General features: G+C 71.2%; 37 protein-coding genes and 1 tRNA gene (1 of these 38 running past the window's edge). 24 read left to right on the top strand and 14 right to left on the bottom strand.

The annotated features are described in order from the left end of the window. Nucleotides 1-112 precede the first annotated feature (112 nt). A complete protein-coding gene (locus tag NGF19_RS17500; protein ID WP_252425885.1) occupies nt 113-775 on the top strand; it encodes a DegT/DnrJ/EryC1/StrS family aminotransferase in 663 nt (220 codons plus the stop codon). Nucleotides 776-859: 84 nt separating this feature from the next. Continuing rightward, a tRNA-Thr gene (locus NGF19_RS17495) sits at nt 860-932 on the top strand. A gap of 91 nt (nt 933-1,023) precedes the next feature. On the opposite strand, the gene NGF19_RS17490 is transcribed toward NGF19_RS17495, so the two are convergent. Further along, nucleotides 1,024-3,774, bottom strand: coding sequence for a SpoIIE family protein phosphatase (locus NGF19_RS17490; RefSeq protein ID WP_252425878.1), 2,751 nt, complete (start codon nt 3,772-3,774; stop codon nt 1,024-1,026). 375 nt (nt 3,775-4,149) lie between these two features. Between NGF19_RS17490 and NGF19_RS17485 the strand changes: the two genes are divergently transcribed. The 9 genes from NGF19_RS17485 (at nt 4,150) to NGF19_RS17445 (ending at nt 18,813) form a co-directional block, all read left to right on the top strand. Next, the gene (locus NGF19_RS17485; RefSeq protein ID WP_252425877.1) at nt 4,150-9,630 is read left to right on the top strand and encodes a HAMP domain-containing hybrid sensor histidine kinase/response regulator; all 5,481 of its coding nucleotides are present in this window, start codon (nt 4,150-4,152) and stop codon (nt 9,628-9,630) included. 291 nt (nt 9,631-9,921) lie between these two features. After that, nucleotides 9,922-10,605 carry a response regulator gene (locus tag NGF19_RS17480; RefSeq protein ID WP_252425876.1) on the top strand — a complete coding sequence of 228 codons (684 nt, stop codon included), beginning with the start codon at nt 9,922-9,924 and terminating at the stop codon, nt 10,603-10,605. Nucleotides 10,606-10,819: 214 nt separating this feature from the next. After that, nucleotides 10,820-13,561 carry a DNA translocase FtsK gene (locus NGF19_RS17475; RefSeq protein WP_252425875.1) on the top strand — a complete coding sequence of 914 codons (2,742 nt, stop codon included), beginning with the start codon at nt 10,820-10,822 and terminating at the stop codon, nt 13,559-13,561. A gap of 292 nt (nt 13,562-13,853) precedes the next feature. After that, nucleotides 13,854-14,720, top strand: coding sequence for a helix-turn-helix domain-containing protein (locus tag NGF19_RS17470; protein WP_252425874.1), 867 nt, complete (start codon nt 13,854-13,856; stop codon nt 14,718-14,720). A 117-nt stretch (nt 14,721-14,837) separates the two neighbouring features. After that, entirely contained in the window at nt 14,838-16,310 is a 1,473-nt protein-coding gene (rimO, locus tag NGF19_RS17465) for a 30S ribosomal protein S12 methylthiotransferase RimO (RefSeq protein WP_252425873.1), read from the top strand. Continuing rightward, entirely contained in the window at nt 16,307-17,077 is a 771-nt protein-coding gene (gene pgsA, locus NGF19_RS17460) for a CDP-diacylglycerol--glycerol-3-phosphate 3-phosphatidyltransferase (RefSeq protein ID WP_252425872.1), read from the top strand. Before rimO ends, pgsA begins: the two co-directional genes overlap by 4 nt. Beyond that, nucleotides 17,074-17,616, top strand: coding sequence for a CinA family protein (locus tag NGF19_RS17455; RefSeq protein ID WP_252425871.1), 543 nt, complete (start codon nt 17,074-17,076; stop codon nt 17,614-17,616). Before pgsA ends, NGF19_RS17455 begins: the two co-directional genes overlap by 4 nt. A 109-nt stretch (nt 17,617-17,725) precedes the next feature. After that, the gene (locus NGF19_RS17450) at nt 17,726-18,103 is read left to right on the top strand and encodes a helix-turn-helix domain-containing protein (protein WP_252425870.1); all 378 of its coding nucleotides are present in this window, start codon (nt 17,726-17,728) and stop codon (nt 18,101-18,103) included. 239 nt (nt 18,104-18,342) lie between these two features. Continuing rightward, nucleotides 18,343-18,813 (top strand): Dps family protein, encoded by a 471-nt coding sequence (locus NGF19_RS17445; protein ID WP_252425869.1) that lies wholly within the window; start codon nt 18,343-18,345, stop codon nt 18,811-18,813. A gap of 556 nt (nt 18,814-19,369) precedes the next feature. Here the strand turns inward: NGF19_RS17445 and NGF19_RS17435 are convergent. From NGF19_RS17435 to NGF19_RS17425, 3 genes are all read right to left on the bottom strand, one after another. Then, nucleotides 19,370-20,206 (bottom strand): Fpg/Nei family DNA glycosylase, encoded by an 837-nt coding sequence (locus tag NGF19_RS17435; RefSeq protein WP_252425867.1) that lies wholly within the window; start codon nt 20,204-20,206, stop codon nt 19,370-19,372. A 79-nt stretch (nt 20,207-20,285) separates the two neighbouring features. Beyond that, nucleotides 20,286-25,130 (bottom strand): ATP-dependent helicase, encoded by a 4,845-nt coding sequence (locus tag NGF19_RS17430; protein ID WP_252425866.1) that lies wholly within the window; start codon nt 25,128-25,130, stop codon nt 20,286-20,288. 94 nt (nt 25,131-25,224) lie between these two features. Continuing rightward, nucleotides 25,225-25,419, bottom strand: a complete 195-nt coding sequence (locus tag NGF19_RS17425) for a DUF3046 domain-containing protein (RefSeq protein WP_252425865.1) — start codon at nt 25,417-25,419, stop codon at nt 25,225-25,227. 207 nt (nt 25,420-25,626) lie between these two features. Here NGF19_RS17425 and recA point away from each other — a divergent pair, with 207 nt between their 5' ends. From recA to NGF19_RS31135, 4 genes are all read left to right on the top strand, one after another. Continuing rightward, nucleotides 25,627-26,748, top strand: coding sequence for a recombinase RecA (gene recA / locus NGF19_RS17420; protein ID WP_252425864.1), 1,122 nt, complete (start codon nt 25,627-25,629; stop codon nt 26,746-26,748). A gap of 3 nt (nt 26,749-26,751) precedes the next feature. Beyond that, nucleotides 26,752-27,537, top strand: coding sequence for a recombination regulator RecX (gene recX, locus NGF19_RS17415; protein WP_252425863.1), 786 nt, complete (start codon nt 26,752-26,754; stop codon nt 27,535-27,537). Nucleotides 27,538-27,708: 171 nt separating this feature from the next. Next, on the top strand, nt 27,709-28,002 hold the full coding sequence (locus NGF19_RS31140) for a hypothetical protein (RefSeq protein ID WP_372505672.1): 294 nt from the start codon (nt 27,709-27,711) through the stop codon (nt 28,000-28,002). An 18-nt stretch (nt 28,003-28,020) separates the two neighbouring features. Beyond that, complete coding sequence (locus tag NGF19_RS31135) at nt 28,021-28,623, top strand: ABC transporter permease family protein (RefSeq protein WP_372505671.1); 603 nt, start codon at nt 28,021-28,023, stop codon at nt 28,621-28,623. Between the two features lie 342 nt (nt 28,624-28,965). Here NGF19_RS31135 and NGF19_RS17405 read toward each other — a convergent pair whose 3' ends face one another. After that, nucleotides 28,966-29,388, bottom strand: coding sequence for an arsenate reductase ArsC (locus tag NGF19_RS17405; protein WP_252425884.1), 423 nt, complete (start codon nt 29,386-29,388; stop codon nt 28,966-28,968). Nucleotides 29,389-29,483: 95 nt separating this feature from the next. Between NGF19_RS17405 and NGF19_RS17400 the strand changes: the two genes are divergently transcribed. Genes NGF19_RS17400 through NGF19_RS17390 form a run of 4 tightly spaced genes read left to right on the top strand, consistent with a single transcriptional unit; the run spans nt 29,484 to nt 32,189 of the window. Beyond that, nucleotides 29,484-29,792, top strand: a complete 309-nt coding sequence (locus NGF19_RS17400) for an ArsR/SmtB family transcription factor (protein WP_252425862.1) — start codon at nt 29,484-29,486, stop codon at nt 29,790-29,792. Then, entirely contained in the window at nt 29,789-30,916 is a 1,128-nt protein-coding gene (arsB, locus tag NGF19_RS17395) for an ACR3 family arsenite efflux transporter (RefSeq protein WP_252425861.1), read from the top strand. The genes NGF19_RS17400 and arsB overlap by 4 nt, the downstream gene beginning before the upstream one ends. Then, on the top strand, nt 30,916-31,137 hold the full coding sequence (locus NGF19_RS31130) for a DUF2180 family protein (protein WP_372505670.1): 222 nt from the start codon (nt 30,916-30,918) through the stop codon (nt 31,135-31,137). The genes arsB and NGF19_RS31130 overlap by 1 nt, the downstream gene beginning before the upstream one ends. Then, nucleotides 31,134-32,189 carry an ArsO family NAD(P)H-dependent flavin-containing monooxygenase gene (locus NGF19_RS17390; protein WP_252425860.1) on the top strand — a complete coding sequence of 352 codons (1,056 nt, stop codon included), beginning with the start codon at nt 31,134-31,136 and terminating at the stop codon, nt 32,187-32,189. Before NGF19_RS31130 ends, NGF19_RS17390 begins: the two co-directional genes overlap by 4 nt. A 77-nt stretch (nt 32,190-32,266) precedes the next feature. On the opposite strand, the gene NGF19_RS17385 is transcribed toward NGF19_RS17390, so the two are convergent. Both NGF19_RS17385 and NGF19_RS17380 read right to left on the bottom strand, forming a co-directional pair. Beyond that, nucleotides 32,267-32,632 carry an ArsR/SmtB family transcription factor gene (locus NGF19_RS17385; RefSeq protein ID WP_252425859.1) on the bottom strand — a complete coding sequence of 122 codons (366 nt, stop codon included), beginning with the start codon at nt 32,630-32,632 and terminating at the stop codon, nt 32,267-32,269. A gap of 42 nt (nt 32,633-32,674) precedes the next feature. Then, the gene (locus tag NGF19_RS17380; RefSeq protein WP_252425858.1) at nt 32,675-33,736 is read right to left on the bottom strand and encodes a flavin-containing monooxygenase; all 1,062 of its coding nucleotides are present in this window, start codon (nt 33,734-33,736) and stop codon (nt 32,675-32,677) included. Nucleotides 33,737-33,847: 111 nt separating this feature from the next. Here NGF19_RS17380 and NGF19_RS17375 point away from each other — a divergent pair, with 111 nt between their 5' ends. The 3 genes from NGF19_RS17375 (at nt 33,848) to NGF19_RS17365 (ending at nt 37,186) form a co-directional block, all read left to right on the top strand. Further along, nucleotides 33,848-35,251 (top strand): NAD(P)-binding domain-containing protein, encoded by a 1,404-nt coding sequence (locus NGF19_RS17375; protein WP_252425857.1) that lies wholly within the window; start codon nt 33,848-33,850, stop codon nt 35,249-35,251. Further along, nucleotides 35,248-36,513, top strand: a complete 1,266-nt coding sequence (locus tag NGF19_RS17370) for an MFS transporter (RefSeq protein ID WP_252425856.1) — start codon at nt 35,248-35,250, stop codon at nt 36,511-36,513. Before NGF19_RS17375 ends, NGF19_RS17370 begins: the two co-directional genes overlap by 4 nt. Nucleotides 36,514-37,048: 535 nt before the next feature. Then, nucleotides 37,049-37,186: a hypothetical protein gene (locus NGF19_RS17365; protein WP_252425855.1), complete on the top strand. Its 138-nt coding sequence runs from the start codon at nt 37,049-37,051 to the stop codon at nt 37,184-37,186. A 66-nt stretch (nt 37,187-37,252) separates the two neighbouring features. On the opposite strand, the gene NGF19_RS17360 is transcribed toward NGF19_RS17365, so the two are convergent. The 5 genes from NGF19_RS17360 to NGF19_RS17340 all read right to left on the bottom strand — a co-directional run bounded on the left by NGF19_RS17360 (nt 37,253) and on the right by NGF19_RS17340 (nt 42,551). Further along, nucleotides 37,253-38,971: an FAD-dependent monooxygenase gene (locus NGF19_RS17360; protein ID WP_252425854.1), complete on the bottom strand. Its 1,719-nt coding sequence runs from the start codon at nt 38,969-38,971 to the stop codon at nt 37,253-37,255. Nucleotides 38,972-39,153: 182 nt separating this feature from the next. Next, on the bottom strand, nt 39,154-40,038 hold the full coding sequence (locus NGF19_RS17355) for an amino acid ABC transporter permease (RefSeq protein WP_252425853.1): 885 nt from the start codon (nt 40,036-40,038) through the stop codon (nt 39,154-39,156). After that, on the bottom strand, nt 40,035-40,700 hold the full coding sequence (locus tag NGF19_RS17350; protein WP_252425852.1) for an amino acid ABC transporter permease: 666 nt from the start codon (nt 40,698-40,700) through the stop codon (nt 40,035-40,037). The genes NGF19_RS17355 and NGF19_RS17350 overlap by 4 nt, the downstream gene beginning before the upstream one ends. Before the next feature lie 80 nt (nt 40,701-40,780). Then, on the bottom strand, nt 40,781-41,614 hold the full coding sequence (locus tag NGF19_RS17345; protein ID WP_252425851.1) for a glutamate ABC transporter substrate-binding protein: 834 nt from the start codon (nt 41,612-41,614) through the stop codon (nt 40,781-40,783). A 160-nt stretch (nt 41,615-41,774) separates the two neighbouring features. After that, nucleotides 41,775-42,551 carry an amino acid ABC transporter ATP-binding protein gene (locus tag NGF19_RS17340; protein ID WP_252425850.1) on the bottom strand — a complete coding sequence of 259 codons (777 nt, stop codon included), beginning with the start codon at nt 42,549-42,551 and terminating at the stop codon, nt 41,775-41,777. 427 nt (nt 42,552-42,978) lie between these two features. Between NGF19_RS17340 and NGF19_RS17335 the strand changes: the two genes are divergently transcribed. Beyond that, the gene (locus NGF19_RS17335) at nt 42,979-43,665 is read left to right on the top strand and encodes a response regulator transcription factor (RefSeq protein WP_252425849.1); all 687 of its coding nucleotides are present in this window, start codon (nt 42,979-42,981) and stop codon (nt 43,663-43,665) included. 9 nt (nt 43,666-43,674) lie between these two features. Continuing rightward, nucleotides 43,675-45,111, top strand: coding sequence for a sensor histidine kinase (locus tag NGF19_RS17330; protein ID WP_252425848.1), 1,437 nt, complete (start codon nt 43,675-43,677; stop codon nt 45,109-45,111). On the opposite strand, the gene NGF19_RS17325 is transcribed toward NGF19_RS17330, so the two are convergent. Then, complete coding sequence (locus tag NGF19_RS17325) at nt 45,101-46,099, bottom strand: TAXI family TRAP transporter solute-binding subunit (RefSeq protein ID WP_252425847.1); 999 nt, start codon at nt 46,097-46,099, stop codon at nt 45,101-45,103. The genes NGF19_RS17330 and NGF19_RS17325 overlap by 11 nt on opposite strands. Before the next feature lie 46 nt (nt 46,100-46,145). Beyond that, a protein-coding gene (locus tag NGF19_RS17320) for an ion transporter (protein ID WP_252425846.1) crosses the window boundary here: on the bottom strand, nt 46,146-46,300 show its 3' portion. It continues 733 nt past the right edge of the window; 155 of the gene's 888 nt are visible here — the last part of the coding sequence; its start codon lies off the right edge, out of view — the gene reads right to left on this strand; the stop codon is at nt 46,146-46,148.

The following is a 46,300-nucleotide window of genomic DNA, read 5'->3' as shown; positions in this document are numbered from 1 at the left end:
AATACTTCAGAGCTGGTCCCCGAACTTCGGTTCGGGGACCAGCTCTTTTGCGTTTCCCGTCACTTCGCGTTCACCGCGGCCCGTCAGCATCCCAGTCATGGGTACTGCTCGAATGCTCAGGGCCGCAGGTGTCGGTGCCGGTGACGAGGTCATCGTTCCGGCCTTCGGGAACAGCGAGTTGGCCGAGGCCGTGATCCTGACGGGTGCGACACCCGTCTTCGCCGACATCGACCCGGTGACGTACTGCCTCGACCCCGTAGCCGTCGAAGCCGTGGTCAGCGCGCAGACCGTAGCCGTCCTCGTCGTCCACCGCTTCGGGCGGCCGGCCGATGTCGCGCGGCTGCATGAAGTCGGGCAGCGGCACGGGCTTCTGGTGCTGGAACAAGGGGAGTCGGCGGCACCGTACGCCGAGGTGGCGCAGCGCCGGGAGCGAGCCGGCTACCTCGACCGGCGGCTGCGGGGCGTGCGGACACCCGAGACCAGCGGCGGTCACACCTACCAGCAGTACGTCGTACGGGTGGCGGGCAATGGGCGGCCCGACCGGGACGCGTTCGCAAGGGCCTTGCGAGCCAGGGGAGTTGACTGCCAAGTTCCGGTGAGGACACCCGTGCACCGGCTGCCGGGATTCCGTCGCGAGGTGTCGTTGCCCGAGACCGAGCGAGCCGCCGACGAGACGCTCGCGCTGCCGGTGGAGGCGTCGCTGACACGGCGTGAGATGAACAGGATCGTCTCCGCGTGCAACGCGCTGGGCGGATTGCTGCGGCCCGCGCTCTGAACCGGTGTGCACAGTTGGGAGCACACGCCAGTTCGGGGTATGCTCTGTTTCGTTGCCGCGAGGGAGACCTCGAAAGCGCAACAGGCCCCTATAGCTCAGTCGGTAGAGCGTCTCCATGGTAAGGAGAAGGTCAACGGTTCGATTCCGTTTGGGGGCTCAAGCAAAAGGCCTCGCCCATTAGGGCGAGGCCTTTTCCGTTTCCCCAATCCGTCGCGTTTCCCTGTCCCGTCGCGTTCCTTCGCGTTCCCTCAGTCCGGCAAGAGGCCCGGCACGCGCATCGCGAGAATCGCCATGTCGTCCGACGGGGCATCCGAGGCGAAGCGTTCCACCGCGCGGCTGATGCGGGCCGCCACCGCGCCCGCCGTCAGACCCGTACAGGTCGTCAGCACCTCCGCGAGACCGTCGTCGCCCAGCATGCGCGTGCCCTCGCGGCGCTCGGTGACGCCGTCCGTGACGCACAGCAGGACGTCCCCCGGATCGAGCGTCAGCGTCTGCTCGTACAGCTCCAGGTCCTCCATGACACCGAGGAGCGGCTGCGGTTCGGCGGCTGCTTCCACCGTGCCGTCCGGGCGCAGGCGCAGCGGCAGCGGATGGCCCGCGCAGACCACCTTCAGCTTCGCGCTGCCGTCCTCCTGCGGCCACAACTCGCCGTAGAGAAGCGTCAGGAAGCGGCTGCGGGGGCCCTCGTCGAGGATCGCGGAGTTCAGGCGCTCCAGGACAGCCGGGCCGCCGTAGCCCTCTCTGGCCAGCAGCCGCAGGGCGTGCCGGGCCAGGCCCGTGACCGCCGCCGCCTCCGGGCCCGTACCGCAGACGTCGCCGATGGCGAAGCCGTACGCGCCGTCGTGGATCGGGAACAGGTCGTAGAAGTCGCCGCCCACCTCGTTGCCCTCGCCGGCCGCGCGGTAGATGACCTCGACCTCGACGCCGTCGACATGCGGGTGTTCCGGCGGGAGCAGGCTGCGCTGGAGGGACTGGCTGATGGCGGTGCGCTCCGAGTACAGCCGGGCGTTGTCCAGGGCCAGTGCGGCCCGGCGGCTCAAGTCCTCGGCCAGTTCCAGGATCTCCTGGCGGAAGTGCTCGTCGGCCGGCTTGCCCAGGGTCAGCATGCCGATGACGCGGTTGCGGGCGACCAGGGGAAGGACGACCGTCTCGCCGCCCACCGCCGAGGCCGTGGCCTGGGTCGTACCGACGGTGGAACCGTCGCCCGGGGAGTGCTCGCCCAGGCCGAGGCCCCGCCAGGACGAACGCAGGGCCGCCTGGCGGGCCGCCTCCGCCGGGGCCGCCCAGACGCGGGCGCCCGGGGTGGGGATCGGCTCCGGCGGCGGGATCTTGGACAGCAGCTCCTTGAGGCCGTCGATGCGGTCCTCGTCCTCGTGCAGCACGTACGAGAGGTAGGGCTCCGAGGCCTGGTCGGCGATCGTGTACACCGCGCACCAGGTGGCCAGGGTCGGGATGGTCATCTGGGCCATCAGCGCCAGCGTCTGATCGCGGTCCAGGGTGCCCGCCAGCAGGTCCGAGGCCTCGACGAGGAAGCTCAGCGAGCCGCGGCGCAGCCGTTCCAGCTCGCCGAGGCGGGCCGACTCGACGGCGAGCGCGATGCGGTCGGCCGCGAACTGCAGGCGCAGCGCCTCCTCGTTGGAGTAGCGGGAGGGCGCCTCCGCCGCGACGCCGAGGGAGCCGGTCAGGCGGCCCTCCACCTTGAGCGGGACCGTCACCACCGAGCGCATGCCCGTGCCGCCCAGCAGCGGGACCGCGCCCGAGGCGGCCGTCAGGTCGTCGTGGACGGCCGGCATCCGGGCCGAGCCGTAGCGGCCGGGGCCCGCCTCCACGGGGACGCGGGCGAAGCGCTGGCGGGCGGAGGGCAGGCCGGTGGAGGCACGGACCTCCAGTTCCGTCTCGTCGTCCGTGGCCAGGAGGAGGAAGGCCGCGTCGCCGTCGAGGATGTCGCGGGCGCGTTCCACCGTGCGCTGGAGCAGGCCGTCGAGGTCGTCGGGGGCCGGGGAACCGATGAAGAGTTCGAAGGGGTCCGGGCTCTGGCCGTCCGTGGTGCTCGCCGTGTCGGGGGCCGGTGCGCGGGGCGGGGTCTGGAGCACGGCGCGTTCCTGGTCGCGGACGAGCAGGCAGACCGTGGACGGTTCCCCGGCCGTGTCGCGGACGCGCAGATGCGAGGCGTAGACGGGGATCACCCGGCCGTCGGCGCCGCGGATGCCGTAGCTGCCCTCCCAGCGGGAGAGCCGAAGGGCCTCGGCGATGCCCGTGCCGGTGCTGGGGGTGTGCGGCCAGGCCGCGAGGTCGATCAGGGGTTTGCCGATGACCTGGTCGGCGGCGTATCCGAAGAGTTCCTCTGCGTCCTCGTTCCACGCGGACAGGCTGCCGGTCCGGTCGATCTGGAGGACCGCGACGCGGACCCGGCCGTCGGTGAGCGGGAGCAGCTCGGTGGGCAGGGCGGGGCCTGCCGCGCGGGTGCCGATCGGGCGGTCGGGAAGGTCGAGCCGGAACCAGACCCGCTTGTGCGTGGGCGTGTACTCCACGCCCCAGTGGCCGGCCAGGGCGGCGCAGAGCTGGAGGCCGCGACCGCCCTCGCGGTCGGGGCTGCCCATGCTGACGGCGGTCGTCTGGAGCGGGATCTCACGCTCGGGATAGCGGTCGGCGACCTCGATGCGTACGCCGTCGTCACTGCGCAGGCAGAGCACTTCCGCGGAGGTGCCCGCGTGGACGACGGCGTTCGTGACGAGTTCGCTGGTGAGGACCACGGCGTCGTCGGCGATGTCGGCGAAGCCCCAGCCCTGGAGCGTGTCCCGGACGAAGGAGCGGGCGGAGGCGACCGCCCGTCCGACGGGTTCGAAGCGGGCGGACGCGCGCGCGGTGACCCCGGAACGGCTTCTCGGTTGCTCGGCGTGCGTGGTCCCGGGTCCTGTCCACTCCTGCCGAGGCAGTGGTTGACGGCCCGTGTCCCGGGGATCCTGGCGTGGTTCCTCGGAATGCAGTTCGGTGGTCATGGTGCGGCGCCCCTCCGATGCCTGCCCGCTCGTGCGTGTGCCACCGCCCAGGCCGGTCGACCGGTGCGGCTGGACAGCCGCATGCAAGGTTACTTACCTTCGCCGCCCGAGCCGATGCCGGACGCCGGTGTTCACACCCGGAGTGTGTGCGGACCGTGTGCGAAGCTGCCGAACTGTTATGGCCGGGTTCAGGCAGGGTGAAACACTGGGCAAGCTTCCAGAGAAGGTGCGGGCAGCCCACGTGCCTTCCGCCACACCGGGCGGGAGCATGCGCACGTGCCTGGTCAACCGGGCAGAAGTACCCAGAGTTGAGCGGTACGCCCGGCCGTACCGCTGAGCACGGCAGTGATGGTCGACCCCTGCGGGAGGGACACAGTGGAGTCTGGCGCAGCGACGCGGGGCACGAAGACGCGCGCGAAAGGCGGACGGTCCCTGAGCAACCAGCGCACGGCACGCAAGGGAACCACCGAGGTGGACACGGCGGCCCTGAACCGGCTGCTGGCCGCTCTCACGGCGATGCGGGACGGCAACTTCCGCAGGCGGCTGACGGTCTCGGGCGACGGGGTGATGTCGGAGATCGCCGCCGCCTTCAACGAGGTGGCGGACCGCAATCTGCATCTCACCAGCGAGTTGGCGCGGGTGCGGCGCATGGTGGGGCGTGAGGGCAAGCTCGCCGAGCGGCTGGAGACAGGGGCCAGTGAGGGCTCCTGGGCCAGCGCGATCGAGGCGTCCAACGCGCTCGTCGACGATCTCGTACGTCCGGTGTCCGAGGTCAGCCGGGTGCTGTTCGCGGTGGCCGAGGGCGATCTGTCGCCGCGGATGGAGCTGCGGACCCAGGGGCCGGAGGGGGCGGGGCAGCCGCTGCGCGGGGAGTTCCTGAAGGTCGGGCGCACCGTCAACAACCTGGTCGACCAGTTGTCGACGTTCACCGACGAGGTCACGCGGGTGGCCCGTGAGGTGGGTACGGAGGGCAAGCTGGGCGGGCAGGCCCGGGTGCGCGGGATGTCCGGTTCGTGGAAGGACCTCACGGACTCGGTCAACACGATGGCGTACCGGCTGACGGCGCAGGTGCGGGACATCGCGCTGGTGACGACGGCGGTCGCGAAGGGCGATCTGTCCCGCAAGGTCACCGTTCAAGTCGCCGGTGAGATGCTGGAGTTGAAGAACACCGTCAACACGATGGTGGACCAGCTCTCCTCCTTCTCCTCCGAGGTGACGCGGGTGGCCCGCGAGGTGGGCACCGAGGGCGAGCTGGGCGGTCAGGCGCAGGTGCCCGGGGTGGCCGGGGTGTGGAAGGACCTCACCGACTCGGTGAACCTGATGGCGGGCAATCTGACCGCCCAGGTGCGCGGGATCGCGCAGGTGACGACGGCGGTCGCCAGCGGTGATCTGTCGCAGAAGGTGACGGTGTCGGCGCGCGGCGAGGTCGCGCAGCTCGCCGAGACGATCAACCAGATGACCGAGACGCTGCGGACGTTCGCGGACGAGGTCACGCGGGTGGCCAACGAGGTCGGCGGCGAGGGCCGGCTCGGCGGGCAGGCGAACGTGCCGGGCGCGGCGGGTACGTGGAAGGACCTCACGGACTCGGTCAACACGGTCTTCCGGAACCTGACCACGCAGGTGCGGGACATCGCGGCGGTCACCACGGCCGTGGCGAACGGTGATCTGTCGCAGAAGGTCACCGTCGATGTGGCCGGTGAGATGCTCGAGTTGAAGAACACCGTCAACGGGATGGTGGACCAGCTCTCCGCGTTCGGTTCCGAAGTCACGCGCGTGGCGCGGGAGATCGGGGTCGAGGGCGAGCTGGGCGGGCAGGCGCAGGTGACCGGCGCGGCGGGTACGTGGAAGGACCTCACGGACTCCGTGAACACCGCGTTCCGCAACCTCACGGGTCAGGTGCGCAACATCGCCCAGGTGACGACGGCCGTGGCGAACGGTGATCTGTCGCAGAAGGTCACCGTGGACGTCTCCGGTGAGATGCTCAAGCTGAAGAACACCGTCAACACGATGGTGGACCAGCTCTCCTCCTTCGCCGATCAGGTCACGCGTATGGCGCGGGACGTGGGTACGGAGGGTCGGCTGGGCGGTCAGGCCGTGGTGCCGGGGGTCAGCGGCACCTGGAAGGAGCTGACCGACTCCGTCAACTTCATGGCGGGGAACCTCACTTCGCAGGTTCGGCAGATCGCCCAGGTGACGACGGCGGTGGCCCGCGGTGATCTGTCGCAGAAGATCGACGTGGACGCGCGCGGCGAGATCCTGGAGCTGAAGAACACCATCAACAACCTGGTGGATCAGCTCTCCGCGTTCGCCGAGCAGGTCACCCGGGTGGCCCGTGAGGTGGGTACGGAGGGCCGCCTCGGCGGTCAGGCGCAGGTGCCCGGGGTGGCCGGGGTGTGGCGTGACCTGACCGACTCGGTGAACGGCATGGCCGGCAACCTCACCACACAGGTGCGCAACATCGCGCAGGTCGCGACGGCGGTGGCCCGTGGTGATCTGTCGCAGAAGATCGACGTGGACGCGCGCGGCGAGATCCTGGAGCTGAAGAACACCATCAACACGATGGTCGACCAGCTCTCGTCCTTCGCGGAGCAGGTGACGCGGGTGGCGCGCGAGGTGGGCACCGAGGGCATGCTCGGCGGGCAGGCCGAGGTGCAGGGGGTCTCGGGCACATGGAAGGACCTCACGCAGTCGGTGAACTTCATGGCGAACAACCTGACCATTCAGGTGCGCAACATCGCCGAGGTCACGACCGCGGTCGCCAAGGGCGACCTGTCCAAGAAGATCACCGTGGACGCCAAGGGCGAGATCCTCGAACTGGTCACCACCGTCAACACGATGGTCGACCAGCTCTCGTCCTTCGCGGACGAGGTCACGCGGGTGGCCCGCGAGGTGGGCACCGAGGGCATCCTCGGCGGCCAGGCGCATGTGCCGGGCGTCACCGGCATCTGGAAGGACCTCAGCGACAACGTCAACCTGATGGCGAACAACCTGACGGTGCAGGTGCGCAACATCTCCCAGGTCGCGGCCGCCGTCGCCAACGGCGATCTGACGCGGACGGTGACGATCGAGGCGCGCGGCGAGGTCGCGCAGCTCGCGGACACCTTCAACACCATGGTGAAGACGCTGAGTTCGTTCGCCGACCAGGTCACCAAGGTGGCCCGCGAGGTGGGCACGGACGGCATCCTGGGCGGTCAGGCGCATGTCCCGGGCGTGGCCGGTACGTGGAAGGACCTCACCGAGTCGGTGAACCAGATGGCCTCCAACCTCACCGGCCAGGTGCGCAACATCGCCATGGTGACCACCGCCATCGCCAAGGGCGATCTGACCAAGAAGATCGACATCGACGCGCGCGGCGAGATCCTGGAGTTGAAGAACACCATCAACACCATGGTCGACCAGCTCTCCTCCTTCGCCGAGGAGGTCACGCGGGTGGCGCGCGAGGTGGGTACGGAGGGCCAGCTCGGCGGCCAGGCGCGGGTCCGGGACGTCGACGGCACCTGGCGTGATCTGACCGAGTCGGTGAACGAGATGGCCGGGAACCTGACCCGGCAGGTGCGCGCCATCGCGCGCGTGGCGACCGCGGTGACCCGGGGCGACCTCAACCTGAAGATCGACGTGGACGCCTCCGGCGAGATCCAGGAACTTCAGGACTACATCAACAAGATGATCGCCAACCTGCGCGACACCACGATCGCCAACAAGGAGCAGGACTGGCTCAAGGGCAACCTCGCGCGTATCTCCGCCCTGATGCAGGGCCGCCGGGACCTCGCGGACGTGGCCTCGCTGATCATGAGCGAGCTGACGCCGGTGGTCACCGCGCAGCACGGCGCGTTCTTCCTCGCCATGCCGCTGGTCGACGGCAAGGACCTGGGGTCCGGTACGGAGGACGCGTACGAGCTGCGCATGCTCGGGTCGTACGGGTACTCGATGGGCTCCATGCCGACGTCGTTCCGGCCGGGGGAGGGGCTCATCGGGACGGCCGCCAGGGAGCGGCGCACGATCCTGGTGGACCGGGCGCCCAGCGGCTATCTGAGGATCTCCTCCGGGCTCGGAGAGGCGCCGCCCGCGCAGGTCATCGTCCTTCCGGTGCTCTTCGAGGGGAAGGTGCTCGGCGTCATCGAGCTGGCGTCCTTCACGGAGTTCACGCACATCCAGAAGGACTTCCTCAACCAGATCGCCGAGATGATCGCGACGAGCGTCAACACCATCTCCGTCAACACCAAGACCGAGGTGCTGCTGCGCCAGTCGCAGGAGCTGACCGAGCAACTGAGGCTGCGCTCGGAGGAGTTGGAGCAGCGGCAGAAGGCCCTTCAGGCGTCCAACGCCGAACTGGAGGAGAAGGCGGCGCTGTTGGCCCGGCAGAACCGCGACATCGAGGTCAAGAACACGGAGATCGAGGAGGCGCGGCAGATCCTGGAGGAGCGCGCCGAGCAACTCGCCGTCTCCATGCGGTACAAGAGCGAGTTCCTGGCCAACATGTCGCACGAGCTGCGGACGCCGCTCAACTCCCTGCTGATCCTCGCGAAGCTGCTCGCGGACAACGCGGAGGGCAATCTCTCGCCCAAGCAGGTCGAGTTCGCCGAGACCATCCACGGCGCGGGCTCCGATCTGCTCCAGCTCATCAACGACATCCTCGATCTGGCGAAGGTCGAGGCGGGCAAGATGGACGTGTCCCCGACGCGTATCGCGCTCGTCCAGCTCGTCGACTACGTGGAGGCGACCTTCCGGCCGCTGACCGCGGAGAAGGGCCTGGACTTCTCCGTACGGGTCTCGCCGGAGCTGCCCGCCACGCTGCACACCGATGAGCAGCGGCTCCTCCAGGTGCTGCGCAACCTGCTGTCCAACGCGGTGAAGTTCACCGACATCGGCGCCGTCGAGCTGGTCATCCAGCCCGCGGGCGGCGATGTCCCGGTCGCCATCCGGGAGCAGTTGCTGGAGGCGGGCTCGTTGCGGGAGCCGGACGGCGAGATGATCGCGTTCTCCGTGGCCGACACGGGCATCGGCATCGCGGCCGGCAAGATGCGGGTGATCTTCGAGGCGTTCAAGCAGGCGGACGGCACCACGAGCCGCAAGTACGGTGGTACGGGCCTCGGGCTGTCCATCTCGCGGGAGATCGCGCGGCTGTTGGGCGGCGAGATCCATGCGCAGAGCGAGCCGGGACGCGGGTCGACGTTCACCCTGTATCTGCCGCTGCACCCGAGCGAACTGCCGCCGCAGGGCTACGCACAGCTCACGTCCGACGGGGAGGCCTACGAACTGACGGCGGTCGACACGGAGTTGTCCGTGCTGGACATCGAGACGCCGTCCGAGGTGAAGTCGTACCAGGCGACCCAGAACGGGCCCGCGGCGCTCTTCAGGCGCCGCCGCAGGGCGGTCACCGCGGGCGCGCAGCACGGCGGCGGCGAGCAGCAGGAGCAGTGGTCCGAGGGCCGGGAGGTCACGGCACAGCCGCGGCAGAGCGTCCGGTTCGACAGCGAGAAGGTGCTCATCGTCGACGACGACATCCGCAACGTCTTCGCGCTCACCAGCGTGCTGGAGCAGCACGGCCTGACGGTGCTGTACGCGGAGAACGGCCGGGAGGGCATCGAGGTCCTGGAGCAGCACGACGACGTGGCGGTCGTCCTGATGGACATCATGATGCCCGAGATGGACGGGTACGCCACGACCACGGCGATCCGGCGGATGCCGCAGTTCGCCGGGCTGCCGATCATCGCGCTGACGGCCAAGGCGATGAAGGGCGACCGGGAGAAGGCGATCGACTCGGGCGCCTCCGACTATGTGACCAAGCCGGTCGATCCCGATCATCTGCTGTCCGTGCTGGAGCAGTGGATGCGTCAGGAACGGCGGGACGTCTGAACGTTGTCGCGTGAACTCGTCGCGTGACCTCGTCGCGACGTCGCTGACGCACGGTGTCCGTGGCGGGGAGGAACCGCGGTGCGCGGGGAACCTTCTGGTCTTCCGCCACGTTCCTGCTACGTGCACAGTGACATCGCGGTGACAGGGTGTGGTGACGGGCGGGGTGCGGCTACGATGACCGGCACAAGGGCGGGCGGCGCAAGGGAGTCGTCCCCCGGGGCGGCAGATGGTGGCGCCGCCTCGAATCCTGCGGACAGGGGCGGCCCCAAGCCGGGGCGAGGAGGGCGGGCCATGGTGCAGAAGGCCAAGATCCTCCTGGTCGATGACCGGCCGGAGAATCTGCTGGCGCTGGAGGCCATCCTCTCCGCGCTCGATCAGACGCTGGTCAGGGCATCGTCCGGGGAGGAAGCGCTCAAGGCGCTGTTGACGGACGACTTCGCGGTCATTCTGCTGGACGTCCAGATGCCGGGTATGGACGGTTTCGAAACCGCCGCGCACATCAAGCGACGGGAGCGGACCCGTGACATTCCGATCATCTTCCTGACCGCCATCAACCACGGTCCGCATCACACCTTCCGCGGCTATGCGGCCGGTGCGGTGGACTACATCTCCAAGCCGTTCGACCCGTGGGTGCTGCGCGCGAAGGTCTCGGTGTTCGTCGAGCTGTACATGAAGAACTGCCAACTCCGCGAGCAGGCCGCCCTGTTGCGGCTGCAGTTGGAGAGCGGCGGTAGGTCCGCGCTCGGCGAGGGCAGGGAGCCGGTGGGTCTTCTCGCGGAACTCTCCGCGCGGCTCGCGGCGGTCGAGGAGCAGGCCGAGGCGCTGTCCAAGCAGCTCGACGACGACGCGGCGGGCGCGGCGGCGGTGGCGACCGCGGCCCATCTCGAACGCAAGCTCACGGGCCTGCGCAGAGCGCTGGACGCGCTGGAACCGGGCACGGGCAGCGGCACCCCGCAGGTGCCGTCGCAGAACTGACGGCCCGTTGGGAGAGCTGACGGCCCGTCGGCCAGAACTGGCGGCCGTTGGGCGGTCAGAATCCGGAGAAGCCGTCCTCCCGCGCCGCCCTGTCCGCCGTACGGCGCACCCCTCGTGAGCGCACGTCAGTTTCGTGCCGATCACCGGGCGACACGAACGGGTGAAGCAGGAGGCACACGTGTCCCCTGCCGCCTCCACCGGTAACCTCACACTCATGGCCTCACGTCCCGCTGCCAAGAAGTCGCCCGCGAAGAAGGCGACCGCTCCGAAACAGGCTCCGGCGCGCAAGGCCCCCGCGAAGAAGGCCGCCGCGAAGAAGGCGGCGCCCGCCAGGAAGGCGGCGGCCAGGAAGCCCGCCCCCGCGCCGGCGCCCAACCCGACCGCGGGCGTGTACAAGCTCGTACGCGCCCTGTGGCTCGGCGTCGCGCACGCCGTCGGAGCGATGTTCCGCGGCCTGGGGCGGGGCGCGAAGGGGCTCGATCCGGCGCACCGCAAGGACGGCATCGCACTCCTGCTGCTCGCTCTGTCCCTGATCGTCGCCGCGGGCACCTGGGCCCATCTGCGCGGCCCCGTCGGCGATCTCGTCGAGATCCTGGTGACCGGCGCCTTCGGCCGCCTCGATCTGCTCGTGCCGATCCTGCTCGGTGCCCTCGCCGTGCGCCTGATCCTGCACCCGGACCGCTTGGACGCCAACGGCCGTATCGTCATCGGCCTGTCCGCGCTCGTCATCGGCGTGCTCGGCCAGGTGCACATCGCCTGCGGAGGGCCCGCCCGCAGCGACGGCATGCAGGCGATAAGGGACGCCGGCGGGCTCATCGGCTGGGGCGCGGCCACCCCGCTGACGTACACCATGGGCGACGTCCTCGCCGTACCGCTGCTCGTCCTGCTCACGTTCTTCGGCCTGCTCGTGGTCACCGCCACCCCCGTCACCGCCATCCCGCAGCGGCTGCGGCAGCTCGGCCTCAGGCTCGGGATCGTGCACGACACCCGCACCGCGGACGACGAGCGCTACGACGAGCAGTGGCGCGAGGCACTGCCCCGCTCCCGGCGGCGCGGGCCCGCCGACGCCGCGTACGACCCCTACGATCCGGACGCCGCCGAGCAGGAGGCGCTCGCGGGGCGTCGCAGCCGTCCCCGGCGCCCCGCCGTGCGGCAGCCCGACCCGGGCCGGCGGATGGACGCGGTGGACGTCGCCGCTGCCGCCGCTGCCGCGCTCGACGGAGCCGTGCTGCACGGCATGCCGCCCTCCCCGCTCGTCGCCGACCTCACCCACGGGGTGAGCATCGGGGAGAACGAGCCGACCACGCCGACGCCGGTACCGGCCGCGCGCCCCCGGCAGGACAAGCCCGCGGCCAAGGCGGCGGTGCCCGACCTGACCAAGGCCGCGGTCCCCGATCCGGCCGAGGCCGCGGTACCCGATCTGACCAAGGCGGCCCCGCAGCCGCCCCGCGACCTGCCGCCCCGCGCCGAGCAGCTCCAGTTGTCCGGCGACATCACCTACGCCCTGCCCTCGCTCGACCTGCTCACGCGCGGCGGACCCGGCAAGGCGCGCAGTGCCGCCAACGACGCCGTCGTCGCCTCCCTGACCAACGTCTTCAGCGAGTTCAAGGTCGACGCGGCCGTCACCGGCTTCACCCGTGGTCCGACGGTCACGCGGTACGAGGTGGAGCTGGGCCCCGCCGTGAAGGTCGAGCGGATCACCGCGCTCACCAAGAACATCGCGTACGCCGTCGCCAGCCCCGACGTACGGATCATCAGCCCGATCCCCGGCAAGTCCGCGGTCGGCATCGAGATCCCGAACACCGACCGCGAGATGGTCAACGTCGGTGACGTACTGCGGCTCGCCGACTCCGCCGAGGACGACGACCCGATGCTGGTCGCCTTCGGCAAGGACGTCGAGGGCGGCTATGTGATGCACAGCCTCGCCAAGATGCCGCACATGCTGGTCGCCGGAGCGACCGGTTCCGGCAAGTCGTCCTGCATCAACTGCCTGATCACCTCGATCATGATGCGCGCGACCCCGGAGGACGTGCGCATGGTCCTGGTCGACCCCAAGCGCGTCGAGCTGACCGCGTACGAGGGCATCCCGCACCTGATCACCCCGATCATCACCAACCCCAAACGGGCCGCCGAGGCGCTCCAGTGGGTCGTACGGGAGATGGACCTGCGCTACGACGACCTCGCGGCGTACGGCTTCCGGCACATCGACGACTTCAACAAGGCGGTCAGGAGCGGCAAGGTCAAGCCGCCCGAGGGCAGCGAGCGCGAGCTCCAGCCCTACCCGTATCTGCTGGTGATCGTCGACGAGCTGGCCGACCTGATGATGGTCGCGCCCAGGGACGTCGAGGACGCGATCGTGCGCATCACGCAGCTCGCGCGTGCGGCCGGTATCCATCTGGTGCTCGCCACGCAGCGGCCGTCCGTGGACGTCGTCACGGGTCTGATCAAGGCGAACGTGCCCTCCCGGCTCGCCTTCGCCACGTCCTCGCTGGCCGACTCGCGCGTCATCCTCGACCAGCCCGGCGCCGAGAAGCTGATCGGCAAGGGCGACGGGCTCTTCCTGCCGATGGGCGCGAACAAGCCGACGCGTATGCAGGGCGCGTTCGTGACCGAGGACGAGATCGCGGCCGTCGTCCAGCACTGCAAGGACCAGATGACGCCCGTCTTCCGGGACGACGTCGTCGTGGGCGGCCAGAAGAAGAAGGAGATCGACGAGGACATCGGCGACGACCTCGACCTGCTGTGCCAGGCGGCCGAGCTGGTCGTCTCCACCCAGTTCGGGTCCACCTCGATGCTCCAGCGCAAGCTGCGCGTCGGGTTCGCCAAGGCCGGACGGCTCATGGATCTCATGGAGTCGCGCGGCATCGTCGGCCCCAGCGAGGGATCCAAGGCGCGTGACGTCCTGGTGAAGCCCGACGAGCTGGACGGGGTGCTCGCCGTGATCCGCGGGGAGTGAATCCCGCCTGCAGCGGCGGCCGTTGCGGGGAGCCTCACCCGTAGCGGCGGTCGTGAGCGGCTCGTACGACTCGCAAGGCTCGTCCGTGACCGACTCGTAAGGGGGCGTCGGGCAACCCTTTCGCGCCGTGCGACGTCAAGGTGAGCAAGGGAGCAGGTATATGTCCCGCCATCCGGATGACCGGCCGTTCTGATGGAGTACAAAATCCTATCGGCCGGTTGCCTCACCCTTTCGTCACCCCCCTAGACTGAACCTCCAGCACAGGTGGCTACACGCTCGAAAGGCGCCCCCCGTGTCCATCGGCAACTCTCCTGACGGCAACTTCCCCGAGGACGAGCGTCCGTTCGAAGACGATCGTGAACACGCCTCCACGTCGCATCGCCGCCCGATCGGTCTCGCCCTGCAACAGGCGCGCATCGCGGCCGGGCTGAGCGTCGACGACGTCAGCGAGGCCACCCGGGTCCGCGCCGCCATCGTGCACGCGATCGAACGGGACGACTTCGCGCCCTGCGGCGGCGACGTCTACGCCCGCGGTCACCTCCGCGCGCTGGCGCAGGCGGTCCATCTCCCTCCCGAACCCCTGCTCGAGCAGTACGCGGCCGAGTACGGCGGACGGCCCGAGCCGACCCCCGCCGCCCCGCTCTTCGAGGCCGAACGCATCCGCCCCGAGCGACGCAGGCCCAACTGGACCGCGGCCATGGTCGCGGCGATCGTCGTCGTGATCGGCTTCGTGGGCTTCACCATGGTCAAGGGGACCGGCGGGCAGAGCGTGAAACCGCAGGGCGCCAAGGGCTCCGCGCCGAGCATCGGGAAGTCCGTCTCGCCCTCGCCCAAGAGCAGCGAGCCCGCACAGCGGAGCCCCGAGCCGTCCGACAGCGCCATCGCCGCCGCGCCCCGCGACAAGGTCACCGTCCAGGTGAGCGCCACCGACGGCCGTAGCTGGATCTCGGCCAAGGACCACAACGGCCGCACACTCTTCGACGGGCTGCTCAAGCAGGGCGACTCGCAGTCCTTCCAGGACAAGGAGAAGATCGACCTGGTCCTCGGGGACGCAGGCGCCATCGAGCTGTACGTCAACGGCAAGAAGATCGAGGACGACTTCCGGCCCGGCCAGGTCGAGCGGCTGTCGTACACCAAGGGCGACCCGGTCACCGGATGACCTGTGCCCCCGCGAGGAGGCGAAGTTCCGCCGGACGGTCCGCGACGCACGGGGTTGACCAAGGTCGGTCAACCCCGTCGACATGGGCCGTCGGCGGGACGAAGTAGTCTTGAGCCCATGCCTGAACGCCGTACCGTCGCACTCGTCACCCTTGGCTGCGCCCGTAACGAGGTGGACTCGGAGGAGCTCGCAGGCCGTTTGGAGGCGGACGGCTGGCAGCTCGTCGAGGACGCCGCCGATGCGGACGTCGCGGTCGTGAACACCTGCGGCTTCGTCGAAGCCGCGAAGAAGGACTCCGTCGACGCCCTGTTGGAGGCCAACGACCTCAAGGACCACGGCAGAACGCAGGCCGTCGTGGCGGTGGGCTGCATGGCCGAGCGGTACGGCAAGGAACTCGCCGAGGCCCTCCCGGAGGCCGACGGCGTCCTCGGTTTCGACGACTACACCGACATCTCGGACCGGCTCCAGACCATCCTGAACGGCGGCATCCACGCCTCGCACACCCCGCGTGACCGGCGCAAGCTGCTGCCGATCAGCCCCGTGGAGCGGCAGTCCGCCTCGGACGTCGCCCTCCCCGGGCACGGCGCCCCGACCGACCTTCCCGAGGGCGTGGCCCCGCAGTCGGGCCCCCGCGCGCCCCTGCGCCGCCGACTGGACGGAACCCCGGTCGCCTCGGTGAAGCTCGCCTCCGGCTGCGACCGGCGCTGCTCCTTCTGCGCCATCCCGTCCTTCCGCGGCTCCTTCATCTCGCGCCGCCCGAGCGATGTGCTGAACGAGACGCGCTGGCTGGCCGAGCAGGGCGTCAAGGAGATCATGCTGGTCTCCGAGAACAACACCTCCTACGGCAAGGACCTCGGCGACATCCGCCTCCTGGAGTCCCTGCTGCCCGAACTCGCCGAGGTCGACGGCATCGAGCGCGTCCGCGTCAGCTACCTCCAGCCCGCCGAGATGCGCCCCGGACTCATCGACGTCCTCACCTCCACGCCGAAGGTCGTGCCCTACTTCGACCTGTCCTTCCAGCACTCCGCGCCCGGTGTCCTGCGCGCCATGCGCCGCTTCGGTGACACCGACCGCTTCCTGGAACTGCTCGACACCATCAGAAGCAAGGCACCGCAGGCCGGTGTGCGCTCCAACTTCATCGTGGGCTTCCCCGGCGAGACCGAGGCCGACCTCGCCGAACTGGAGCGCTTCCTGAACGGCGCGCGCCTGGACGCGATCGGCGTCTTCGGCTACTCCGACGAGGAGGGCACGGAAGCGGCGACGTACGAGAACAAGCTCGACGAGGACGTCGTCGCCGAGCGGCTGGCCCGGGTCTCCCGGCTCGCCGAGGAACTGGTGTCGCAGCGCGCCGAGGAGCGCGTCGGCGAGACCGTCCAGGTCCTGGTGGAGTCGGTCGACGACGAGGACGGCGCCTACGGCCGTGCCGCGCACCAGGCGCCCGAGACGGACGGCCAAGTGCTCTTCACGGAGCGCGAAGGACTCGTCGTCGGCCGTATGGTCGAGGCGAAGGTGATCGGTACGGCGGGGGTCGATCTGGTGGCCGAGCCTTACGCGGGCTCGCTCGAGTGTCCTGAGGAGGCGGGCAGATGACCGGAATCCCGGCATCCGCGGCGGGCGGCTCCTCGAGCGCGCGCGGTACGGGCACCCAGGGTGCCTCCGGCGTTCCGGCCGCCGAGTCGGTGCAGGGTCCGGGCGCGCCCCATGCCTCCGGCGCCGGGGACGGCGCACGGCCGGCGCGGGGCGCCAAACTGGCCGCCGCCGCGGTCAACCAGGCCAGCGTCTGGAACGTCGCCAACCTCCTGACGATGCTCCGTCTGGTCCTCGTACCGGGCTTCGTCGCGCTGATGATGGCCGACGGCGGATACGACCCGGCATGGCGCTCGCTCGCCTGGGCCGCCTTCGCCATCGCCATGATCACCGACCTGTTCGACGGTCATCTGGCGCGCACCTACAACCTCGTCACCGACTTCGGGAAGATCGCCGACCCCATCGCCGACAAGGCGATCATGGGCGCGGCGCTGATCTGCCTGTCCTGGCTCGGCGATCTGCCGTGGTGGGTGACCGTGGTGATCCTCGGCCGTGAGCTGGGGGTCACCCTGCTGCGCTTCCTGGTGATCCGCCACGGTGTGATCCCGGCCAGCCGCGGCGGCAAGCTGAAGACGCTGACGCAGGGCGTGGCCGTCGGGATGTACGTCCTGGCCCTCACCGGATGGCTCGCGAGCCTCAGGTTCTGGGTGATGGCCGTGGCGCTCGTCCTGACCATCGTCACCGGGCTCGACTATGTGCGGCAGGCCGTGGTGCTGCGCCGGCGTTCGATCGCCGCGCGCCGGGCCGCGGCCGAGGAGACCGAGCGGTGACGGCCCTGGCCGTCGACGTGCTGCGGCTCCTCACGGCAAGAGGCGAGACGCTCGCCGTCGCCGAGTCGCTGACCGGGGGCCTGGTGGCCGCGGAGATCACGGCGGTGGCCGGGGCCTCCCAGGCCTTCCGCGGTTCCGTCACCGCCTACGCCACCGATCTCAAACGGGACGTCCTCGGCGTCGACGCCACCCTGCTGGCCGCGCGCGGTGCGGTGGATCCGCAGGTCGCGGCCCAGATGGCGGCCGGTGTCCGCAAGGCGCTCGGCGCGGACTGGGGGGTGGCCACGACCGGAGTGGCCGGGCCCGAGCCACAGGACGGGCAGCCGGTCGGCACGGTCTTCGTGGCGGTGGACGGACCGCGCGGGGCCGCGGGTGAACCGGGTGGCGGGAAAGTGGCGTCCTTGCGGTTGAGAGGTGGCCGTGCGGACATCCGTGGGGAGAGTGTACGGAGCGTACTCGCACTGCTGCTGCAAGAGCTGGCGGGCGAACAGGCCGCGAACGAGCGGGCACAGGATACGGAAGAGAACGGGGGGACTTGATGGTTACAGCCCTTAGTGAACACAACAGCGCTCCCCGCACGGCCGCGGCGCAAGGCGGTACGGTGGGGCGTGAAGGATGCGGTTTCGCGGTCCGAGGAGGGAGCCACCGATGATTCTGCTCCGTCGCCTGCTGGGTGACGTGCTGCGTCGGCAGCGCCAGCGCCAGGGCCGTACTCTGCGCGAAGTCTCCTCGTCCGCCCGAGTCTCGCTCGGCTATCTCTCCGAGGTGGAGCGGGGGCAGAAGGAGGCGTCCTCCGAGCTGCTCTCCGCGATCTGCGACGCGCTGGACGTACGGATGTCCGAGCTCATGCGGGAAGTGAGCGACGAACTCGCACTCGCCGAGCTGGCGCAGTCCGCGGCGGCCACCGAGCCGGTGCCCGCTCCGGTGCGTCGTCCGATGCTCAATTCCGTGTCCGTCACCGGCGTCCCGCCGGAACGGGTCACGATCAAGGCGCCCGCCGAAGCGGTGGGCGTGGCCGCCGCCTGATCTTCACACCCCGCCCGGTCCTCACACCTGTGGGCGGGTGAGCCGACGGCAGATGTCAGAGCCTCGGCCGGGGCCCTTCCGGACAGTTCCGGAGGGGTACGGCCGGGGCTCTTGTGTGGTTCGGGGGCAGCGGGGCCGGTGGCGGCGGTGGCGGCCTTCCCGTTGCCGGGCCCGCGTGCGGCGGTCATGGTGGAGAAGGCGGGGGCTCGGGGTCGTACGAATCCTCGCGGAGGAAGTCGATGTACGTCGTGAAGAGCCCGCTGTCCGACGCGGACCTCAGGACCGTCTCCGAGGCGCTGCAAGGCGCCCTGGTCGACCTGGTGGACCTCTCCCTGGTGGCGAAACAGGTCCACTGGAACGTGATCGGACCGCGCTTCCGTTCCATCCATCTCCAGCTCGACGAGGTCGTCGACAGTGCGCGGCTGCATTCGGACACCGTGGCGGAGCGGGCCTCGGCGCTGGGCGTCCCGCCGGACGGCCGGGCCGCGACGGTCGCCCAGGGCAGCGGCATCGGCTCCGTGCCCCAGGGCTGGGTCAAGGACACGGACGCGGTGGGCACCCTGGTGGCGGCGCTGGGCGCGGTGATCGCACGGATGCGGGAGCGGGTGGAGGCGACCGCCGAACCGGATCCGGTGAGCCAGGACATCTTCATCTCCATCACCGCGGACCTCGAGAAGCATCACTGGATGTTCCAGGCGGCGCACGGGTGAGGGCAGAGGGCTCGGATCCGGGCGCGGCCCGGTGCGCTCGGCGGTGTGCCCGGCGGTGTGCGCCGGGTGCGACGGTCGCCGTGGGTACGCGCCGGGCGCGGTGCGCCCGTGTGCCGGTGGTGCGCCCTCCCCGGCCGTGACAGGTCGTTCTAGGGTCTGGTTTCTCGGGTGGGAGGTGACGGCCATGGCGGGGCGTACGGCGCGCTGGGGGGTGGCGCTGGCGCTGGGTGCGCTGTGGTGGTGGGGGGCACTCCGACTCGTGCTGGCACCCGATGCGGGGGTGCTGGAAGGTGCGGTCGTGACCGGGGGGTGGGGGCTGAGCCTCCTGCCGGTGCACTGTGTGCCCAAGGCCCGTGCCGTGGGGGCGGCGGGGCCGGACGGATGGGTGCGGTCGCGGCTGCAGTGGCGGGCTGCGCGAGAGCGAGGCCAGGGCGTGTGACCGGGGTGAGGGGTGTTCACCTCGGGGTCGTCCTGGCGCTCGCCGCGCAGACCCGCCCACCGGCGCACCGGCGTATCGACGCATCGGTCGGTGAAGCGAGCGATTCCTGATGGGGCGTCACCTACGTGTGTCGGGGCGGGTGTCGGGTCTGTTCGTGTCGGTCGGGGTCGGGCCTGGCTGGCAGGACGGGCACCAGTAGGTGGGGCGCTCACGGGAGCCGTCGCCCTGGTCGGCCACCCGGACCGGGGTGCCGCAGCGCAGACAGGGCCGAGGGGCGCGGCCGTAGACGAAGAGTCTCGGGTCGCGCCGCCCGGTGGTGCTGCGCGCGGGGCGGTCGCGGTTCGCCACCAGGAGCTTCCTTGCGAGGGCGGGCAGCCGGGCGGCGTGCTCGGCGGGCAGGTCGCCGATCGGGAGCCAGGGGGTCACGCCCAGCAGGAAGCACAGTTCGCTCTTGTAGACATTGCCGATTCCGGCCAGGTTGCGCTGGTCGAGGAGGGCCTCGCCGACGGGGCGGGCGGGGTCCCGCAGCAGGTTCTCCAGCGCCCTGTCGGGGTCCCAGTCGGGGCCCAGGAGGTCGGGTCCCAGATGGCCCACCGCGCGGTGCTCGTCGGTGGTGCGCAGCAGTTCCAGGACGGGCAGTCGGTACCCGACGGCCGTACGGTCGTCGGTGGCGAGAACGGCCCGGATCTGGTGGGCGGGGCCGCCGCTCCAGCGCTGCCCCGGCGCGTAGACCTTCCACGCGCCGTCCATCTTCAGATGGGAGTGCAGCGTGAGCCCGCCCTCGATGCGGGCGAGGAGATGCTTGCCGCGGGGGACGACGTCCAGGACCGTACGCCCCGTGAGATCTGCCGTGGCGTACCTGGGCACCCTGAGGTCGCAGCGGGTCAGCACCTGGCCCGCGAGAGCGTCGCGCAGCCGCGTCGCGGCTTGGTGGACGGTGTCGCCTTCGGGCATGGGTCCAGGGTGGCATGCCGCTGGGGGTACCGGCCGGGGGTGCGTCCGTGGCTGGTGTCCGGCTCGGGGCGCCGCGGGCTTACGCGCGTATGCGCAGCCCTCGGGGGGTCGCGATGAAGCCCGCTCCTTCCAGCAGGATGCCGAACGGGGACGAGAGGGCGGAGGCGCCGTTGACCCGCTCCACCGTGACCGTGCCGAGGGAGCCCGCGTGTGCCGCCGCCGCGAGGGCCTCGGCGGCCGTGCGCAGGCGGGCGTCCTCCGTCGGGCCGGTCTGCGGGGTGATGGGCCAGGCCAGCAGGGTCTTGCCGCCGCGCTCCATGTAGAGGACCAGATCGCCGTCGACCAGGACCACCAGTGAGCCCGCCTTGCGCCCCGGCTTGTGCCCCGCGCCCGTGGGCGGCTCGGGCCAGGGCAGCGCCGAGCCGTACGCGTTCGCCGGGTCGGCGGCGGCGAGGACGACGGCGCGAGGGGAGTCGGTGGAGCGGGTGCGGTGCGGCGGCAGGCCGCGGGCGGAGGGGAAGCGGGAGGCGGTGTCCGCGGCGGGGAAGCCGGAGCCCGAGCGCGGGCCTCCGTACCCCGGGGCCGACAGCGGGTCCGGCACCGTCCCGCCTGTGTCGAAGGGGTCGGCGGCGAACGGGTCCGCCGCGCCCGGGTCCGGCAGTGTCTCGCCCCGCTCGCGCGCGTTCGCCACCGCGCGCAGCCGGTCGACCGCGCCGTCCATCGCGAACTGCGCCGCGCCGAGTCCCTCGACGACATAGCCGCGCCGGGCCTGACCGCTGTCCTCGAAGGCGGACAGGATGCGGTACGTCGCCGAGAAGCCGCCCTCCACACCCTCCGCGGCGACCGCGCCCCGGGTCACCACACCGTGCCGGTCCAGGAGCGTGCGGGCCAGGGCGTGGGCGCGGACGGTGGGGTCGGCCTCGCGGGCGGGCAGCAGCGACCAGCGCCCCGCGACGGTCGGCGGGCCCGTACGGGACGACGGGCGGGCGGCGGCGGTCAACGAGCCGTAGCGCCCGCGCGGGACCGCGCGCTTGGCGCGGTGGGCGGTGGAGCCCGCCGTGCGGCCTGAGCCGAGCAGCGACCGCATCGGCGCGAGCGTGTCGTTCGTCAGCCGTCCCGACCAGGTCAAGTCCCAGATGATGTCGGCCAGTTGAGCGTCCGTGGCGTCCGGGTGCGTCGTGGCGCGGACGCGGTCGGCGATCTGGCGGAAGAAGAGGCCGTAGCCCCCCGCGAGGGCGTCGAGGACCGACTGGTGGAGGGCCGTCAGCTCCAACGGGTGCGGCGCGGGCAGCAGAAGGGGGGCGGTGTCCGCCGGATACAGCGAGACCCAGCCGTCCTTGCCGGGCAGCGCGCCCGCGCCCGCCCACACCACCTCGCCGGCGGCCGTGAGTTCGTCCAGCATGCCGGGCGCGTAGGAGGAGACGCGGGAGGGCAGGACGAGCTTCTCCAGGGCGGACGCGGGCACGGACGCGCCCTGCAACTGCTCGATCGCGCGCACCAGTCCGTCGACGCCCCGCAGGCCGTGCCCGCTGCCGATGTGCTGCCACTGCGGCAGGAACTGGGCCAGGGCCGCCGGAGCCACCGGCTCCACCTCCTGTCGCAGCGCCGCCAGCGAACGGCGCCGCAGCCTGCGCAGCACCGTCGCGTCGCACCACTCCTGGCCGATCCCCGCCGGGTGGAACTCCCCTTGCACGATCCGGCCGGACGCGGCGAGCCGGTGCAGCGCGCCCTCCGTGACGGCCACGCCGAGCCCGAACCGCGCGGCGGCGGTGGCCGAGGTGAAGGGGCCGTGCGTGCGGGCGTACCGCGCGAGGAGGTCGCCGAGCGGGTCCTTGACCGGCTCCGTGAACGCCTCCGGGACGCCCACCGGCAGGGCCGTGCCGAGGGCGTCGCGCAGTCGGCTCGCGTCCTCGACCGCGGCCCAGTGGTCGGCACCCGCGATACGGACCCTGATGGCGCGGCGGGCGGCGCCCAGCTCCTCGGCCCACTGCGGCTCGGCGCCGCGCTCCGTCAACTCCGCGTCCGTGAGCGGTCCCAGCAGGCGCAGGACGTCCGCGACGCCTTCGACGTCCTTGACGCGCCGGTCCTCGGTGAGCCACTGCAGCTCGCGCTCCAGCTCGGCCAGGACCTCGGCGTCGAGCAGCTCGCGCAGCTCCGCCTGGCCCAGCAGCTCGGCCAGCAGCCGGGAGTCCAGCGACAGCGCGGCGGCGCGCCGCTCGGCCAGCGGCGAGTCCCCCTCGTAGAGGAACTGCGCGACATACCCGAACAGGAGCGAGCGGGCGAAGGGGGACGGCTCGGGTGTGGTGACCTCGACCAGCCGCACCTTGCGGGACTCGATGTCGCCCATCAGCTCCACGAGTCCGGGGACGTCGAAGACGTCCTGAAGGCACTCGCGGACGGCCTCCAGGACGATCGGGAACGAGCCGAACTCGCTCGCTACCTGGAGCAGTTGGGCGGCGCGCTGGCGCTGCTGCCACAGCGGGGTGCGCTTGCCGGGGCTGCGGCGCGGCAGCAGCAGCGCGCGAGCGGCGCACTCGCGGAACCGGGACGCGAACAGCGCCGATCCGCCGACCTGGTCGGTGACGGTCTGGTCGACCTCGCCCTTGTCGAAGACGACGTCCGCCGCGCCGACGGGCGCCTGGTCGGCGTCGGCCGCCGTGTCCCAGGAGGTGCCCGTCTTCGACGGGTCCTGGTCCAGCAGCTCCAGGCTCATCAGCTCGGCGTCGGGCAGCCGCAGCACGATGCCGTCGTCGGCGTGCATGACCTGGGCGTCCATGCCGTACCGCTCGGCGAGCCGGGCACCGAGCGCGAGCGCCCACGGGGCGTGGACCTGGGCGCCGAAGGGGGAGTGCACGACGATCCGCCAGTCGCCCAGCTCGTCGCGGAACCGCTCGACGACGATCGTGCGGTCGTCCGGGACATGGCCGCAGGCCTCGCGCTGTTCGGCCAGGTACGACAGCACGTTGTCCGCGGCCCAGGCGTCCAGCCCCGCGGCCAGCAGCCGCCGCCGCGCGTCCTGTTCGGGCAGCGAGCCCACCTTGCGCAGGAACGCGCCCACCGCACGGCCCAGTTCGAGCGGGCGGCCGAGCTGGTCGCCCTTCCAGAAGGGCAGCCGGCCGGGGACGCCGGGCGCGGGGGAGACCAGGACGCGGTCGCGCGTGATGTCCTCGATCCGCCAGGAGCTGGTGCCCAGGGTGAACACGTCCCCGACGCGGGACTCGTACACCATCTCCTCGTCCAGCTCGCCGACCCGGCCACCGCCCTTCTTCGGGTCGGACCCGGCGAGGAACACCCCGAACAGGCCGCGGTCCGGGATCGTGCCCCCGGAGGTGACGGCCAGCCGCTGGGCGCCCGGACGGCCCGTGATCGTGCCCGCGATCCGGTCCCACACCACCCGGGGGCGCAACTCCGCGAAGGCGTCGGAGGGATAGCGCCCGGCGAGCATGTCCAGCACCGCCGTGAACGCCGACTCAGGGAGCGAGGCGAAGGGGGCCGCCCGGCGGACCGTCGCGAGGAGGTCGTCGAACTGCCAGGTGTCGAGCGCGGTCATGGCGACGAGCTGCTGGGCGAGCACGTCCAGCGGGTTCGCCGGGACCCTCAGCGACTCGATCGCCCCGGTGCGCATCCGCTCCGTGACCACGGCGGACTGCACGAGGTCGCCGCGGTACTTGGGGAAGACCACGCCCGTGGAGACCGCGCCGACCTGGTGCCCGGCGCGGCCCACGCGCTGGAGCCCGGACGCCACGGACGGCGGTGACTCGACCTGGACGACGAGGTCCACCGCGCCCATGTCGATGCCCAGCTCCAGGCTGGAGGTGGCGACCACGGCGGGCAGCCGGCCCGCCTTGAGGTCCTCCTCCACGAGGGCACGCTGCTCCTTGGAGACCGAGCCGTGATGCGCGCGGGCGAGCACCGGGGGCGCGCCCCGGGCCGCGCCCGAACCGCCCATCAGCTCGGCGGGCGCGTGGTGCTCCGCCGGCGTCTCGCCGGTGGTCCGCTCGTAGGCGATCTCGTTGAGCCGGTTGCACAGCCGCTCCGCGAGGCGGCGGGAGTTGGCGAACACGATCGTGGAGCGGTGGGCCTGGACCAGATCGGCGATCCGCTCCTCCACATGCGGCCAGATCGACGGGCGCTCCGCGCCCTCGGACGCCTCGGCGACCGGGGAGCCTCCCAGCTCGCCGAGGTCCTCGACGGGGACGACGACGGAGAGGTCGAACTCCTTGCCGGACTCGGGCTGGACGATCTCCACCTTGCGGCGTGGCGAGAGGAAGCGGGCCACCTCGTCCACCGGGCGGACGGTGGCCGACAGGCCGATACGGCGCGCGGGCCGCGGCAGCAGTTCGTCGAGCCGCTCCAGGGAGAGCGCCAGATGCGCGCCCCGCTTCGTACCCGCGACCGCGTGGACCTCGTCCAGGATCACCGTCTCCACGCCCGTGAGCGCGTCACGCGCGGCCGAGGTCAGCATCAGGAACAGCGATTCCGGCGTGGTGATCAGGATGTCCGGTGGCCGCGTGGCCAGGGAGCGGCGCTCGGCGGCCGGGGTGTCGCCGGAGCGGATGCCGACCTTCACCTCCGGCTCGGGCAGGCCGAGCCGGACCGACTCATGGCGGATGCCCGTGAGCGGACTGCGCAGATTGCGCTCCACGTCCACCGCGAGGGCCTTCAGCGGGGACACGTACAGCACCCGGCAGCGCTTCTTGGGGTCGGCGGGCGGCGGGGTGGAGGTCAGTTGGTCGAGCGCGGCGAGGAACGCGGCCAGGGTCTTGCCGGAGCCGGTCGGGGCGACCACGAGCACGTCCGATCCCTCGCCGATGGCGCGCCAGGCCCCGGCCTGGGCCGCGGTGGGCGCGGAGAACGCCCCCGTGAACCAGCCGCGGGTCGCGGGCGAGAAGCCGTCGAGGGCTCGGAGTGCGGAACGGACCATGGATCCATCCTGCACCCACCCACTGACAACGCCGCTGACCTGCGTAGACGCCCGATGTAGGGGCAGGAGCGCGCCCCGGCGCGTCCGGGGTCCGTCAGCGCTTCTCCTGCGGCAGGTCCATGGCCGCGCACACCGCGTGCCACACGTCCTTGGCCGCCCAGCCGGCGTCCAGTGCCTGATGCACCGTGCGCCCGCCCAGCTCGGACATCACGTGATCGCGCGCGAACGTGTCGGCGTACCCCGCACCGAAGTGCTCCGCCATCCGCTGCCAGAAGACCGTCAACCGCATGGCTCCAGTATCCCGTCCGGAGAGCGGTGCCGGGTCGCGCTTGACACCAAAATCGAACATCCATTCTTATGGGGGTTCCGGCGCGGTTCTCGGTGGGGGAGTGCCCGAGTTATCCACAGGCCGGACGGGCGTCGAGGCGCATTGTCAGTGGCAGGCGTTAGCGTCTTTGACGTGAAGCGATCGACTCAAGCAAACCGGGTGGAACCCATGGCAGGAACCGACCGCGAGAAGGCCCTGGACGCCGCGCTCGCACAGATTGAACGACAATTCGGCAAGGGCGCGGTCATGCGCATGGGCGAGCGGTCGCAGGAGCCCATCGAGGTCATCCCGACCGGGTCGACCGCACTCGACGTGGCCCTCGGCGTCGGTGGCCTGCCGCGCGGCCGAGTGGTCGAGATCTACGGACCGGAGTCCTCCGGCAAGACGACCCTGACCCTGCACGCGGTGGCGAACGCGCAGAAGGCCGGCGGCCAGGTCGCCTTCGTGGACGCCGAGCACGCCCTCGACCCCGAGTACGCGCGCAAGCTGGGCGTCGACATCGACAACCTGATCCTCTCCCAGCCGGACAACGGCGAGCAGGCGCTGGAGATCGTGGACATGCTGGTCCGCTCCGGCGCGCTCGACCTCATCGTCATCGACTCCGTCGCCGCGCTCGTCCCGCGCGCGGAGATCGAGGGTGAGATGGGCGACAGCCACGTGGGTCTCCAGGCCCGTCTGATGAGCCAGGCCCTGCGGAAGATCACCAGCGCGCTCAACCAGTCCAAGACCACCGCGATCTTCATCAACCAGCTCCGCGAGAAGATCGGCGTGATGTTCGGCTCCCCGGAGACCACGACGGGTGGTCGGGCGCTGAAGTTCTACGCCTCGGTGCGTATCGACATCCGCCGCATCGAGACCCTGAAGGACGGCACGGAGGCCGTCGGCAACCGCACGCGGTGCAAGGTCGTCAAGAACAAGGTCGCCCCGCCCTTCAAGCAGGCCGAGTTCGACATCCTCTACGGGCAGGGCATCAGCCGTGAGGGCGGCCTGATCGACATGGGCGTCGAGCACGGCTTCGTCCGCAAGGCCGGCGCCTGGTACACGTACGAGGGAGACCAGCTCGGCCAGGGCAAGGAGAACGCGCGCAACTTCCTGAAGGACAACCCCGACCTGGCCAACGAGATCGAGAAGAAGATCAAGGAGAAGCTGGGCGTCGGGGTGCACCCGGAGCAGCCCACCGCCGAGCCGGGCGCGGACGCAGCGGGTGCCACGCCCGCGGCCGGGGACACCGCCAAGACGGCGCCCGCGGCCAAGTCCGGCAAGTCCAAGGCCTCGGCGGCCAAGAGCTAGCCCATGACACGACGAACCGACTGGGCCGAGTACGCCGACCTCGACGTCGCGCAGGGGAGGCGTGACCGGGGCGACGGGGGAGCCGCCGGGCACGGCGACGAGGCGTACGGCACGCCGCCCGGCGACGGGGGCGCGGACGAGGGCGCTCGGCTCGGTGACGGTGGCGCGCGCGGGGGGCGCCGAAGAGGCCGGCGGCGCGCCGCCGGAGAAGCGTCCGGTGGCGGACCGGACCTAGGCTCTTCCTTCTCGTCGAGGGCCGAGGAGGAAGAGCCCGCCGGGGCCGGTGACCCGGCCGAACGGGCGCGGGCGATCTGTCTGCGCCTGCTCACCGGAAGCCCGCGCACACGCAAGCAACTCGCGGACGCCCTGCGCAAGAAGGAGATCCCCGAGGACGTGGCGGACGAGGTGCTGTCGCGGTTCGAGGAGGTCGGACTGATCGACGACAGCGCCTTCGCGGACGCCTGGGTGGAGTCCCGGCACCACGGCCGGGGCCTGGCCCGTCGCGCGCTCGCGCGGGAGTTGCGGACGAAGGGCGTGGACTCCGCGCTGATCGAGGAAGCGGTGGGACAGCTCGACGCGGAGCAGGAGGAGGAGACCGCGCGCGAACTCGTCGCCCGCAAGCTGCGCGCGACGCGCGGCCTCGACCGCGACAAGCGCCTGCGCCGCCTCGCGGGCATGCTCGCCCGCAAGGGCTACGCCGAGGGCATGGCCCTGCGGGTGGTCCGCCAGGCCCTGGCGGACGAGGGGGAGGACACGGAGGGACTGGACGACGCCGCACAGTGGGGTTAGCCCCCGCTGAAGACACCGGAGCTCCGCAGCGCGCGGGCCCCTGTGCACGGACGAGTGTGTACACGTAACCACCACGCGTACGCCGCCGACCTCGCACCCGGTACTCCGCACCCCCGTACTCCCCGTGCCGGCGAGCCGTCCGTCCTTTCCGGCACAAGGAGTCGAGCCGTCGTGATGCTGCGCCATGCCCTCCGGACCGTCCGCGCCCGTAAGGCCGGATTCCTCGGCGCCCTCTTCGCGTTGATGTGCGCGGCCGTCCTCATCACCGCCTGCGGCACCCTGCTCGAAACGGGGCTTCGCGGCACGATCCGCACCGAGCGCGATGCCGCCACGCCTGTGCTCGTCTCCGCCGATCAGAACGTTCATCGGACCACCGTCAAGCACAAGAAGGGCAAGACCAAGGCCAAACACAAGGCCAAGCCGATCACCGAACGCGCCTGGCTGCCCGAGGACTTGGGCGACTGACTTCGGGACGTGTCCGGCGTGTCCCGTGTCGTGTCCGAACTCACGTTCCTCGCCCGGCCGTTGGGGCCTGCGGCAGCCGCCGATGGCTCCGCGCCCGTCTTAGGTCACGCCTGGGACTCCGCCGCGCTCACCCCGTACCGGCTCACCACCGGCAGCGCTCCCAGGGCGGACATCGACCTCGTCATCGACCGGAGTCCCGCCGACCGGGCCCGGCTGCGCCCCGGCGACCGGCTCACCGTGCAGTCGGCACAGCCCCCGCGCACGTACCGCATCACCGGGATCGCCGCGCCGGACACGGCGGTTCGCCACCAGACCTCCCTCTTCTTCGCCACCGCGGAGGCCCGTCGGCTTGGCGACGAGCAGGGACGTGCCGCCCATGGCGCCGCCGATGCTGATGAGCCGGATCCGGGCGGCGGACGCGTCCAGGAACTCCACAGGGCCACGCGCCGCGCCCGCGCTGACCTGGGCTGTGGTTCCGTGCAGGGCGGCGGTGACGGAGCGCTGGAGCGCGGCGGTGTCGGCTCCGCGGACGGGCAGCCGGCCGAAGGCGTGACCTGCCCGGGGCGGTCGGCCCGTCCTCGTGGTCGTCGGCACCTTCGGGCTCTCCGTGCAGCACTGTGATCGGCCTGCGCTACGTCGGCCGTCGCATCAGCAGCGTGACCAGCTTCCCGGCATCTGTCCCAGGGCGCTGACGCCGGACGGCCTGTGACAGGACCGGACTAAGGCCGCCTGCGGGTCCTCCTTCTGCTTTCCCGATGACGGCTGGTGCGCGGACGACAGCGGCAGGGCCGCCCGATGGGCTTCCGGAGACCCCCTCCTGCGAGTGCCGCTCAGGCTGGAGGGCAGCGGTCGCTGACTCGGCCTGAGCCGTGGGTCGAGCGGCGAGGGAGCTCCGGTGAAGACGTTTCGCAGGACGACACCGTCCAGAGCTGGAGCCGACGGGGGGCGGCGTCCGTATCTCGTTCAGGCCGTGGTCTCCGGCTTCGCGGGGGCGATCTCGGCGATCAGGCCTTCGATGAGGGTCTTGATCTCGTCGCGGATCGGGCGCACGGCTTCGACGCCCTGTCCGGCCGGGTCGTCGAGCTTCCAGTCGAGGTAGCGCTTGCCGGGGAAGACGGGGCAGGTGTCGCCGCAGCCCATGGTGATGCAGACGTCCGACTCGCGGACCGCGTCGATGGTGAGGATCTTCGGCGTCTCCTGGGAGATGTCGACGCCGACCTCGGCCATGGCCTCGACGGCGGCCGGGTTGACATGATCACCGGGGTTGGAGCCGGCGGAGCGGACCTCGACGCGGTCTCCGGCCAGGTGGGTCAGCCAGGCGGCGGCCATCTGGGAGCGGCCGGCGTTGTGGACGCAGACGAACAGGACGGACGGCTTGTCGGCCATGGTGATCGTTCTCTCTCGTCGCATGGCGGAACTCTGCCGCCGGTGACTTCAGTCCCCGCTGGTGTCAGCGGGTGATGATGTGAGAGTATCAGTGCATGCTGACTTCAGTCGATCCTGATGTGATCCGGGTGCTGGGCGATCCGCTCCGCCTGAAGATCGTGACTCTGCTGGCGCGCGAGACGCTCTGTACGACGCACCTGGTCGAGGAGACCGGAGCCAAGCAGACCAACCTGTCCAACCACATGAAGGTGCTGCGAGAGGCCGGGCTGGTGGCGACCGAGCCGTGCGGCCGTTTCATCTACTACAAGCTCAAGCCCGAGGTCCTGGCCGGTCTGTCCGCGCAGTTCGCCGAACTGGCCGCCTCCGCCCGTAGCGCCGCCGAGAACAAGAGGGCCTGCCCGTGACTTCCCCCGAACCGACCACCGCCTCCGCTCAGGGCGCCGGCCCTGGCGGGGACGACTCGATCGTCAAGAAGCTCTCCACCCTCGATCGCTATCTCGCGGTGTGGATCCTGCTGGCCATGGCTGTCGGCCTGGGCCTGGGGCGTCTTGTCCCGGGCATGAACGATGCGCTCGCGAAGATCGAGATCGGCGGGATCTCCCTGCCGATCGCGCTCGGTCTGCTGGTCATGATGTACCCGGTCCTTGCCAAGGTCCGCTACGACAAGCTCGACACCGTCACCGGCGACCGCAAGCTGATGGTGTCCTCGCTGGTCATCAACTGGATCGTCGGCCCGGCCGTCATGTTCGCCCTGGCCTGGATCTTCCTGCCTGACCTGCCCGAGTACCGCACCGGCCTGATCATCGTCGGCCTGGCGCGCTGCATCGCCATGGTCATCATCTGGAACGACCTCGCGTGCGGCGACCGCGAGGCCGCCGCCGTCCTGGTCGCCCTGAACTCGGTGTTCCAGGTGCTCGCGTTCGGCCTGCTGGGCTGGTTCTACCTCGACCTGCTGCCGCGCTGGATGAACCTCGGCGACGGCCAGGGCCTGGACGTGTCCGTGTGGCACATCGCGCTGAACGTCATCATCTTCCTGGGCATCCCGCTGCTGGCCGGCTTCCTCACCCGCCGCATCGGCGAGCAGAAGATGGGCCGCGCCGATTACGAAGCGAAGTTCCTGCCGAAGATCGGCCCGTGGGCGCTGTACGGGCTGCTGTTCACGATCGTCATTCTCTTCGCCCTGCAGGGCAAGACCATCACCTCGCAGCCGCTGGACGTCGCCCGGATCGCGCTGCCGCTGCTGGTCTACTTCGCGGTCATGTTCTTCGGTACCTTCCTGCTCGGCAAGGGCCTGGGCCTCGCCTACGACCGCACCGCGACCCTCGCCTTCACCGCGGCGGGCAACAACTTCGAGCTGGCCATCGCCGTCGCCATCGCCACCTTCGGCGTCACCTCCGGCCAGGCCCTGTCCGGCGTCGTCGGCCCGCTCATCGAAGTCCCGGTCCTGATCGGACTCGTGTACGTCGCCCTGGCCTGGCGCAAGAAGTTCGCCCCCGCAGCACTCGCCACCCCGGGAAGGGACAGCTGATGCACTGCCTCGACTGCCGCACCGCAGGAACGAACAGCCCCACCGTCGGCGTCTGCCAGGGCTGCGGAGCCGGGGTCTGCGCGGCACACGCCCGCATCACGTCCCGGAGCGTGCGTCGGGGCAGCCTCATCGGCACCCCCGGCGAGGCTGAGGCGCGAACGGTGCTGTGCACGGTGTGCGCCGAAGCCGAGGCACCGGCCGCAGCGGCTCCGGCCCTGTGACCAGGGCAGCGGATGTTGTGGTGATCGGCGGCGGGCAGGCCGGGCTCGCTGCCGGTTACCACCTGCGCCGCCAGAACCTGGACTTCGTCGTCCTCGACGCCCAGAGCACGCCAGGCGGGGCCTGGCAGCACACCTGGGACTCCCTGCATCTGTTCTCCCCAGCCGCGTTCTCCTCCCTGCCCGGCTGGATCATGCCCGCTCAACCACGCCAGGAGTACCCGGACGCCAGGCACCTGGTGGAGTACCTGGCCGACTACGAACAGCGCTACGACCTGCCCGTCCAGCGTCCGGTCCACGCCCGGGCGGTGCGCCGGGACAGTGGCCGGCTGCTGGTGGAGACGGACGCCGGTGACTGGTCGGCGCGGGCCGTGATCAGTGCCACCGGCACATGGTGGCGTCCCTTCCTGCCCGCCGTCCCCGGCCGGGAGATGTTCGCCGGCCGCCAGCTCCACACCACCGGCTACCGGCGCCCGTCCGATTTCACCGGACAGCGAGTGGTCGTGGTCGGCGGCGGGAACTCCGGCGCGCAGATCGCCGCCGACCTCGCCCTCGGCGGCGTCGACCTGACCTGGGTCACGCAGAGGCCGCCCCGCTTCCTCGCCGACGACATCGACGGCCGCGCCCTGTTCGATGCCGCCACCGCCCGCCGCCGCGCCTTGGACGAGGGCCGCACCGACACCGGCGGTGTCGCCTCGCTCGGCGACATCGTCGCCGCCCCACCGGTTCGCGAGGCGCGGGACTCCGGGCTGCTGAAGGCTCAGCCGATGTTCGAACGGCTCGTCGCCGACGGCATCCGATGGAGCGACGGAACATCCGCCCCCGCGGACACGGTGGTCTGGTGCACCGGCTTCCGTCCCGCCCTTTCCCACCTCGCCCCGCTGGGCCTGCGCGGGACTCGCGGCCAGATCGCCACCGACGGCACCCGCGCGGTCGGCGAGCCGAGGCTGCACCTGCTCGGCTACGGCGACTGGACCGGCCCGGCTTCCGCCACCCTCATCGGCGTCGGCCGCCCGGCGCGCGACGCGGCCCGCGCGATCGCACAGCTTCGGTGACGGTCAGGTGATGCGGGACTGCGGCGCTCGACCACGTCCGCGCACCGCGTCCCGCTCACCACTTCCCCCTGCTCCCGTCAGGCGGCGGCTGGTACGGCCAGCAGCTTGCCCATCGCGGCAAGCACCGACGGCTCGACGCGGTAATAGACCCAGGTGCCGCGCCGCTCGGAGGTGAGCAGGCCGGCCTCCTTCAGCTTCTTCAGGTGGTGGGACACCGTGGGCTGGGAGACGCCGACGTCGGAGATGTCGCACACGCACGCCTCGCCGCCCTCGTGAGAGGCCACGGCGGAGAACAGGCGCAGGCGGACCGGGTCGCCGAGGGCCTTGAACATCCGTGCGGCGCTCTCGGCCTCCTCGGCGGTCATCGGTCGCTCGGTCAGCGGCGGGCAGCACGGCACCACGGCGTCGGACTCGAGCAGCGGCAACACCTTGGCATTCGGCATATGTTTATGTTGACACATGTCGAACCAGAGGGGGGCGGATCGTCACCGGCGCGCGAGACAGGCGGCCAGGCGCCGCGCGACTCGCTCCGCGTCCCGGCCCACACCGCGCAGCGAATTCGACGACAGACTGCGCTGCCATTCCAGCCCGACGAACGCCAGCCCCGGCACCCCGATGGCGACCCCCTCGCGGCGTCGGGGATTCCCGTCGCTGTCCAAGGCGCCGTGGAGGGGAGCGAGGTAGGGCAGGTGAGGCCGGTAACCGGTGGCCAGCACGATCGTCTCGACTTCCTCACGCTCCCCGTCCGGCCAGATGAGCTTGGCTCCGTCAGCACCAGTGAACAGCGGCCGCCGGTCGGGCTGTCCGGCGGCCAGGGCGGCCCGGTAGCGGCCGTCGTCAATGACAAGCTGCGTCGGCGGGCGCGGCAGAAACCGCCCAAGGGGTGCGATGTCCAGGCCGGTGCGGGCCAGCCAGAAGTGCAGGTCGCGGCCGAGGACGCGCTGCGCAGCGAACTTCACCGGCCCTCGGGTGGCGAGCGTGACGCGTGCGGTCTCGGCGAGCTCGGCAGCGATCTGCACCGCGGAGTTCCCGGCCCCAACCACCACGACTCGGCGGCCCGCGAATGGGGCCGGCTCGCGATAGTCGGCCGCGTGCAGCACCTGACCAGCGAACTCCTCCAGGCCCGGCAGCGCCGGCCGGTGCGGGCGCCCGAACGTCCCGGAGGCCGCCACGACGGCCCGCGCGGACAGCCGAGCGCCGCCCTCCAGTTCCACAGCGAAGGCGTCGCCGACGCGCTGGATCGCAGTGACGCGGCTGCCAGTGCGGATCTCGGCGTCCAGGTGCTCGGCGTAGGCGGTGAGGTAGGCGACGACCTCATCGCGGTGCGGACAGCGGTCGCGGTCGGCGCCGGGGAACGGCATCCCGGGCAGGGAGCTGTACCGGGCAGGCGAGAACAGCGTGAGGCTGTCGTAGTAGTGCGGCCACGATCCAGCCGTGCGGTCGGATGCCTCCAGCACCACCGGCCGCAGCCCGCGGCGCAGCAGGGCGTGGGCGGCGGCAAGTCCGGACTGGCCGCCACCGATGACGGCGACGTCGATGTTGTCCATCAAGTGAACCTCCTGGCTTCGATGAGTGTCTATGTTGACGTCTATCGATACAGGTGCCATGCTGGGTCTCGCAAGTCATCGACAGATGTCGAAACACTCAAGGAGTCACCCGTGAACGCGCCCGCCACCACCGAGCTGCCCGTCGTCGTGATCGGGGCCGGACCCGCCGGCCTGGCCGCTGCCGCCCACCTGATCGACCAGGGCATCCAGCCTCTGGTCCTAGAGGCCGGGCAGACTGCTGGCGCCGCGGTACGCGAGTGGTCGCACGTGCGCCTGTTCTCCACCTGGGGCGAGGTCGTCGACCCGGCGGCCGAGAAGCTGCTGGCCCCCACCGGCTGGACGCGCCCCGCCCCGGCCACCTACCCCTCCGGCGGCGACTGGGCCGACCTCTACCTACAGCCGCTCGCCGACGTCCTCGACAACCGCGTCCGCTACGGCGCTCGCGTCACCGGCGTCTCCCGGGCCGGCCGTGACCGCATCGTGGACGCCGACCGCGAGCAGCAGCCCTTCGTCGTACACATCGCCCACGCCGACGGCCGTGAGGAGCGCGTCTTCGCCCGCGCAGTCATCGACGCCTCCGGCACCTGGGCCACGCCCGGCCCGGCCGGAGGCAGCGGCCTGCCCGCCCTCGGGGAGAAGGCCGCCGCCGACCGGATCGCCTACCGCGTCCCGGACCTGAAGGACCCGGCCGTCCGCGCCCGGTACGCAGGCAAGCGCACCGCCGTCATCGGCTCCGGCGCCTCCGCCTTCACCGCCCTCGCCTACCTCGCCGACCTCGCCAAGACCGACGACGGCGCGGGAACGAAGGGCGTGTGGATCCTGCGCCGGGGCATCTCCGGCTCCACCTTCGGCGGCGGTGAAGCCGACCAACTCCCGGCGCGCGGCGCCCTGGGCCTGGCGGCGAAGGCCGCCGTCGACGAGGGCTACGCGGACGCGGTCACCGGCTTCCGCACGGACGCGATCGAGCGCGACAGCGAGGGCCGCCTGGTCCTGGTCGCCGAGGACGGGCGCCGCCTGGAGCCGGTCGACGAGATGATCGTGCTGACCGGCTTCCGCCCCGACCTGTCCTTCCTGGACGAGCTGCGCCTGGGCCTCGACGAGCGCCTCCAGGCACCCGTCGCACTGGCTCCGCTGATCGACCCCAACCAGCACTCCTGCGGCACCGTCTACCCGCACGGCCACCGCGAACTCTCCCACCCCGAGCAGGGTGTGTATCTGGTCGGCATGAAGTCCTACGGCCGCGCCCCGACCTTCCTGGCCATGACCGGCTACGAGCAGGTCCGCTCCATCGCCGCCGCGATCGCCGGCGACCTCGACTCCGCCGACCGCGTCGAACTCACCCTTCCCGAGACCGGAGTCTGCGGCGGCGCCGGCCTCTTCGACGCCCCCGAGGCCGCCCAGGAGGGCGACGGCGGCTGCTGCGCGCCCGCGCCGCAACTCGTCCAGCTCGGCGCCCCCGCCACGGTCGGGGCAGCTGCCGAAGAAGCTCCGGCGGGCGGCTGCTGCGGCTCGTGACCGACCCGGACACCCTCGCGCGCGGGGCCGCGACCGGAACAGGGGACCGGTCGCGGCGGCCCCGCGCCGCCCTGCCCGCCCTCTGCGCCACGCAGATCGTGAGCTGGGGCATCATCTACTACGCCTTTCCCGTCCTCAACCCGCAGATCACCGCCGCGACCGGCTGGTCGGCCGGGGCGACCACCGCAGCGTTCTCCCTCGGTCTCGTCGTCTCCGCTCTCGCCGGGATCCGCGTCGGGCGCATCATCGACCGGCGCGGCCCGCGCACCGTCATGACCGTCGGCTCCGTGCTAGGCGTGGGCAGCCTGCTGATCGTGGCCGCGGCCCCGAACGTACCGGTCTTCTACGCCGGTTGGGCGCTGGCCGGGCTCGCGATGGCGGCCACCTTCTATCAGCCCGCGTTCGCCGCCCTGACCCGGTGGTGGGCTCCCGACCACGTGCGCGCCCTGACAGTCGTCACCCTCGCCGGCGGGCTCGCCTCCACCGTCTTCGCACCCCTGACCGCGGCCCTCGCGGACCATCTGTCCTGGCGCCACACCTACCTTGTGCTCGCCGCCATCCTCGCCGCCGTCACCATCCCCGCTCACGCCCTGACCCTGCGCGCACCCTGGCCGGACGCCCCACCTGCCCCTGCACACGCGGCCGCAGGCGCGGCCACAGTCGGGCGCAGCCGACCATTCCTGCTGCTCGCCGCCGCCTTCACCCTGTCCAGCTTCGCGACGTACGCCGTCGTCGTCGCCCTCGTCCCGCTCCTGCTGGAACGCGGGTACACCACCAGCCAGGCCGCCTGGGTCCTCGGTATCGGCGGCGCCGGACAGACCCTCGGCCGCACCCTGTACGCCGCCCTCGCTCGCCGCACCACCGCCCCGGCCCGCACCACGGTCCTGGTCGCGCTCGGCGGGCTGACCACCGCCGCCTTCGCCACCGTCCCCGGCCCGTACGGCCTGCTCATCGCCGTGTCGGTCGTGGCCGGCATGGTTCGCGGCAACCTCACCCTCCTCCAGGCCACCGCCATCACCGACCGCTGGGGCACAACGCACTACGGCCGCCTCTCCGGGCTCCTCGCGGCGCCGGCCACCACGGCGGCTGCCCTCGCGCCGTTCGCCGGCGCCGCCCTGGCCATTCCGCTCGGGGGCTACGGAGCACTGTTCTTCGTCCTGGTCGCCGTCTCCGTGGCCGCCGCCTTCATCGCACCGTGGACAGCCAATGACGCCGTGCGCCACCGATCCGGACCCGACGACGTCGACTCCGCGGGCCGGTAGTGGCTGCAGGGCAGGCGCAGACGCCACTCGCTGCCGGTGAGCCGGGACCAGATCAGGGCGGAGAAGCCGATGCGGATCCGAGTACCCCTCTGGGAGCCGCCAACGATGAATCGGCGTCTGCGGGCGTAGTTCTCGACAGTTGTCTCCTCAGCTGCCAGAGCCGTCACAGGCGGGAGGAGGAAGACCTTGCGCCGGTCCCGCCGGTCGCTGCGGACCGCCCACTGCCCCCCATGCCGGCCGCCGCGGGCTGAGGGGCCCTGGAAGCGGGGCTCGTCCAGCACGGGGTCGTAGTAGTAAAGGCCGAGGATCTTCACCCCGCGACGGGGGTGGATCATCACGTGGTGCTTGCGCAGGAGCTTGTAGTAGAGCTCGGGCGTCGGGATCTGCATCGCCCAGCCGCCCTGGAGCATCGCCGCGGCGAACAGGGAATCCGGGCTGTGATGGCCCCCCGGCTCCCAGCGGGCGCGTACTCGCCGAGCGCGTGGTTCTGCCACATCTTCACGATCAGGTCGCGAGGACGTGTTCCATCTGCCCGATGGTCAGCACCGCGTCGGCTTCGGGATCCATCACCGTCCTCGCGGTAGCCGGATTGCTGGCCCTGATCGCCACCACACTGCCGGGACACGTGGCACTCAGGCCCCGGCCGGTGACGGTGGCGACGGCCAAGGACTGAGAGGCCCACGCAGTTCGGCCGGCCCGCTCACCTTCGGCCGGCCCGGCCCCACGCACCCCGCCCCCGTCAGCTCGCCTTGGCCGGTGCCTCCGTCTCCGTCGGCGCCTCCGTCTTCGTCGGGGCGCCCAGGGTTGCCTCCGCTGCTCCGTACAGCTCCGAGGGGCGGACGCCGTTCAGGGCTGTGACCAGGTGGCCGTCCGGGCGGATCAGGAGGACCGTGTGGGCCGCCGCGCCCGGATAGTCCTCGGTGACCAGCAGTTCCGCCGGGTGCGGCAGGGCCGTCACCGCTGCCGCCAGGCGGGGCATGATCCCGGCCGACACCCAGTGCTTGCGGTCCCACACACCCGTGCCCGGAGCGACCAGCACCACCAGCAGCGCGCCGCGCCCCAGCCGGTCGCGGAGTCGTACGAAGGAGCCGTCCTCCGCCGTCACCCGTACGTCCACGACCTGTGCCCCGGGCTCGGTTTCCAGCCGAACCACAGAATCGGTGTGCGCCGGTGTGAGCGGCGAGGCCGTGTACGCCCCCGGTGCGCCCAGTGCGCCGCGTCCCAGATGGCCGTCCGCGAGCAGCGCGTCCCGGCTGCGGGCGGACCCGGACACGTACGCGCGCAGGTTCTTCCCGCCGCGCAACGACGGAAGTGCCTGGTCGGCGGTGCGCAGTCGGGCCGCGACCACGGCGCGGCGCTCCGCCTGGTAGCTGTCGAGCAGCTCCTCGTGCGGGCCGTGGTGCCAGGCGACAGCCAGCTTCCAGGCGAGGTTGTCGACGTCCCTGAGGCCCTCGTCCAAGCCCTGCGTGCCGAGCGCGCCGAGCAGATGCGCGGCGTCCCCGGCGAGGAAGACCCGGTCGGCGCGCCACCGGCGGGCGAGCCGGTGGTGCACCAGGTGGACCCCCGTGTCCAGCAGGTCGTACACGGGCTCCGCGTCGCCGCTCCAGCCCGCGAGGGTCTCCCGGACGAGGGTCAGCAGCACATCGGGCGTGACCAGGTCCTTGCCGGGCGGCAACAGCCAGTCCAGGCGCCACAGGTCGCCGGGCAGCGGGCGTGCCGTGACCTCGCTCACCGAGGGGCCCGAGGTCCGCCACGGCGGCGTGCGGTGCAACAACGCCTCGCCAGGGCGGGGCAGTTGGGTACGCAGGGCCGCAACCGCGTGCCGTTCCACGGCCGTTCGGCCCGGGAAGCGGATGTCGAGCAGCTTGCGCACCGTCGACCGCGCTCCGTCGCAGCCGACCAGGTAGCTGCCGCGCCACCAGGTGCCCCGGGGGCCGCGGGTGTGGGCCAGGACGCCCGACGGCTCCTGTTCGAGGTCGTCCAGGCGGCTCTCCACAACGACCCTGACCAGCCGCTCACCGGCGATGGCCCGGCGCAGGGCGGCGGTGAGGGCGTGCTGGGCGATGTGCAGCGGGGCCACGCCCCCCTCAAGGGCACCGCCCCCGGCCCTGCGGCCCTCGCCGCTCCCGTCACCCGTGCCCTTCCGGCCCTCGGCGCGCCCGGAGCCCTCCGACTCAGGCCCGCTACCGGTGGTTTCGAACGCGACCTCCCGCGTCACCTGCTTGCGCCGCATCGACCGCCAGCCGCTCCAGCGCAGCCCCGCCCTGTCGAGCTGCATCGAGGTCAGGCGTTCCATCAGGGCGGCGGTGTCCTCGTGCAGGACGACCGTGCGCGCGGCGCGCTGTTCGTCCCGGCCCGAGCCCTCGTCGAGGACCACGGACGGTACGTCCTGGCGTGCCAGCGCCAGCGCGAGCGAGAGCCCGACGGGCCCCGCTCCGACGATGATCACCGGGTCCACGGCGCGGCGCCCCCCGCCCTGAGCGACATCATGAGGAACACGAGGAACACAACGGAACAACCAGTTGGAGCGGGGTGCACGATCACAGAACGTATGCAACCCACTGCCGCTGTCCGCGTCAAGCGACGGGGGCGGTGGCTGGTACGCCACCGCCCCTGTAGAGCAACAGGATTGAGCCGTCGTCAGGCGGACGCCCCGGTCGAGTCGGCCCCCGCGACCGCCGCCGCGGGCAGCACCGCCCCGGTCGACTTCTTGCCCCGGCGCAGCCGCTTCTCCAGCCAGCTCGCGAAGCTCGTGAGCGAGAAGTTGATGGCGATGAAGACGATCGCCACGATCGTGAAGCTGGCGATGGTGTTGGCGCCGTAGTACGAGCTCATCGGCGAGACGGCGGCCAGCAGGTCGGGGAAGGTGAGGACCGCGCCACCGAGCGCCGTGTCCTTCACGATCACCACGAGCTGGCTGATGATCGCGGGCAGCATCGCCGTGACCGCCTGCGGCAGCAGGATGAACCGCATCACCTGGTTCTTGCGCAGACCGATCGCCAGCGCGGCCTCGCCCTGGCCCTTCGGCAGGGACTGGATGCCCGCCCGGACGATCTCCGCGAGGACCGAGGCGTTGTAGAGGACCAGGCCCGTGACCACGGCGTACAGCGGACGGTCGTCCGAACCGACGGTGGTGTACTCGGCGAACAGTGCGAGGCCGAAGATCATGAGGACGAGCACCGGGATGGCCCGGAAGAACTCGACCACGATCGCGACGGGAACGCGCACCCAGGCGTGCTCCGAGAGCCGGGCGATGCCGAGGACCGCGCCGAGCGGCAGCGCGATGATCATCGACAGGGCCGCCGCCTCGAGGGTGTTCTTCAGGCCCGGCCAGATGTACGTCGACCACGCCTCGGTGCCGCCGAGGAACGGCTTCCACTTCTCCCAGGCGAGCTGGTCCTTGTCGTTGAGACCGCTGATCACCCACCACAGCACGGCGGCCATGACGAGCAGGAAGCCCACCGTGTAGAGGATGTTGCGCCGCTTGGCCCGGGGACCCTGGGCGTCGTAGAGGACGGAACTCATCGCTTCACCGCCACCTTCTTGCCCACCCAGCCGAGGATCAGGCCGGTCGGCAGCGTCAGACACACGAACCCGAAGGCGATCACCGCGGAGATCAGCAGCAGTTGGGCCTCGTTCTCGATCATCTGCTTCATCAGCAGGGCCGCTTCGGCGACACCGATCGCCGCGGCCACCGTGGTGTTCTTGGTGAGCGCGATCAGGACGTTCGTCAGCGGGCCCACGACCGCGCGGAACGCCTGCGGCAGCACCACCAGGGTGAGGACCTGGACGAAGCTCAGCCCCAGCGCACGGGCCGCCTCCGCCTGTCCGACGGGCACGGTGTTGATGCCTGCCCGCAGCGCCTCGCACACGAACGCCGAGGTGTAGGCGGTCAGTCCGAGCACGGCGAGCCGGAAGCCGATGACCTTGAAGTCGGTCGCGCCGAGGCTGATGCCGAGGGTGTCGTTGAGGCCCAGCGAGCTGAACAGGATGATCACGGTCAGTGGAGTGTTGCGCACGATGTTCACGTACGCGGTCCCGAAGCCGCGCATCACCGGCACCGGGCCGACCCGCATGGCGGCCAGCACCGTGCCCCAGATCAGGGAGCCGATCGCGGAGATGACGGTGAGCTGCACCGTCGTCCAGAACGCTCCCAACAGGTCGTAGTGATCAAGAAAGTCGAACATGAGGTCCCGCGCTTCCGCGTGTCGGACAGGCTCCGGTGCGCCGCCCCGGTCGCGGGGCGGCGCACGCTGTCGGGCCTGGATTACTTGACGATGTTGCCGATCTTCGGCGCGGGCTCGTTCTTGTAGTTCGCGGGACCGAAGTTCGCGTCCACGGCCTTCTGCCACGAACCGTCCGAGACCATCTTCTCCAGGGCGGAGTTGATCTTCGCCTTGAGGTCGCTGCCCTTCTTGACGCCGATGCCGTAGTTTTCGTTGGTCATCTTGAAGCCGCCGAGCTTGAACTTGCCCTTGAAGGCGGCCTGCGAGGCGTAACCGGCGAGGATCGAGTCGTCGGTGGTGAGCGCGTCGATGGCCTTGTTCTGCAGACCCGTCAGACACGCCGAGTACGTCGGGTACTCCTTGAGGTTGGCCTTCGGGGCCAGCTTGTCGTGGACGTTCTGCGCCGAGGTCGAGCCCGTCACCGAGCACAGCTTCTTCGAGTTCAGGTCCTTGGGCTCGCCGATGCCCTTCTCGTCGGCACGCAGCAGCACGTCCTGGTGGGCGAGCAGGTACGGGCCGGCGAAGTCGACCTTCGCCTCGCGCTCCGGGGTGATCGAGTACGTGGCCGCGATGAAGTCGACGTCGCCGCGCTGGAGCATGGTTTCGCGGTCGGCGCTCTTCGACTCCTTCCACTCGATGTGGTCCTTGTCGTAACCGAGCTGCTTGGCGACGTACGTGGCGACGTCCACGTCGAAGCCGGTGTAACCGTTCGGCGTCTTCTGACCGAGACCGGGCTGGTCGAACTTGATGCCGATCTTGATCGTCTTGCCGCCGGAGGAACCGCCGTCGCTCTTGTCGTCCGAGCCGCAGGCGGTGAGGGCGGTGGCGAGGGCGAGAACGACGGCCGTGGCCGCGGTGACCTTGCGGAGCTTCATGGTGAACATCCTTTGCGTGGTGAAGAGATGCGGACCGGGGTCCGTGAAGCGGGCCGCCGGCGGTCCGGGGAGACGGACCGTCGGCGGCCGGTGACGTGGATCGCCGGTGGCGGCGGTGACGTATGTCAGGCGTCAGGCGTCAGGCGTCAGTTGTCAGGCGTCAGTGGTGCAGGATCTTCGACAGGAAGTCCTTCGCCCGGTCGCTGCGCGGGTTGCTGAAGAACTGTTCCGGCGCCGCCTCTTCGACGATGCGGCCGTCGGCCATGAACACCACTCGGTTGGCGGCCGACCGGGCGAAGCCCATCTCATGGGTGACGACGACCATGGTCATGCCGTCCCTGGCGAGCTGCTGCATGACCTCGAGGACCTCGTTGATCATCTCCGGGTCCAGAGCCGACGTCGGCTCGTCGAACAGGATGACCTTGGGGTCCATCGCCAGCGCACGGGCGATCGCCACGCGCTGCTGCTGGCCACCGGACAACTGTGCGGGGTACTTGTCGGCCTGGGTGCCGACGCCGACCCGGTCCAGCAGGGTCCGCGCCTTCTCCTCGGCCACCTGCTTGTCGGCCTTGCGGACCTTGATCTGCCCCAGCATCACGTTCTCGAGCACCGTCTTGTGCGCGAAGAGGTTGAAGGACTGGAAGACCATGCCGACGTCGGCACGCAGCCGGGCCAGCTCCTTGCCCTCCTGGGGCAGCGGCTTGCCGTCGATCAGGATCTCGCCGGAATCTATCGTCTCCAGGCGGTTGATGGTGCGGCACAGGGTGGACTTGCCCGACCCTGAGGGTCCGATGACCACGACGACCTCGCCGCGGGCGATGGTCAAGTCGATGTCCTGGAGCACGTGCAACGCGCCGAAGTGCTTGTTGACACTCTTCAGGGCGACCAGTTCGTCGGTCGCGGACACCGACTCCTTGACCATTGATGCTTCGGTCATTGCTGGCTGGCTCCGTCCTCACTCGGTTTCGGAGGACAGTAGTAAGCCGTGCGACCTGCGTCATTACATCTGAGGGAGATCTGAGCATCACAATCCGGTAGCGGCCGGACACTTGGGGTATCCGGTGCGCGAGGCGGCGTACCGGCTGGATAACGGAAAGACGTTTGCAACCGGAAAACCCTTGACGGGGCCCGTGTTCATCGGCGTCACTGCCATGGTGCACGCGCGCGTGTGCTCGCGTTCGCTCGCAGGACGCCTGACGGTGAGAGCGCGGGACGCCTGGCGATGACAGTGCGGGACGTCTCGCGGTGACAGTGCGGGACGCCTCGCGGTGACGACGCGGGACGTCCCGCAGCGACGGCACAGGACGCCTCGCGGGGGCAGCGCGGAACGCAAGTGACAGGGCAGAACGAACAGGAGGCCGGGCATGAGACTGCTTCTCGTCGAGGACGACAACCATGTCGCCGCCGCCCTGTCCGCGATCCTGTCCCGGCACGGCTTCGACGTCACCCATGCCCGCAGCGGCGAGGAGGCGCTCCAGGCGCTGGTCCCCGAGGGCACCTGCTTCGGTGTCGTCCTGCTCGACCTCGGCCTGCCCGACCAGGACGGGTACGAGGTGTGCGGCAAGATCCGCAAGCGCACCAGCACCCCGGTCATCATGGTCACCGCGCGCGCCGACGTCCGCTCCCGCATCCACGGCCTCAACCTCGGCGCCGACGACTACGTGGTCAAGCCGTACGACACCGGGGAACTGCTCGCGCGGATCCACGCCGTCAGCCGCCGCATCCCGCACCAGGACGACACGGGCGCCACCCGCACCGCGCTGCACCTCGGCCCCGTACGCATCGAACTGCCCACCCGCCAGGTCAGCGTGGAGGGCGCGCCGGTCCAGTTGACCCGCAAGGAGTTCGACCTGCTCGCCCTGCTGGCCCAGCGCCCCGGGGTGGTCTTCCGCCGGGAGCAGATCATCAGCGAGGTGTGGCGCACCAGTTGGGAGGGGACCGGGCGCACCCTGGAGGTGCATGTCGCCTCCCTGCGCTCCAAGCTGCGGATGCCCGCGCTGATCGAGACCGTGCGGGGCGTCGGGTACCGGCTCGTCGCCCCGGCCGCCTAGCGGGTCCGCGTGCGCGCACGACTGCTGCCGCTGCTCATCGTCCTCATGGCGGCCGTGCTGCTGGCGCTCGGCGTCCCGCTCGCCGTGAGCCTCGCGGCGGCCGAGCAGCAGCGCGTCGTGGTCGACCGGATCGACGACACCGCGCGCTTCGCGGCGCTCGCGCAGTTCGTCACCGACCGTCCCACCGGCTCCCGCGTGGGCGTCACGGACGAGCGCGGCGAGACCCTGCGCAAGGAACTCGCCATGTACTACAGCGTGTACGGCATCCGGGCCGGGGTCTTCTACCGCGACGACCTGCCGATGGCCAACGCGCCCGAGACCTGGTACCTGCCCAAGGTGGGCGAGGGCCGCGACGCCTTCAACGAAGCCCTGCTCGGCCGCCGCAGCCACGACCCCGAGCAGGTCTGGCCGTGGCAGCGTGGCGGACTCGTGGTCGCCTCCCCGGTCATCCGCGACGGTGACGTGGTCGCCGTCGTCGTCACCGACTCGCCCACCGGGCGGCTGCGGTCGCAGATCCTGCACGGCTGGCTGCTCATCGGGGCCGGTGAGTTCGCCGCGATGCTGCTCGCCGTGGGGGCGGCGCTGCGGCTGACCGGCTGGGTGCTCAAGCCTGTACGGATCCTGGACGCCACCACCCACGACATCGCGACCGGCAGCCTGAAGTCCCGGGTCGCCGCGGCCGGTGGACCGCCCGAACTCCGGCGCCTGGCCCGGTCGTTCAACGAGATGGCGGACAACGTCGAGAGCGTGTTGGAGCAGCAGCGCGCCTTCGTGGCCGACGCCTCCCACCAGTTGCGCAACCCGCTGTCCGCGCTGCTGCTGCGTATCGAGCTGCTCGCTCTCGAACTCCCCGAGGGCAACGAGGAGATCGCCTCGGTGCGTACGGAGGGCAAGCGTCTGGCGGAGGTCCTGGACGACCTGCTCGACCTGGCGCTCGCCGAACACGCCGAGGCGGACCTGCAGATCACCGACATCGGCGCGCTGGCCGCCGAGCGGGTCGCGGCCTGGGAGCCGAGCGCGCGGGCCAAGGGCGTACGGCTGACCGGGAGTTGCCCGGCCACCACCGCCTGGGCCGACCCGGTCACGCTGTCCAGCGCGCTGGACGCGGTCATCGACAACGCGGTGAAGTTCACGCCTGAGGGGGAGCGTGTCGAGGTCCGGGTGGAGGCGGCGGGCGAGAGGGCCACGGTGGTGGTCACCGACGGCGGTCCGGGCCTCGGCGAGGAGGAACTGGCCCGCGTCGGCGACCGGTTCTGGCGCAGCCCGGCACATCAGAACATCAAGGGGTCGGGGCTCGGTCTTTCGATCTCGCGGGCGCTGCTGGCGGCGGGCGGCGGATCGATCGCGTACGCGCACCACGAGCCGCACGGCCTGAAGGTGACGGTGACGGTGCCGCGGACGGCGCCGCGTGTCACCAACGTCCCCGAAAACACACCTAGGGCTTGACCGACCGGTAGTACCGCCGCGCCCCCTCGTGCAGTTCCAGCGGGTCCGTGTAGATCGCCGAGCGCAGGTCCACCAGTTGGGCCGCGTGGACCTGGGCGCCGATGCGGTCACGGCTGTCGATCACCGTGCGGGTGAGCTTCTCGGTGAGGTCCGCGTCCATGTCCGCGCGGGTCACGAGGACGTTCGCGACGGCCAAGGTCTGCACCGAGGAGCCGTTCTCGGCCGGGGGATAGGCGTCGGCGGGCATCACCGCGGCCCGGTAGTACCGCGAGCCGCCGCCCTGCGCGTGCAGCTTGGCCACGAGGTCGCTGCCGATCGGCACCAGCCGGACCCCGGACTGCTGCGAGAGCTGTGTGATCGCGCCGGTGGGCAGTCCGCCCGACCAGAAGAACGCGTCGATCCGGCCCTCCTTCAGCAGCGCGGGCATGGTGCCGATCCCGGCGGTGTGGGGCGTGATGTCCGTCTTCGGGTCGAGTCCGGCCGCCGCGAGCACATGGTCGGCGATCAGCCGCACCCCCGACCCGCCGGGCCCGACGGCGACCGTACGGCCCTTCAGGTCGGCCACGGACTGCACGGGCGAGGAGCGCGGCACCACCAGGTGCACATAGTCGTCGTACAGCCGTGCGCAGCCGCGCAGCCGGTCGGCGCCCGGCCCGTCCTGCAGGATGTACGCCTCCACCGCGTCGGCCGCCGCGATCGTGAAGTCCGCCTTGCCCGTGGCCACGCGCCGTACGTTCTCCTGCGATCCGTCGCTGTTCAGCAGCCGTACGTCCAGCCCCGGCAGGTCCTTGTCGATCGCGGTCCGCAGTAGGACGCCGTACTTCTGGTAGACGCCGGTCGGGGTGCCCGTGCTGAAGGTGACCGTGCCCCTCGGGGAGTCCGGGCCGATCGGCAGCAGCCACCACAGCAGCAGTCCGAGGACCGCGCACACGGCGACGGAGCCGAGCAGTGCGCGGCGCCTGCCGATACGGGGGAGTGCCTGGAGCATGAGCGCGATCCTGCCAGCCCGCACGCTCCGCTGACCAGGGCAAGGGTCACACAAGGGGAGGTTCCTGCCTCGGCCGCCGGGATTCGGGCGGGCGCCCCAGGTCGAGTTCGCGTTCCAGGTCGTCCAGCGCGCGGCGGGCCGTGGCGATGCGGTCGCGCAGGGCCGACGACGGCTGGGTGGGGGCGCGTTGGTGTGTGCGCT

The organism is Streptomyces macrolidinus (assembly GCF_023887685.1).
GTDB classification, from domain to species: Bacteria; Actinomycetota; Actinomycetes; order Streptomycetales; family Streptomycetaceae; genus Streptomyces; species Streptomyces macrolidinus.
This window is presented reverse-complemented; position numbering and strand designations above follow the sequence as displayed.

Bases quoted from the DNA above. Each gene is read 5' to 3' on its own strand.
- NGF19_RS17480 (WP_252425876.1), top strand. From the start codon at position 9,922: ATGGTGCAGAAGGCCAAGATCCTCCTGGTCGATGACCGGCCGGAGAAT.
- NGF19_RS17365 (WP_252425855.1), top strand. From the start codon at position 37,049: ATGGTCAGCACCGCGTCGGCTTCGGGATCCATCACCGTCCTCGCGGTA.
- rimO (WP_252425873.1), top strand. From the start codon at position 14,838: ATGCCTGAACGCCGTACCGTCGCACTCGTCACCCTTGGCTGCGCCCGT.
- recX (WP_252425863.1), top strand. From the start codon at position 26,752: ATGACACGACGAACCGACTGGGCCGAGTACGCCGACCTCGACGTCGCG.
- pgsA (WP_252425872.1), top strand. From the start codon at position 16,307: ATGACCGGAATCCCGGCATCCGCGGCGGGCGGCTCCTCGAGCGCGCGC.
- NGF19_RS31130 (WP_372505670.1), top strand. From the start codon at position 30,916: ATGCACTGCCTCGACTGCCGCACCGCAGGAACGAACAGCCCCACCGTC.
- NGF19_RS17450 (WP_252425870.1), top strand. From the start codon at position 17,726: ATGATTCTGCTCCGTCGCCTGCTGGGTGACGTGCTGCGTCGGCAGCGC.
- NGF19_RS17355 (WP_252425853.1), bottom strand. From the start codon at position 40,038: ATGAGTTCCGTCCTCTACGACGCCCAGGGTCCCCGGGCCAAGCGGCGC.
- NGF19_RS17425 (WP_252425865.1), bottom strand. From the start codon at position 25,419: ATGCGGTTGACGGTCTTCTGGCAGCGGATGGCGGAGCACTTCGGTGCG.
- NGF19_RS17350 (WP_252425852.1), bottom strand. From the start codon at position 40,700: ATGTTCGACTTTCTTGATCACTACGACCTGTTGGGAGCGTTCTGGACG.
- NGF19_RS17340 (WP_252425850.1), bottom strand. From the start codon at position 42,551: ATGACCGAAGCATCAATGGTCAAGGAGTCGGTGTCCGCGACCGACGAA.
- NGF19_RS17345 (WP_252425851.1), bottom strand. From the start codon at position 41,614: ATGAAGCTCCGCAAGGTCACCGCGGCCACGGCCGTCGTTCTCGCCCTC.
- NGF19_RS17435 (WP_252425867.1), bottom strand. From the start codon at position 20,206: ATGCCCGAAGGCGACACCGTCCACCAAGCCGCGACGCGGCTGCGCGAC.
- NGF19_RS17500 (WP_252425885.1), top strand. From the start codon at position 113: ATGCTCAGGGCCGCAGGTGTCGGTGCCGGTGACGAGGTCATCGTTCCG.
- NGF19_RS17380 (WP_252425858.1), bottom strand. From the start codon at position 33,736: ATGGACAACATCGACGTCGCCGTCATCGGTGGCGGCCAGTCCGGACTT.
- NGF19_RS17490 (WP_252425878.1), bottom strand. From the start codon at position 3,774: ATGACCACCGAACTGCATTCCGAGGAACCACGCCAGGATCCCCGGGAC.
- NGF19_RS17475 (WP_252425875.1), top strand. From the start codon at position 10,820: ATGGCCTCACGTCCCGCTGCCAAGAAGTCGCCCGCGAAGAAGGCGACC.
- NGF19_RS17335 (WP_252425849.1), top strand. From the start codon at position 42,979: ATGAGACTGCTTCTCGTCGAGGACGACAACCATGTCGCCGCCGCCCTG.
- NGF19_RS17385 (WP_252425859.1), bottom strand. From the start codon at position 32,632: ATGCCGAATGCCAAGGTGTTGCCGCTGCTCGAGTCCGACGCCGTGGTG.
- recA (WP_252425864.1), top strand. From the start codon at position 25,627: ATGGCAGGAACCGACCGCGAGAAGGCCCTGGACGCCGCGCTCGCACAG.
- NGF19_RS17405 (WP_252425884.1), bottom strand. From the start codon at position 29,388: ATGGCCGACAAGCCGTCCGTCCTGTTCGTCTGCGTCCACAACGCCGGC.
- NGF19_RS17430 (WP_252425866.1), bottom strand. From the start codon at position 25,130: ATGGTCCGTTCCGCACTCCGAGCCCTCGACGGCTTCTCGCCCGCGACC.
- NGF19_RS17400 (WP_252425862.1), top strand. From the start codon at position 29,484: ATGCTGACTTCAGTCGATCCTGATGTGATCCGGGTGCTGGGCGATCCG.
- NGF19_RS17325 (WP_252425847.1), bottom strand. From the start codon at position 46,099: ATGCTCCAGGCACTCCCCCGTATCGGCAGGCGCCGCGCACTGCTCGGC.
- NGF19_RS17445 (WP_252425869.1), top strand. From the start codon at position 18,343: ATGTACGTCGTGAAGAGCCCGCTGTCCGACGCGGACCTCAGGACCGTC.